General features: G+C 63.9%; 54 protein-coding genes and 3 pseudogenes. 29 read left to right on the top strand and 28 right to left on the bottom strand.

The genetic code is table 11. The annotated features are described in order from the left end of the window. Positions 1–25: 25 nt before the first annotated feature. Complete coding sequence (locus F6X39_RS30400; protein WP_090811076.1) at positions 26–235, bottom strand: hypothetical protein; 210 nt, start codon at positions 233–235, stop codon at positions 26–28. A gap of 26 nt (positions 236–261) precedes the next feature. Then, complete coding sequence (locus F6X39_RS30395; RefSeq protein WP_187619304.1) at positions 262–507, bottom strand: hypothetical protein; 246 nt, start codon at positions 505–507, stop codon at positions 262–264. Between the two features lie 310 nt (positions 508–817). On the opposite strand from F6X39_RS30395, the gene F6X39_RS30390 reads away from it, so the two are divergent. The 3 genes from F6X39_RS30390 to F6X39_RS30380 all read left to right on the top strand — a co-directional run bounded on the left by F6X39_RS30390 (position 818) and on the right by F6X39_RS30380 (position 3,645). Beyond that, the gene (locus F6X39_RS30390) at positions 818–1,135 is read left to right on the top strand and encodes a hypothetical protein (RefSeq protein ID WP_187619303.1); all 318 of its coding nucleotides are present in this window, start codon (positions 818–820) and stop codon (positions 1,133–1,135) included. 255 nt (positions 1,136–1,390) lie between these two features. Continuing rightward, complete coding sequence (locus F6X39_RS30385; RefSeq protein WP_187619302.1) at positions 1,391–3,016, top strand: response regulator; 1,626 nt, start codon at positions 1,391–1,393, stop codon at positions 3,014–3,016. Then, positions 3,013–3,645, top strand: coding sequence for a response regulator transcription factor (locus F6X39_RS30380; RefSeq protein WP_187619301.1), 633 nt, complete (start codon positions 3,013–3,015; stop codon positions 3,643–3,645). The genes F6X39_RS30385 and F6X39_RS30380 overlap by 4 nt, the downstream gene beginning before the upstream one ends. A gap of 39 nt (positions 3,646–3,684) precedes the next feature. Here the strand turns inward: F6X39_RS30380 and F6X39_RS30375 are convergent, their stop codons facing one another. The 9 genes from F6X39_RS30375 to F6X39_RS30335 all read right to left on the bottom strand — a co-directional run bounded on the left by F6X39_RS30375 (position 3,685) and on the right by F6X39_RS30335 (position 15,294). Beyond that, positions 3,685–6,516 carry an ATP-binding protein gene (locus F6X39_RS30375; RefSeq protein ID WP_187619300.1) on the bottom strand — a complete coding sequence of 944 codons (2,832 nt, stop codon included), beginning with the start codon at positions 6,514–6,516 and terminating at the stop codon, positions 3,685–3,687. Beyond that, positions 6,513–7,646 (bottom strand): substrate-binding domain-containing protein, encoded by a 1,134-nt coding sequence (locus F6X39_RS30370; protein WP_187619299.1) that lies wholly within the window; start codon positions 7,644–7,646, stop codon positions 6,513–6,515. The genes F6X39_RS30375 and F6X39_RS30370 overlap by 4 nt, the downstream gene beginning before the upstream one ends. A gap of 371 nt (positions 7,647–8,017) precedes the next feature. Further along, a complete protein-coding gene (locus tag F6X39_RS30365) occupies positions 8,018–9,346 on the bottom strand; it encodes an NAD(P)/FAD-dependent oxidoreductase (RefSeq protein ID WP_187619298.1) in 1,329 nt (442 codons plus the stop codon). 52 nt (positions 9,347–9,398) lie between these two features. Then, positions 9,399–9,743: a cupin domain-containing protein gene (locus F6X39_RS30360; RefSeq protein WP_018422376.1), complete on the bottom strand. Its 345-nt coding sequence runs from the start codon at positions 9,741–9,743 to the stop codon at positions 9,399–9,401. After that, positions 9,740–10,732 (bottom strand): M14 family metallopeptidase, encoded by a 993-nt coding sequence (locus F6X39_RS30355; RefSeq protein ID WP_187619297.1) that lies wholly within the window; start codon positions 10,730–10,732, stop codon positions 9,740–9,742. The genes F6X39_RS30360 and F6X39_RS30355 overlap by 4 nt, the downstream gene beginning before the upstream one ends. A gap of 2 nt (positions 10,733–10,734) precedes the next feature. Further along, positions 10,735–12,213, bottom strand: coding sequence for an NAD-dependent succinate-semialdehyde dehydrogenase (locus tag F6X39_RS30350; protein ID WP_187619296.1), 1,479 nt, complete (start codon positions 12,211–12,213; stop codon positions 10,735–10,737). A gap of 83 nt (positions 12,214–12,296) precedes the next feature. Further along, positions 12,297–13,385: a tartrate dehydrogenase gene (locus F6X39_RS30345; protein WP_187613527.1), complete on the bottom strand. Its 1,089-nt coding sequence runs from the start codon at positions 13,383–13,385 to the stop codon at positions 12,297–12,299. A gap of 94 nt (positions 13,386–13,479) precedes the next feature. After that, positions 13,480–14,403 (bottom strand): 2-hydroxyacid dehydrogenase, encoded by a 924-nt coding sequence (locus F6X39_RS30340; RefSeq protein WP_187619295.1) that lies wholly within the window; start codon positions 14,401–14,403, stop codon positions 13,480–13,482. Between the two features lie 6 nt (positions 14,404–14,409). Further along, entirely contained in the window at positions 14,410–15,294 is an 885-nt protein-coding gene (locus F6X39_RS30335; protein ID WP_187619294.1) for a GNAT family N-acetyltransferase, read from the bottom strand. Positions 15,295–15,611: 317 nt separating this feature from the next. On the opposite strand from F6X39_RS30335, the gene F6X39_RS30330 reads away from it, so the two are divergent. The 11 genes from F6X39_RS30330 to F6X39_RS30280 all read left to right on the top strand — a co-directional run bounded on the left by F6X39_RS30330 (position 15,612) and on the right by F6X39_RS30280 (position 26,009). Further along, positions 15,612–16,226, top strand: coding sequence for a cupin domain-containing protein (locus F6X39_RS30330; RefSeq protein WP_187619293.1), 615 nt, complete (start codon positions 15,612–15,614; stop codon positions 16,224–16,226). Positions 16,227–16,689: 463 nt separating this feature from the next. After that, positions 16,690–18,183, top strand: a complete 1,494-nt coding sequence (locus F6X39_RS30325; RefSeq protein ID WP_187619292.1) for an aldehyde dehydrogenase family protein — start codon at positions 16,690–16,692, stop codon at positions 18,181–18,183. Between the two features lie 106 nt (positions 18,184–18,289). After that, positions 18,290–18,958 (top strand): haloacid dehalogenase type II, encoded by a 669-nt coding sequence (locus tag F6X39_RS30320; RefSeq protein ID WP_187619291.1) that lies wholly within the window; start codon positions 18,290–18,292, stop codon positions 18,956–18,958. An 81-nt stretch (positions 18,959–19,039) separates the two neighbouring features. Then, positions 19,040–20,317, top strand: a complete 1,278-nt coding sequence (locus F6X39_RS30315) for an NAD(P)/FAD-dependent oxidoreductase (protein ID WP_187619290.1) — start codon at positions 19,040–19,042, stop codon at positions 20,315–20,317. Between the two features lie 77 nt (positions 20,318–20,394). Beyond that, positions 20,395–21,198, top strand: coding sequence for an ABC transporter substrate-binding protein (locus tag F6X39_RS30310; protein ID WP_187619289.1), 804 nt, complete (start codon positions 20,395–20,397; stop codon positions 21,196–21,198). 114 nt (positions 21,199–21,312) lie between these two features. Beyond that, entirely contained in the window at positions 21,313–21,969 is a 657-nt protein-coding gene (locus tag F6X39_RS30305; protein ID WP_187619288.1) for an amino acid ABC transporter permease, read from the top strand. Between the two features lie 18 nt (positions 21,970–21,987). Then, positions 21,988–22,764 carry an amino acid ABC transporter ATP-binding protein gene (locus F6X39_RS30300; protein WP_187619287.1) on the top strand — a complete coding sequence of 259 codons (777 nt, stop codon included), beginning with the start codon at positions 21,988–21,990 and terminating at the stop codon, positions 22,762–22,764. After that, a complete protein-coding gene (locus tag F6X39_RS30295) occupies positions 22,761–23,072 on the top strand; it encodes a (2Fe-2S)-binding protein (RefSeq protein WP_187619286.1) in 312 nt (103 codons plus the stop codon). Before F6X39_RS30300 ends, F6X39_RS30295 begins: the two co-directional genes overlap by 4 nt. Beyond that, positions 23,051–24,427, top strand: coding sequence for an NAD(P)/FAD-dependent oxidoreductase (locus F6X39_RS30290; protein ID WP_187619285.1), 1,377 nt, complete (start codon positions 23,051–23,053; stop codon positions 24,425–24,427). Before F6X39_RS30295 ends, F6X39_RS30290 begins: the two co-directional genes overlap by 22 nt. Next, on the top strand, positions 24,424–25,596 hold the full coding sequence (locus F6X39_RS30285) for an NAD(P)/FAD-dependent oxidoreductase (protein ID WP_187619284.1): 1,173 nt from the start codon (positions 24,424–24,426) through the stop codon (positions 25,594–25,596). The genes F6X39_RS30290 and F6X39_RS30285 overlap by 4 nt, the downstream gene beginning before the upstream one ends. An 11-nt stretch (positions 25,597–25,607) precedes the next feature. Continuing rightward, positions 25,608–26,009, top strand: a complete 402-nt coding sequence (locus tag F6X39_RS30280) for a helix-turn-helix domain-containing protein (RefSeq protein WP_090811113.1) — start codon at positions 25,608–25,610, stop codon at positions 26,007–26,009. A 92-nt stretch (positions 26,010–26,101) separates the two neighbouring features. On the opposite strand, the gene F6X39_RS30275 is transcribed toward F6X39_RS30280, so the two are convergent. The 3 genes from F6X39_RS30275 to F6X39_RS30265 all read right to left on the bottom strand — a co-directional run bounded on the left by F6X39_RS30275 (position 26,102) and on the right by F6X39_RS30265 (position 29,245). Beyond that, a complete protein-coding gene (locus F6X39_RS30275; protein WP_018422359.1) occupies positions 26,102–26,605 on the bottom strand; it encodes an Lrp/AsnC family transcriptional regulator in 504 nt (167 codons plus the stop codon). 88 nt (positions 26,606–26,693) lie between these two features. Next, on the bottom strand, positions 26,694–28,094 hold the full coding sequence (locus tag F6X39_RS30270) for an aspartate aminotransferase family protein (protein WP_187619283.1): 1,401 nt from the start codon (positions 28,092–28,094) through the stop codon (positions 26,694–26,696). Between the two features lie 260 nt (positions 28,095–28,354). Next, on the bottom strand, positions 28,355–29,245 hold the full coding sequence (locus F6X39_RS30265; protein ID WP_184071912.1) for a GNAT family N-acetyltransferase: 891 nt from the start codon (positions 29,243–29,245) through the stop codon (positions 28,355–28,357). Positions 29,246–29,559: 314 nt separating this feature from the next. Here F6X39_RS30265 and F6X39_RS30260 point away from each other — a divergent pair, with 314 nt between their 5' ends. From F6X39_RS30260 to F6X39_RS30235, 6 genes are all read left to right on the top strand, one after another. After that, positions 29,560–31,140, top strand: coding sequence for an ABC transporter substrate-binding protein (locus tag F6X39_RS30260; protein ID WP_187619282.1), 1,581 nt, complete (start codon positions 29,560–29,562; stop codon positions 31,138–31,140). A gap of 132 nt (positions 31,141–31,272) precedes the next feature. Beyond that, positions 31,273–32,226, top strand: coding sequence for an ABC transporter permease (locus tag F6X39_RS30255; RefSeq protein WP_026226132.1), 954 nt, complete (start codon positions 31,273–31,275; stop codon positions 32,224–32,226). Beyond that, positions 32,223–33,215, top strand: a complete 993-nt coding sequence (locus F6X39_RS30250) for an ABC transporter permease (RefSeq protein ID WP_187619281.1) — start codon at positions 32,223–32,225, stop codon at positions 33,213–33,215. Before F6X39_RS30255 ends, F6X39_RS30250 begins: the two co-directional genes overlap by 4 nt. Further along, entirely contained in the window at positions 33,215–35,170 is a 1,956-nt protein-coding gene (locus F6X39_RS30245) for an ABC transporter ATP-binding protein (protein WP_187619280.1), read from the top strand. Before F6X39_RS30250 ends, F6X39_RS30245 begins: the two co-directional genes overlap by 1 nt. 80 nt (positions 35,171–35,250) lie before the next feature. Next, positions 35,251–35,586 carry an AraC family transcriptional regulator gene (locus F6X39_RS30240; protein WP_316251738.1) on the top strand — a complete coding sequence of 112 codons (336 nt, stop codon included), beginning with the start codon at positions 35,251–35,253 and terminating at the stop codon, positions 35,584–35,586. Between the two features lie 137 nt (positions 35,587–35,723). Beyond that, positions 35,724–36,077, top strand: coding sequence for a DUF1428 domain-containing protein (locus F6X39_RS30235; RefSeq protein WP_187619278.1), 354 nt, complete (start codon positions 35,724–35,726; stop codon positions 36,075–36,077). Between the two features lie 83 nt (positions 36,078–36,160). Here F6X39_RS30235 and F6X39_RS30230 read toward each other — a convergent pair whose 3' ends face one another. The 3 genes from F6X39_RS30230 to F6X39_RS30220 form a co-directional block, all read right to left on the bottom strand. Then, entirely contained in the window at positions 36,161–36,406 is a 246-nt protein-coding gene (locus tag F6X39_RS30230) for a hydantoinase B/oxoprolinase family protein (RefSeq protein WP_262414860.1), read from the bottom strand. A gap of 50 nt (positions 36,407–36,456) precedes the next feature. Then, positions 36,457–37,764: an MFS transporter gene (locus F6X39_RS30225; protein ID WP_187619277.1), complete on the bottom strand. Its 1,308-nt coding sequence runs from the start codon at positions 37,762–37,764 to the stop codon at positions 36,457–36,459. Between the two features lie 149 nt (positions 37,765–37,913). Then, positions 37,914–38,714 (bottom strand): putative hydro-lyase, encoded by an 801-nt coding sequence (locus tag F6X39_RS30220; protein WP_262414859.1) that lies wholly within the window; start codon positions 38,712–38,714, stop codon positions 37,914–37,916. Between the two features lie 189 nt (positions 38,715–38,903). Here F6X39_RS30220 and F6X39_RS30215 point away from each other — a divergent pair, with 189 nt between their 5' ends. Next, positions 38,904–39,836 carry a LysR family transcriptional regulator gene (locus F6X39_RS30215; protein WP_187619275.1) on the top strand — a complete coding sequence of 311 codons (933 nt, stop codon included), beginning with the start codon at positions 38,904–38,906 and terminating at the stop codon, positions 39,834–39,836. Positions 39,837–40,016: 180 nt separating this feature from the next. Here F6X39_RS30215 and F6X39_RS30210 read toward each other — a convergent pair whose 3' ends face one another. Together F6X39_RS30210 and F6X39_RS30205 are read right to left on the bottom strand one after the other, a co-directional pair. Then, a complete protein-coding gene (locus F6X39_RS30210) occupies positions 40,017–40,874 on the bottom strand; it encodes an MBL fold metallo-hydrolase (protein WP_187619274.1) in 858 nt (285 codons plus the stop codon). A gap of 199 nt (positions 40,875–41,073) precedes the next feature. Further along, positions 41,074–42,048, bottom strand: coding sequence for a LysR family transcriptional regulator (locus F6X39_RS30205; RefSeq protein ID WP_187619273.1), 975 nt, complete (start codon positions 42,046–42,048; stop codon positions 41,074–41,076). Between the two features lie 115 nt (positions 42,049–42,163). On the opposite strand from F6X39_RS30205, the pseudogene F6X39_RS30200 reads away from it, so the two are divergent. Continuing rightward, positions 42,164–42,697: pseudogene (locus F6X39_RS30200) on the top strand (SDR family NAD(P)-dependent oxidoreductase); the annotation flags it as partial. Positions 42,698–42,968: 271 nt separating this feature from the next. Here F6X39_RS30200 and F6X39_RS30195 read toward each other — a convergent pair. From F6X39_RS30195 to F6X39_RS30170, 6 genes and pseudogenes are all read right to left on the bottom strand, one after another. After that, entirely contained in the window at positions 42,969–43,226 is a 258-nt protein-coding gene (locus F6X39_RS30195; RefSeq protein WP_187619306.1) for a hypothetical protein, read from the bottom strand. Between the two features lie 13 nt (positions 43,227–43,239). Beyond that, on the bottom strand, positions 43,240–43,506 hold the full coding sequence (locus F6X39_RS30190; protein WP_187619272.1) for a hypothetical protein: 267 nt from the start codon (positions 43,504–43,506) through the stop codon (positions 43,240–43,242). After that, a complete protein-coding gene (locus F6X39_RS30185) occupies positions 43,487–44,005 on the bottom strand; it encodes a DUF2778 domain-containing protein (RefSeq protein ID WP_187619271.1) in 519 nt (172 codons plus the stop codon). Before F6X39_RS30185 ends, F6X39_RS30190 begins: the two co-directional genes overlap by 20 nt. A gap of 12 nt (positions 44,006–44,017) precedes the next feature. Continuing rightward, entirely contained in the window at positions 44,018–44,503 is a 486-nt protein-coding gene (locus F6X39_RS30180; protein ID WP_187619270.1) for an Hcp family type VI secretion system effector, read from the bottom strand. A 245-nt stretch (positions 44,504–44,748) separates the two neighbouring features. Next, on the bottom strand, positions 44,749–45,006 hold the full coding sequence (locus tag F6X39_RS37705) for a helix-turn-helix transcriptional regulator (protein ID WP_187619269.1): 258 nt from the start codon (positions 45,004–45,006) through the stop codon (positions 44,749–44,751). Then, a pseudogene (locus tag F6X39_RS30170) lies at positions 44,999–45,322 on the bottom strand (hypothetical protein); the annotation flags it as partial. The gene F6X39_RS37705 and the pseudogene F6X39_RS30170, both read right to left, overlap by 8 nt. Before the next feature lie 434 nt (positions 45,323–45,756). Here F6X39_RS30170 and F6X39_RS30165 point away from each other — a divergent pair. Continuing rightward, positions 45,757–46,674 (top strand): mechanosensitive ion channel family protein, encoded by a 918-nt coding sequence (locus F6X39_RS30165; protein WP_184033086.1) that lies wholly within the window; start codon positions 45,757–45,759, stop codon positions 46,672–46,674. Positions 46,675–46,756: 82 nt separating this feature from the next. On the opposite strand, the gene F6X39_RS30160 is transcribed toward F6X39_RS30165, so the two are convergent. Together F6X39_RS30160 and F6X39_RS30155 are read right to left on the bottom strand one after the other, a co-directional pair. Beyond that, positions 46,757–48,706, bottom strand: a complete 1,950-nt coding sequence (locus F6X39_RS30160; protein WP_187619268.1) for a M48 family metallopeptidase — start codon at positions 48,704–48,706, stop codon at positions 46,757–46,759. A gap of 52 nt (positions 48,707–48,758) precedes the next feature. Beyond that, a complete protein-coding gene (locus tag F6X39_RS30155; RefSeq protein WP_187619267.1) occupies positions 48,759–49,358 on the bottom strand; it encodes a LemA family protein in 600 nt (199 codons plus the stop codon). A 460-nt stretch (positions 49,359–49,818) separates the two neighbouring features. On the opposite strand from F6X39_RS30155, the pseudogene F6X39_RS37100 reads away from it, so the two are divergent. Next, positions 49,819–49,956 (top strand): annotated as a pseudogene (locus F6X39_RS37100) (DUF72 domain-containing protein); the annotation flags it as partial. A gap of 129 nt (positions 49,957–50,085) precedes the next feature. Here the strand turns inward: F6X39_RS37100 and F6X39_RS30145 are convergent. After that, positions 50,086–50,391 carry a LysR substrate-binding domain-containing protein gene (locus F6X39_RS30145; protein WP_316251737.1) on the bottom strand — a complete coding sequence of 102 codons (306 nt, stop codon included), beginning with the start codon at positions 50,389–50,391 and terminating at the stop codon, positions 50,086–50,088. A 191-nt stretch (positions 50,392–50,582) separates the two neighbouring features. Between F6X39_RS30145 and F6X39_RS30140 the strand changes: the two genes are divergently transcribed. From F6X39_RS30140 to hutH, 5 genes are all read left to right on the top strand, one after another. After that, the gene (locus F6X39_RS30140) at positions 50,583–51,443 is read left to right on the top strand and encodes a transporter substrate-binding domain-containing protein (RefSeq protein ID WP_187619266.1); all 861 of its coding nucleotides are present in this window, start codon (positions 50,583–50,585) and stop codon (positions 51,441–51,443) included. Between the two features lie 95 nt (positions 51,444–51,538). Continuing rightward, a complete protein-coding gene (locus F6X39_RS30135) occupies positions 51,539–52,261 on the top strand; it encodes an ABC transporter permease (RefSeq protein WP_018422333.1) in 723 nt (240 codons plus the stop codon). An 18-nt stretch (positions 52,262–52,279) separates the two neighbouring features. After that, positions 52,280–53,026, top strand: coding sequence for an ABC transporter permease (locus F6X39_RS30130; RefSeq protein ID WP_184012210.1), 747 nt, complete (start codon positions 52,280–52,282; stop codon positions 53,024–53,026). 25 nt (positions 53,027–53,051) lie between these two features. Beyond that, positions 53,052–53,843: an ABC transporter ATP-binding protein gene (locus F6X39_RS30125; RefSeq protein ID WP_187619265.1), complete on the top strand. Its 792-nt coding sequence runs from the start codon at positions 53,052–53,054 to the stop codon at positions 53,841–53,843. Between the two features lie 19 nt (positions 53,844–53,862). After that, the gene (hutH, locus tag F6X39_RS30120; protein ID WP_187619264.1) at positions 53,863–55,473 is read left to right on the top strand and encodes a histidine ammonia-lyase; all 1,611 of its coding nucleotides are present in this window, start codon (positions 53,863–53,865) and stop codon (positions 55,471–55,473) included. Positions 55,474–55,774 lie beyond the last annotated feature (301 nt).

The raw sequence follows: 55,774 nt of genomic DNA, 5'->3' as shown, positions 1-55,774 counted from the left end.
GTCTTTCGCCTTCATCGCTCGCCTCTCAATGCACGACGCCAAAGAACAAAATTGCGCCTTCGGCCGGCGTCAGGCCCGCCTTGAAGTAGCCTTCGAGCCGGTCGGCTGTCGCTTCATCGAGCGTGAAGGGCGGATGGACATAGCCTACGGCGAATGCATGGTCGTACCAGTCGTTGAGCCACGCGCGCAGCTCTATCACGTCCTGCGGCAGTGTGTTCGAAGCATCGTCGTGCATGTGCGTTTCCCCGGCTGGCTGAACGATCAGGCCGCCATGCGGCCTATGCCCATTTCCGGACGGCGCTGGCCCGGCGGAAACACGTGCCATGCGCCGTCGGCATGGCGAAAGAAGAAGAGTGAAAACGCCCCGGTCGGCAGATCGAATTGAATGCACACCCGGCATGTTTCACCCGAGCGCGAGCGGTTCAGCAGACGCACGCGCGCCCCTCGGCCCCCCGTCGGGCCAACGAGTTTTTCGACCTGAGAACGCAGCGATCTGTTGCCCGCCATGATTTTCCCCGCGATGCACGATGATTCGATGCTATGGCGATCGGTGCGTGCGTCCAATCGGCGCCGGCCGGAATGTCGCTTCAGGAATCACTGGTTTCAGCCGTCAGGACTTCCTGAACCGGAGCAGCATGTAGAACGGCATTTAAGCGTCCTTGCCCATCTGCGGGGGCTTTCGCCATGAATGACACTAAGGATTTCCTGACACGCGAATCAGGAAGTCACACCCTGATTTTCCAGCGTGCGCTGAATGCGACACACGTTCTGCTCGTAGATGATGAGCCATCGAAATGCAATGTCGAATTGATGCAACATGATCGGCTATCTATCGGAGCGCGAAAACGTCATCGAGCAAATCGACGTGATATGTCTGCGACTGTTCGACACCTGGTGCGAGACGCGCAGCGTGACATCGCTTGCGTATTTGATGCACTGCTGGCCGTTGATAGACAGCACGACCCACGCGCTCAGGCGCCTGGGCGAAACCATGCGTGAGTTGCGGCGCAATCACGCGGACCAGATCGACGAGTATGACTTTCGCGCGCTGTGCGAGGTGGCCGACCTCATCGACGAACTGACCTTGCCGCGCACGGTCCGACTGATCGCGGTGGCGGGCGAGGTGCCGCACTAGCGAACGGCAACGCCGGCCAGGCGCGCAACGGCGTACAGGCACGCATGCGGCGGCTGTGAGGCCAGGGGGCGCGCCGTTTCATCGGACGTTTGAAACCCGGAGCGGGCGTGATGGACCAGGCGCCGGCATCGAGTGCAGAATAGGACGACCACAACGGCGGCACTCGCGGGGATATATGGCGCTCGACATTTTCGACGCATGGTGGAGCGGAATTCTGCAACCCGCTGAGCGGTATCTCGAAGGGAACACCGCATCATGAGCCATCTCGCCGCTCCGGTCGCGTATACGGGCACGATTCTGATCGTCGACGATACGCCGGGGAATCTTGGCGTGGTTGTCGACAGTCTCGAGGCGCGCGGCATTCGCGTGCTGGTGGCGCTCGACGGTATCGAAGCGTTGGAGCGCGCAGCCTTCTCGCAGCCCGATGTGATCCTGCTCGACGTGAAGATGCCGGGCATCGACGGCTTCGAGACCTGTCGGCGCCTCAAGCGCGATGAGCGCACGCGCGATATCGCCGTCATATTCATGACCTCGCTGATGGACAACGAGGACCGCGTCGAAGGCTTTCTGGTGGGCGGTGTCGATTATGTGACCAAGCCATTGCGCGTCGATGAGATGGTCGCGCGCGTTGGCGTGCACCTCGAGCTGCGGGTGATGCACAAGCAGGTTCTCGCGCAGAACCGGCAACTGCTGGCGGAAGTCGCCGTGCGCAAGGAAACGGAGGCCGCGCTATCGCAAGCGCGCGACGATCTGGAGCGACGTGTCGCATTGCGCACCGAAGAGCTGGCGCGCGCCAACGCCAACTTGCGGGCGCAGATCGACGAGCGGCGGCGCGCGGACGCGCGCCTGCAGGCAAGCGAGGCTCGCTTTCGCGCGATTGTCGAAACGAGTCCGGTGCCGCTATGCATCACCTCGATGCCGGATGGACACATCCTGTACACGAACCCGCCGCTGCGCGAACTCTTCGGCATGGACGAAGGCTTGTCCGCCAATATCGCGGATTTCTACGCCGAGCGGGGCGAGCGCGAGCGTCTGATCGAACATCTGCGGACCAAGGGTGGCTTGCGCAACACGGAGATACAGTTCCGGCGCCAGGACGGTACCCGGTTCTGGGCGATGGCGACGGCGCGCGCCGCGACTTACGACGATTCTCCGGCGATCTATGTGGGCCTGAATGACATTACGGGGCGCAAGCAGATGGAACAGGAACTCGTCGAATCGCGCGAGCAGCAGCGCGAACTGTCCGCGTACATGGAGGCGATTCGCGAGGAGGAGAGAAAGCGCATTGCGATGGAAATTCACGACGAGCTGGGGCAATTGCTGACCGCGCTCAAGATGGACGTGTCTCTGCTCAAAATGCGCATCGCGCACGACGCGGAAGCGACAAAAAAAGCCGACGATATGCGCCAACTGGTCGAAGGCACGATCTCGATGGTGCGCAATGTCGCGAGCCACCTGCGGCCCGCGGCGCTTAACTTCGGCATCGTGTCTGCGCTCGAATGGCTTGTCGACGAGTTCAACCGCCGCAATGCGATCGCGTGTGAATTGCGCATCGAAGGCGGCGAACCCACGCTGTCCGACGCCCACGCGACGGCCCTGTTCCGCATTGCACAGGCTTCGCTGACGAACGTCGCGCGTCATGCCGCCGCCACACGTGTCGAGGTGACGCTTGTTTCGACGGCTGCACAGCTCTTGCTGCATGTGCGTGACGACGGATGCGGCTTCGATCAGCAAGTGGTGAGTCGCAACTATTCATATGGCCTGCTCGGCATGAACGAGCGCGCGCGGCTGATCGGCGGATCGCTTTCGATCGACAGCTCGCCGGGCGCGGGCACCATGGTTTCGATTCATATTCCGCTCGATGGCGGAGCTCGAACATGATCAGGATACTCATTGCGGACGATCATGCGATAGTCCGTGGCGGACTCAGACAGATCATCGCGACCACGAGCGATATCGTCGTTGCGGGTGAAGCGGCGCAAGGAGCGGAAGTGATCGACAAGCTGCGCGCGTGCGCGCTCGATCTTCTATTGCTCGACATGACGATGCCCGGCATCAGCGGCGTCGCCCTGATCCGCAGGGTACGGGCGGAACATCCTTCGTTGCCGGTGCTGGTGCTGAGTATTCACGACGAGGCTCAGGTCGCGTCTCGCGCGCTGCGCGCGGGAGCAACGGGATATCTGACCAAGGACAGTGACCCGGAGGTGCTGCTCGCGGCAATCCGCAAGCTCGCGGACGGCGGCCGTTTCATCGATCCGAAGCTCGTCGATGCGATGGTGTTCGATACACAGCGCGGCGACGTGCCGCCGCATGAAGTACTGTCGGACCGCGAATTCCAGGTCCTGCAGATGCTCGCGGCAGGCAGGAGCATCAATGAAATTGCCCAGGCATGTGCCCTCAGCGCGAAAACGATCAGCACACACAAGATGCGGTTGATGCAGAAACTCGGGCTGTCCAACAACGCTGAGGTGATCCGGTACGCGATCCGGCATGGCATGATCGTCGAGTAGAAAACGAAGGATGATGCGGTTCGCGTTCTGAGGCGCGAATCACCGCGGTAGCCTCCTTTCCAGATATTGCTCGACGAAGCCGAGGATCGCCTTGGACCGGTAAGCCTTCGCCAACCGGCAAAGGTGGTCTGCGAAGGGTCGATAGCGCTCGTCGAGCTCGCTCAAGTGTTGGGCGTGTTGCACGATGGCACGCATGTCGCCGAGTCGCGCCAGGTAGTGCAGCGTTTCGATCTCCCCCTGCGGCGGTGCCATCAAGGGCCCGGTAAAAGGAGCGGCAGCGGGTACAGCCGTGTGGTCCGCGCCAGTGACTTGCGCCTTGCTCGCTTCGTCGATCCACTCGACATTCATGAGCGATGCGACATGGGACAATAGCCGGCCGAAATCGATCGGTTTGGCAAGAAAAGCGTTTGCGCCGGCCGCGAGACTTTGCGCCGCATCGGTCCCCGAGGCGCTTGCGGAGACTGCGACGATGGGCAGATCCCGGAACTCGGGCATCTGGCGCAGGCGACGCGTGGCTTCGAGCCCGTCCATCCCGGGCATGACCACATCCATCAGGACAAGCGCAGGATGCAGGGAGCGGGTTTTCTCCAGAGTTTCGGATCCGTTGCCAGCCTCCGCCATGTCGAATCCGAGCGGCCCCAGCATATCGACCATCACGGCACGGTTCTCCGCCACGTCATCCGCGACCAGGATAGCCTTGCGCGGCCCCTTGTAACCGCTCACGATCCGTCCGGACGCGGCGACAGCCGCTGGGGGCGCCACCACCTGGACATCCAGTTCGATCGAGAAGACGCTGCCAATATCTCGACGACTCTCGATATGGATCTCGCCGCCCATCAGGCGTACGAGTTGCCGGCTGATGGCGAGCCCGAGCCCCGTGCCGCCAAAGCGGTGCCGGTCGTCGCTCACTTGCTCGAAAGGCCTGAAGATTTCCTCCAGGCGCCCTTCATCGATCCCAATGCCGGTGTCCTGCACTTTGAAACATAGTCGCGCGGGCGGCGTAAAAGCGACGCTCAGATGCACGCTCCCCTGCTCGGTAAATCTGATCGCATTGGAAAGCAGGTTGAGCAGCGCCTGACGCAGCCGTATTTCGTCCACCCGGACAGCCGCGGGCAGATAGGGCGGCATCTCGCAATCGAAGGCGAGTCCCTTTTCCGTTGCCTTGACCCGCATCGTCTCGGCGACAAAGTAGACGAACTGTTCGAGCGGAACGTCGGAAAGATTGAGTTCCATTCGTCCAGCTTCGATCTTGGCTATATCCAGGATGTCGTCGATGAGCATCAGCAGGTGTTCGCCGCTGCGCTGGATGACTGCGAGTCCGTCGATCTGGCGTTGATCGAGAGTCGTGTCGCGTGTGAGGATCTGCGCGTAACCAAGAATCGCGTTCAGCGGCGTACGCAGTTCGTGGCTCATGTGCGCGAGAAAATCGCTTTTTGCCTGGTTGGCCGTATCTGCATGTTCCTTGGCCACGGCGAGTTCCGCTGTCCGTTCGCGGATCATGTCTTCGAGGTGCTCGCGATAGCGCCGCAATTCCGCTTCGGCATGCTTGTGCTCCGTGATGTCGCGTGAGATGCCGAGCAGGAACTGCGGCACGCCGCGCACATCGGCGATCGGGATCTTCATCGTGTGCACCAGGCGCACGCCATGTCGCGTATGAACCGGCTCTTCCGGTATGTCGATCATGTGATGCGACTCCAGCACGGCCCGATCCTTGAGCGCGAAGAATTCAGCCTCCGCCGCGGGAAACAGATCGTGGACGGACCGGCCGAGGAGCTCCTCGCGCCGGTCGCCGAGAAGTTGCTCCGCCGCCTTGTTACAGCGCACGAAGCGCAAGGTCGCGGCCTCCTTGACGAAGATCGCGTCCGGGATATTTTCGATGATGCTGTTAAGAAAGTTCTCGCTTTCCCGGACGGCATCTTCGGCGTGCTGACGTTCGGCGATCTCGGCCGCCTGACCCGCAAGCGCCGTACTGAGTTCGGCCGTGCGCTGTGCGACGCGCGCCTCGAGTCCGGCGTTGAGCTCCTTCAACGCATCCTCGGCCGCGCGGCGCTGGCGCCGGTCTTCAAGGAACTGCTCGACTGCGCGCGCCATATCGGCAATCTCGTCGCCGCCGTGCACGGGGACTCCGGCTTGCGTGCTCCCGGCATCGCCGTGCCGCAGAAAGTGACTGACGCGGCGCAGGCGCGCCACGACATGGCGCCCGAGGAATTCGCGGGCGATTAGCCAGGTGAGCAGCAGGCTCACCGCGACTCCACCCGCCACCCATTTGCGTGTGCGATCTGCGCGACCGGCCAGATCCTGGACTGCTTCGCGGTAGTCGCGCGTCAAATAATCGGACTGCCGTTGCGCCGCGACGGCGAGAGCCGCGGCCGCGCCGTGCAGGTCCTTGTCGAGGCTGGTCAGCGACACGCCCGGCCGCTGCCCATCCGCCGGCGCACCCCGGGTGCCGAGCGCGGTCTCGCGCACCTGCGCCTCGATGTTGGCGATGTTGCGAAAGCGTTGGCTCGACCGATAGAGCGTCAGCGCGTCGACCCCTGGGTCGTCGCTTGCGGTCGCGGAGGCCAGGCGGTCAACCAGGCGGTCGAAGGATGCCAGCTGTTCGAGCACATGCCGATGGGTCTCGCGCACGGCATCGATCGTATCGTCGCGAGACAACTGCAACGCGAGGCGTTCAATGGTCAGCGTGTGCTGTACCAGATCCTGCGCATCCGCGAGGCGCGTGAGCCGCTCTTCGGCCAGCTGACGGATCGAGTGGGCCGAACCGGTCAACGAGTAAATCGTCGTGGCTCCGACGACGACCACCAGCGCGGCCAGGCACGAAGCAACGAGCGCAAATTGAGCGGTGAGCGATTGTGGGAAAGGCAGTTTCACGGTCGTTGCCAGATCTGACGATAAATGTCGCGATAGCCGTTGTCAGGGTCGTAGAGTAGACGATCGCCGCCGTCCGCGGCGACGTTGTCCGCCGTCACGAGATGCACCGGCGTCACGTAACCCGTGACGCCAACGCCCGCGAAAAGTCGGTTCATTTCGTCGACCAGTTGCCAGCCGTGCAGATTCAGGGGTTCGGCCACGGTGCCGGTCTGGAACGTGCCGGTGCGGATGCGCAGGAAGGCGGACTCGCTGCCGTCGCCAGCCGACAGCATGATCATTGCAGCGTTCGGCATTCCCGCCTGGGTCAACACCGGGGCGGCGTAGTCGAAGTAGATGTCGTTGATCGCCAGCGCACAGGTCCAGCGCGGGCCGTAACGCGCGAGCAGGGCGCGTGTCGCCCCCGGCATCAGTTCCCGGCTGCGCGAAATCGCCACGTCGCGCACTTCAAGCAGGGTACAGCCACTGCACGCGCGAACGACGGCAGCCATTTCATCCGCCTTGCCTTGCGCAATTCGGAAATTGGAATCGGTGAAGATGACGACGCCCGCATGCCCGCCGGACTGCACGATGGCCGCCAGCGCGGTCACGCGCGCGACCTCGAGCGGATCCGTCGACACGTTCATCGCAACGGGCGTGTCGGGCACCGGTCCGGCCTGGGCCGCGACATGCCAGCCGACGATCGGGATGTTGTTCTCGGCAAACGGCCGCAGCGCGGGGAGCAGCGCGCGTGCGTCGCCGCCGGCGAGGATCAGACCGTCGGGGTGGCTTGCCAGCGCATTCGCGAGCATCTTCAGACGCAGGTCGGCCGCACCCGCGGAATCGAAGATCCTCACGCGCCAGCCGATCACCTTGGCCGCCTCCAGCACACCATCGACCACACCGAGGATGCCGCCGTTGCGCAAATCCTCGGCGACGACCGCGATGTGTTTTCCAGATTGCGCAGGTGGCCCCTTGCGTGGCCCGTTCCAGGGTGCAGCGGGTCGCGAAGCGGCGTCGACCACTCGCCTGGCCAGGGCCAGGAAGTCCGTCGCGGCGACCGGGGCTCCGGGCGCAGGGCCAGGCAATAAATCCTGCGCCGCGGCGGCCGGCAGCACACACGCGCAAGCCAACGCCAGAAGGAAGCCCTTCATGCTGTTCCCCCCATGGGCTCCGTCGAGGTCGATTGGGGTTGCCCAAAGCCGCTCGCGGATGACCTTTTTAGCAGGATATTACAAGCCGATTCCCGCGTGTCATCGGTCATGCGCTGGCGCAAATTGGATCAAGCGTGGTCGGCACTCAACTGCAATGGTCTGATGGTCAGTGTTTGCCACGATTGCGCGATCAACCGTTCGTCGATCGCAAGCCATAGAGTTTCTCGACTGCAAGCAGGTACGACAGCATGACGACTGGCAGTGTCGTCGTGTTGGCATTGCCGAAGAAGTACGAGACACCGAGATTGTCGAGCGAGATCAGCGCGGCTGTACAGCACCGAAGGCCCGTTTTCGCGGGGCGACGTCGGGTGTTACATCATCTCGGGTTTCGCCAGCCGGGTGCCATCGCTAAAGCGCGTCAATCGATATGGTTGTGTCTCGATCCCAGTCGCGTCGTCCGTCACGATGCGGCTAACCAGCATACCGGCTCCCGGTCCCAGCCCGAATCCATGACCGCTGAACCCCGAAGCGATCACAAGGCCCGGCTTGCCCTCCACGCGTGACATCACCGGCACCAGATCGGGCATCGTGTCGATCGCGCCAGCCCACGCATGGGCGATACGCAATCCCGACAGTTCGGGAAAGACCGTCGCAACGTTTTGCAGTGCACGGGTCGGCCACTCGGCATCGGGCACGGGATTGAGAACCCGCGTCACCTCGAACGGAGAGATGTCGTCGTGGCGCCAGTCCGCACTTCCTTCCGGGCCGCCGAAGAAAGGTTGCGCGATCCGGAATTTGAGCTTCTTGTTGAGTTTGCTGCGGAACATCTGGCGAAACTTGACCGCGTGCCGCAGGTTCTGTGGCGCGATCTCCATGCGTCCATAGCCCGGCACCGCGATCGTGTAGCCGCCGTCCAGCCGCCGCCGCATCGCGAAGTTCGGGCCGGAGAAGCACCCGTCTATCACGGCCGGCGCTTCCGCCGTGCGCAGCGCGGTGCCGATCACATTGACCGCCGGCAGATCGATCCCATGGTGCCGGCAGAACAGGGCGCTCCACGCGCCGCCGGCCAGCACGACGCTGCTCGCGCCAATCCGGCCGCGCTCGGTCCATACGCCGGAGATTCGACCCGCGCTGCTGTCGAGTCCGCGAACCGCACAGGTCTGATGCACGCGCGCGCCGAGTCGTTGCGCGCCTCTTGCGATGGCGGGCGCTGCTCGCGACGGCTCCGCGCGTCCATCGGAATGCGACCACACGCCGCCCGCCCACTTCGCCCGACTATGCGGAACGCGCGCGGCCAGTTCTCGAGCCGACAGCAGTTGACTGTCGAAGCCGAGCGCGCGCGCCTTGCCGAGCCATGTTTCCCACTGGGCGACATCGGCAGACTGCTCGCTTCCGTACAGAATGCCGCTGCGCCGAAAACCGATGTCCTCGCCGAGTTCGTCGCTCAACTCGCCCCAACGCTTCAGGCTCTGCATCGCGAGCGGCAACTCGTAAAGGTCGCGGTTCTGCTGACGCACCCAACCCCAGTTGCGCCCCGACTGCTCCGCGCCAATGATGCCTTTTTCGAGCAGCACGACCGATACGCCGCGCCGTGCCAGCTCGTAAGCGGTGCTGACGCCGATAATGCCGCCGCCGATCACGGCTACGTCGCAGCGATCGGGGAACCCCTCGCTATTCGGGACTTCGTCGATTCTTAGCATGTTTGAGCAACCATGATTGACATGAGCAGCCGGATACCGGGTGCGTGCGCTGTCAGAAGATCACATAGATCTTCCGCAGCGTTTCATCGATGTTCCAGAGTCCTTCCGTGTTGGCTTGGAAAAATAGCGTGTCGCCGGCGGCGAAGCGGACCGTGTCTTCTCCGTCGGGCGTGAAGGTGCCGCTGCCCTTGATGAAATGCATCACCTCCGCCTGCTTGACGGAGCGCCGATAGGTGCCGGGCGAGCACTCGAACACGCCGGTATCGATTGCTTCGTGACCGGGAATGACGTACTGGCGTCCCGATACGCGCGACGGTTCGGTACCGGGCAGGCCCGCGGTTCCCCAATCCTCCAGTGCGGAGACTTCCGCGGCTTGCCTGATCTGCTGAACTTTCATTGCGCTGTTTCCTGTTGTCGTGAGCGGAGGTCGATACGTCGGTCGATCCGGCCTAGCCGGACCACGGTGACGCCGGCGCGCAACTGGCGCAGCGAGGGCATCACCAGCATGCAGTCATCGTACGGAGTCGAGACTGGCTGACCGTCGGACCATGCGATCACGGTGCCGGCCTTGTCGAACGTCTCGAGGCCTGTATAAGGACCCGCGAAACGGAAATCCATGCTCCTGGCGACGACCGGTTCGGTCACGCGCACGATGCGCATTTCGTCGGGCAATGGCGCGATCCAGCCGGGCGGCAGGTCGGCTGCGTCGACGATGCCCGAGAGCAACAGAAAGCGTGCGGTGCAGTCGCGCGCAACCGTCACCGCGCTGGCTTCCCAGTGCTGGCCGCATTCGATCAACAGGGCATTCTTCGGACTCGTGTCGTCGCCGAAGCCCTCGTAGTCGCGCATCCGGCGGCCTTCGGGATGGCCTTCGTCCTGAATCACGGTGGCGGGCGTGCCGAGCCGCTCGGCCAGTTCGGCTCCCTTGCGCAGCGGCCCCGCGACGATCAGCGGCGCGCTTTTTTCATGCATCGAATGCAGGTCGAGCAGCAGATCCACTGTGTCGACCACCGGCCGCATCGTGCGCGCACGATCGAGTTCCGACGAGCGGGTCGCCAGATCGTCGAGCTTCGCGGCGGTCCAGACGCGGTTGAAGTCCTGATCGACGAAACGCGCTTTGTCTGGTGTCGCGGGATCGAACCGCGCATACGCGGCGACGTTCGCGAACGACAGCGTGAGCTTGCCGCGGCGCGGGCGCAGGCCGCTGCGCAACAACGCGTCGACGGTGATCGCGCCGCACACTTCGTTGCCATGCGTGAGCGCATTGATCATCACGTGCGGCCCGGCTTGGCCGGAGTCGAACGAGTGCAGGTATGCAATGCCGGTATTGCCGTCGGCGTGCGCCGAGAGGTCCGGAAATGCGACTTCGATCGGATAGGCTTCCATGTTTACTCCAGACCTCCCTGACACAGATACTTGATCGACAGATAGTCATCGAGACCATACTTCGATCCTTCGCGACCGTAGCCGGATTCCTTCACACCGCCGAACGGCGCCGCTTCTGAAGCGAGCGCGCCCTCGTTGATACCGACGATGCCAGCTTCCAGCGCGCGCGAGACACGCTCGATACGGCGCATGTTCTCGCTGTAGAAGTACGAGGCGAGCCCGAACGGGGTGTCGTTGGCGGCCTGCACCGCTTCCTGCTCGCTGTCGAATGGGAACAGCGGCACGACCGGGCCGAAGGTTTCCTCGCCGCACAACACCATCGACGACGTGGCGTTACCCAGCACCGTGGGCGCGTAGTAGTGCGGTCCCAGCTCGGTGAGCCGCCGTCCGCCCGTCAGCACGAGCGCGCCGTTCTCGAGCGCGTCCTCGACATGACGAGCGATCTTGTCCACAGCGCGCTCATTGATCATGGGCCCGATCTGCGAGGCGGGGTCGCTGGCGGGTCCGACCCGCAGTTCGGCCACTTTCGCGCACAGCAGCGCGGAGAAACGTTCGTATACGCCGCGCTGCACGAAGACGCGGTTCGGACACACGCAGGTCTGCCCGCCATTGCGGAATTTCGCGGCCAGCAGGCCATTGACCGCGGCATCGAGGTCGGCGTCGTCGAATACGATGAACGGCGCATTGCCGCCGAGTTCCAGCGAAAGCTTCTTCAGCGTGCCCGCCGATTCGCGCGCGAGATGCTTGCCGACGGGCGTCGATCCGGTGAACGTGATCTTGCGGACACGGCTGTCGGCGAGCCAGTCGCCGACCGTCTCGGCCGCCGCCGCACGCGAAGCCGAGATCAGGTTGAGCACGCCGTTCGGCACGCCCGCCTCGTGCGCCAGCATCACCAGTGCGATCGCGGTGAGCGGCGTGTCTTCCGCGGGTTTCGCGACCACCGTGCAGCCCGCCGCGAGCGCGGGTGCGATCTTGCGCGCGATCATCGCAAGCGGAAAATTCCAGGGCGTGATGGCCGCGACGACCCCGATCGGTTCCTTGACCGCGCTCATCCGTTTGCCGCGCTGCTGCTGCGGAATCAGGTCGCCGTAGATGCGGGTGGCTTCGTCGGCGAACCACGCGACGTACGACGCGCCATAGTTCACCTCGGCGCGTCCTTCGGCGAGCGGCTTGCCTTGTTCGAGTGAGATCAACGCACCGAGTGCGTCGCGATTCGCGACGATCAACGCGTGCCAGCGGTGCAGTACCGCCGCGCGTTCGCTGGCCAGCCTCGCGCGCCACGCGGGCAGCGCTTTAGCGGCGGCGTCCGTGGCCGCTCGCGCGTCGCTGGGGCCGCTGTCGGCGACTTCCGCGATCGGCTTGCCGGTCGCCGGATCGGTGACCGCGAAACGCCGACCGCTCGCGGCGGCGACCCACTCGCCGTTGATGAAGTTCTCCGTGCGGATCAGCGCGCGGGCCTGTTGTTCGAGATTCGTGCTCATATGAGGTCTCCGTGCCGGTTGGCATGCGATGGCAGAGCGCCCGACGCGCGCCGGGCAGTCAGTGCTGCCTGCTCTGTGAGTGATCAGGACGGATTGGCGACCCGAGCCGCGATCGCCGCGCCGACCTCCGTGGTCGATGCGCTGCCGCCCAGGTCGCCCGTGCGCGGGCCTTCCTTCAGCACCCGCGTGATCGCGGCGACGATGGTGTCGTGCGCATCGCGCTCGACACCCGCGCCGTGGCCGAGAAAGTCGAGCATCATCGCGGCCGACCAGATCATCGCGACCGGATTGGCAATGCCCTTGCCGGCGATGTCGGGCGCCGAGCCATGCACCGGCTCGAACAGCGACGGAAAGCGCCGATCGGGATTCAGGTTGCCCGACGGCGCGATGCCGATCGTCCCCGTGCACGCCGGCCCGAGATCGGAAAGGATGTCGCCGAACAGGTTCGATGCGACCACCACGTCGAAGCGATCCGGGTTCAGCACGAAGCGCGCGCACAGGATGTCGATGTGCTGACGGTCCATCTTCACATCCGGGTAGCGGGCGGCCATTTCATCGGCGCGGGCGTCCCACCACGGCATGCTGATCGCGATACCGTTGCTCTTCGTTGCAACCGTGAGTTTTTTCGCTCGACGCTGTGCAAGGTCGAACGCGAACTTCATCACGCGCTCGGTGCCGTGGCGCGTGAAGATCGACTGCTGCATCACGACTTCGCGCTCGGTGCCCTCGAACATCGTGCCGCCCACCGACGAATACTCGCCTTCGGTGTTTTCGCGCACGATCATGAAGTCGATATCGCCCGGCTTGCGGTTAGCGAGCGGGCAGGGCACGCCTTCGAACAGCCGCGCGGGGCGCAGGTTCACGTACTGGTCGAATTCGCGGCGGAACTTCAGGAGCGAACCCCACAGCGAAATATGGTCGGGCACCTTGTCGGGCCAGCCGACCGCGCCGAACAGAATCGCATCGCAGTCCTGCAGTTGCGCCTTCCAGTTGTCGGGCATCATCTGGCCGTGTTGCGCGTAGTAGTCGCACGACGCCCATTCGATATGGCGGTAGTCGATGCCGATGTCGAAGCGTTTGCATGCGGCGTCCAGCACGCGCAGGCCTTCGGGCATCACTTCGGTACCGATGCCGTCGCCGGGAATCACGGCGATGCGGTATTTGCGGGTCATACGTATCTCTCCTTGCCGTCATCGCGCGCCGTCTGCTGACGCCGCGCAGTTGGCGAAATGGGGTTGCGTTCGGGGGTCGGGCCGCGCATGGGTATCAGTAGCCGCGCGTCCGGTCGATCAAGCCGATCATCCGCACGCCGCTGCGATAGCGGCGCAGGTTTTCCAGTATCGCATCGACGGCCGGTTCGGGCCGCGTCGCGCTCGCGATATGCGGCGTGATGCGCACGCGCGGTTGCGCCCACAGCGGATGGTCGGCGGGCAACGGCTCCGGGTCGGTGACATCGAGCACCGCGCTGTGCATCTGCCCGCGTTGCAGCGCGTCGAGCAGATCGGCGCTGACGAGTTGCGGTCCGCGGCCGACGTGAACCAGCGACGCGCCTCGCGGCAGCATGTCGAATACTCGCCGGCAGAGCAGGCCGCGCGTGGCGTCCGTGAGCGGCAGCAAACAGATCAGGATGTCGGCACGGGCAAGCAACTCGTCGAGCCCGGCCTCGCCCGCATAGCAGTCGATCCCTTCGAGCGCATGCTTCGAGCGGCTCCAGCCCGCGCAGGCGAAGCCGAACAGCCGCAAACGCTCCAGTACCGCGCGGCCAAGCATGCCGAGGCCGAGCACGCCGATCCGACGCGACGCGGCGGCGCGCGACGGCATCGGCTGCCATACGCGGGCCCGCTGCTGCAACCCGTAATCGAACAGATCGCGGTGAATCGCCAGCACCGCCTCGGTGACATATTCGACCATGCCTTCGACGATGCCCGGCTCGAGCATCCGCACCACCGGCAGATGCGCCGGAATCTGCGACAGATCCAGTTGATCGACTCCCGCGCCGACCGAAAACACCACTTCGAGATTCGGCAGCGTGAGCGCGAGGTCTCCCGGTTGCCACGCGACCAGATAGCGCACGGCCGTGGGATCGCCGATGTCCGGCCACACCCGGAACGGCACATCGGGCGCCAGCTGCGCGAAGCGCTCGGCCCATAGCGCTCCACGCACCGGATCGGCTTTGTAGAGGACGGTCATTGGCGGTTACGCCATCGCCTGATTGATGATGCCGAACGCGCGCCAGCCCGGGTCGGGGGCCACCTCGCGCAAGTCGGCGGGCGCGTTGCGCACCATCTTTTCGACCGAGTCGACGCGCGGCATGCCGACATGGGTCAACCAGTCGTTGATGCCGGCGTCGTCCGGCACGTCGATCCGCACGAAGTCGCCGGCGTGCTGCGCGAGCCAGTACGAAATCAGTGCGCGGGCACGCAGATCGTCGGACCCATGCTGCGCGACCACCGGTCCAACCGAGTAGCCGCGTCCGAACGCACGGAACAGCGAGAAACCGACCACTTCGCCGTCACGTTCGAGAACCACGGCTTGCGCGAACCCGAGCAGCGCCGGTATCGTCGCGCTGCGGTCGAAGCCGCTCGCGCGCGACGCGAGTTCGATCAGCTTCGGCGTGTCGTCCGGCCTCGCGGCACGCAACTGTTCGCCGGGCGGCGGCGCGACAGCGGCCACGCTGCCGAGCGTGCCCTGATGCTGGGTGAGTCCGCCGCAGCTGACGAAGCCGAGCTTTTCGTAAAGCGGCTTGCCTGCGACCGTTGCGTGCAGGAAGGTCACGCGGTTGCCCAGTTCTTCGAGCACCAGTTCCATCAGCTTGCGGCCGATGCCACGGCCCTGTTCGTCCGGCGAGACGATCACGAGGCCGAGCGTGCCGCGGTCCGCGCCGAATTTCCAGCAGAGCGCGGTGCCGATCACGGCGCCATTGTCTTCGGCGACGAAGCCGGTGCCGGCGTCGTACATGAAGCGCCAGTCATCGGCGCGGTGCGGCCAGCGCACCGCAACCGAGAGGCCGTGCGCGGCGGCGATGTCATCGGCAGTGAAGCGGCGATAGGTCAGTGATTTCTTCACGGTTGATTCGGACACTGCAAACTCCTGCTGGCGGCATGATCAGCCTAGACTGTGGCATTCCCGGTGCCTGCTTCATAGGACGATCTTTTTGTTATTCGGGTCGGTGTGTGCTCGGGTCTGCTTCACGGCGGCAGCCACGCGCAACGCAATTGCACAGGTATTTTTGGCGTTCACCCCGGGGGTGCTATATTCAATATAATGCTGAAAAATTGAACGGGCGTTCATTGTAACGAAGCGGCTGGCGCCTTATCGATGCGACCGTGCGCGCCCAGCACAACAACCGCACCGGCGGCACATAGGCAGCCGGCCGCAGCGTCATCAACGGGAAACACATGCAGCGAACAGAGCTCAGCAAGAAGAGCACGGCCGACCCGGGTCACGGCGACGTCGGCGCTCGTCTGCGCGCGCTGCGCGTCGCGCAGGGTCTGTCGATCAACGAACTGGCGATGCGCGCGGGCGTGTCGGTCGGCACCGTCAGTCAGGTCGAGCGCAACAAGGCCAATCCGTCGGTGCGTATTCTCGAGCGCCTGCGCCTGGCGTTGGAGGTTCCGCTGACCGCGCTGCTCGAAGAAGACGACGCGGTCTCGGACCCGATCACCGGCGATTTCGTGCGCAAGGCGGCCGAGCGGCCGCTGTTCGAAGTCGGCAAGAACGGCATGCAGAAAGAATTGCTGTCGCCGCATGGCGATCACGATTTGCAGATGATGATCATCATGCTGCCGGCCGGCTCCGGTTCCGAAGAGGTGCTGGTGGGCATCGGCGAGAAGGCGGGCCTGGTGCTGGAAGGCACGGTCGTGCTGAATGTCGGCGACCGGCGCTCCGAACTGCGCGCGGGAGACAGCTTCCAGTTCAAGAGCACGGTGCCGCATAGCGTGCGTAACGAAAGCAGGAAGACTGCTCGTTTGCTGTGGATCATGAACACGCAGCCGCCCGTCATTCATCTTTGATCTGTTTGTTGTACCGGAGCCGCATGTCGTGTGGCAAGCGGCGCTGTCTTCCCTCTCTTTTCCTCGCTCGCTCTGACGCGTCGCGTCCGGTTCGCACGGACGGCGGCTGACGTCAACGCCTTTCTTTCTCTCATTCACTTTTCGGTTTTGCATTGCACGACGGAACAGGCGTGTCGCGTCGCCTCGCTCGTGCGCGCCCCAGCCGTGTGGGCTTGCGGCCCGTGCCCACCAGTGCGGCGGTGTGCTCTCTGAGGCAGGCAATGTATCGCAGCGCACAACGAACTTTTCACACAGTTTATTTTTGACCACTAGTATTTCATTTGGTGTTCATTAAAATGAACTTCATCCGATGTTCGTTCATTCGGTGGTCGCGATGGCGAACAGCAGTGCCGAGTGGTGCCGCAGTCATCAGTGCGTGAGCGCACGCGGCACCACACACTTGAACCTACTGATCAGGCCGGACATGTCCACTCCGTCACTCGATTTCGATCCTTCAGCCGTGCCGTTGCCGCAGGGGCATTTCATTGGCGGTGCGTACTATTCGGCGGGCGAAGCGCAGATCGCCGTTCACCGGCCGTCGGACGGCGCGCTGCTTGGCCATGTGCCGGACGCGTCGGACGCCACCGTCGATCACGCAGTCAGCAATGCGCTAGCGGCATGGAAGACGAGCGGCTGGGGCACCCGCTCTCCGCGCGAGCGCGCGAAGGTGCTGAGCCGCTGGGCCGATCTGATCGATCGCGATGCGGCGAGTCTCGCCCAACTCGAAACGGTCAGCTCGACGCGTCCGGTGACGGAAAGCTATACATCAGATGTGCCGTTCACCGCGGAGGCGATCCGCTTCTTCGCGGAGCTGGCCGACAAGCTCGGTGGCGATATCGCGGCCACGCGCCGCGACAGTCTCGGTTTTGTTGCATCGGAGCCGTACGGTGTGATCGGTGCGATTACACCGTGGAATTTTCCGCTGTCGATGTGTTCATGGAAGTGCGGTCCGGCGCTCGCGGCGGGCAACGCGGTCGTGATGAAACCGTCGGAAATGACGCCGTTCTCGACGCTGCGTCTCGCGGAACTCGCCATCGAAGCCGGCATTCCTCCGGGCATCTTCAACGTGGTGAATGGCCGTGGAGCGACGGCGGGCGCCGCGCTGACGCGTCACCCAGGCATCTCGAAGATGAGCTTCACCGGTTCGACCCGCACGGGCGCCGCGATCATGAGCGACGCCGCGATGCACGGCACCAAGCCCGTCACGCTGGAACTCGGCGGCAAGAGCCCGCAACTGGTGTTCGAACATGTGCGGGACCTCGAGCATACGGCGCGCTGCGTCGCCCGCGGCTTTACGGCCAACGGCGGCCAGGCCTGCGTGGCCGGCACGCGGCTGATCGTGCACGAGCGCATTGCCGAGCCGCTGATCGCCGCCATTCAACGGCAACTGCAGCCGATCGAGCCCGGCCCGCTGTGGGACAGCCGCACCGCTTATTCGCCGATCATCAATGCCGCCCAGGCGCGACGCATCGAAGCGCTGATCGGGCAGAGCCGCGAGAGCGGCGCGGAAGTGATCTTCGGCGGCGGCTTTTTCGAAGGCACCGACGAAGGCTATTTCCACCGCCCGACGCTGCTCGCCAATGTGACTTCAGAGACGCCCGCCGTGCGCGAGGAACTATTCGGCCCGGTGCTGACGGTACAGACGTTCGCCGACGAGGAAGAGGGCATCGCGCTCGCCGCGCATCCGATCTACGGTCTCGCGGCGGGGGTCCATAGCAGCGACATCGGTCAGGCGCTGCGGGCGATGCGCCGCATCGCCGCGGGCACCATCTGGATCAACCGTTACGGCCGCAGCGGCGACATGATCATTCCGACGGGCGGCTTCGGCCAGTCCGGTATCGGCAAGGATCTCGGCCGCGAAGCGATGGTGGCGAGCATGCGGCACAAGAGTGTGCTGATCGATTTCGAAACGCTGTGAAGCACGGCTTTACACCGGATATACGCAAGCATCAACCGCACCGATTCAACCCGAAACTGAACCCCGAGCCTGCAACCAGGTTCGCCACGACGACAGGATGTTGACCATGATCGATTTCGAGCCGAAGTACATCACTTTCGACTGCTATGGCACGCTGACCAACTTCCAGATGGGCCAGACCGCGCGCGAGCTTTACGGCGACAAGCTGGACAAGGCGAAGATGGATGAGTTTGTCGAGTTCTTCCGTGGCTACCGCCTCGACGAAGTGCTGGGCGCATGGAAGCCCTATCGCGACGTGGTCGTGAACTCGGTGCGCCGCACCTGCGAACGCACCGGCGTGCCGTTCGACGAAGCGACCGCACTGAAGATCTACGAGGCCGTGCCGAGCTGGGGCCCGCACGCGGACGTGCCGGAAGGGCTGTCGCGACTGGCCTCGAAGTACCAGCTCGTGATCCTGTCGAATGCGTCGGACGACCAGATCCACAGCAACGTCGACAAGCTCGGCGCGCCGTTCCACAAGGTCTACACCGCCCAGCAGGCACAGGCGTACAAGCCGCTGCAGAAAGCCTTCGAGTACATGTTCTCGCAACTGGACTGCAATCCGGAAGACGTGCTGCATGTGTCGTCGAGCTTCCGCTATGACCTGATGACCGCGTACGACATGGGCATCAAACACAAGGCGTTCGTCAACCGCAGTCACGAGCCGCTGAACCCGTATTACGGCGTCAACGAAGTGTCGGGCATTCCGCAACTGGCATCGCTGCTCGGCCTCTGATTCGCACGTCCGGCCTTCTCACGACATCGCTTCCCGCGCGCCGCTGAAAGCGGCGCAACCAACCGACAGGAACGCATCACGATGAAGCTCGACTCCTACTGGCTCGACACTGCGCCACGCTTTACCAGCGGCGTCCAGGGTCCGCTACCGCAGCGGGTGGACGTTGCGGTGGTCGGCGGCGGCTTCACCGGGCTGTCGGCTGCGTTGGAGCTGGCCAAACGTGGCATGTCGGTGATCGTGTTCGAGGCGGGCCGGCTCGCGGCGCAGGCATCGGGCCGTAACGGCGGCCATTGCAATACGGGCGTCGCGCAGGACTACGCCGCGTTGTCCGCGCGCATCGGCAGCGAACGCGCGTCCAAGTTCTACCGTGCGTATGCCGGCGCCGTCGAAACGGTGAAAACGATCATCGGAGAGGAGCAGATCGATTGCGATCTGCGCCACTCCGGGAAGATCAAACTCGCCGCGAAACCGCAGCATTTCGCGTCGCTCGCGAAGTCGTACGAGGTGTTGCGGCGCGAAGTCGATTCCGATGTCGAACTCGTGCCGCCCGAGCAGATTCGCAATGAGATCGGGTCGGACAGCTTTTTCGGCGGCCTCGTGCAACGCAACGGCATGCAGATGCACATGGGCAAATTCGGCGTGGGTCTCGGCACGGCAGCGGCACGGCGTGGGGCGCAGATCTACGAGAACACGCCGGTGACGAACCTCAAGCCGCTCGGCGGCAACGCGTTCGACGTGCAGTGTCCGCTCGGGACGGTACGCGCCGAGCGCGTGCTGATTGCAACCGGCGCGTCGCAGGTCGGTCCGCTGCAATGGTTCCGGCGCCGCATCGCCCCCGTCGGCAGCTTCATCGTCGCAACCGAGCCGCTTGGCAAGGCGCGCCTCGATGCGGTGTTGCCGACGCGCCGCTCGTATGTGACGACGCTGAACATCGGCAACTATTTTCGTGCGACGCCGGACGAGCGTCTGCTGTTCGGCGGCCGCGCACGCTTCGCGATGTCGAATCCGCGTTCGGACGAGAAAAGCGGGCGGATTCTGCGTGATGGGCTCGCACGCTATTTCCCGCAACTGGCCGACGTGCGCATCGATTATTGCTGGGGCGGCCTCGTCGACATGACGGCCGACCGGCTGCCGCGCGCAGGCCAGCATGAAGGACTGTTCTATTCAATGGGCTACAGCGGCCACGGTGTGCAGATGTCCGTGCACATGGGCCGTCTGATGGCCGACGTGATGTTCGGCGCCGCCTCGCGCAATCCGTGGCGAACGCTCGAATGGCCCGCGATTCCAGGACATTTTGGACGCGCGTGGTTTCTGCCGCTCGTCGGCGCGTATTACAGGTTGCAGGATGTACTGCATTGAATGGATCGACTGATCGCTACCATTAGATGGTCGGGCAGCGCGTAGATTGAAAATCACTATTCCCAGAGGAAATCCCCATGTTGCGTTTCATGTTCCAGCCTGCAGCCGCCGTCCGCTTCAACACTGTGCAGCGCTTTGCCGCCGGCGCGGGCCTCGCGATGACGATGATGTTCGGCGCCGCCCACGCTGCCGAAACGGCGACGCTCACCGCGGGCTCGCCGCCGTCGAGCGCGCCGACCACGTTCATGAACGTGAAGACGCAGCAGATCGAAGGCATGATGCCGGATGTCGTCAAGGAGATCGGCAAGCGCGAAAACTTTAACGTGTCGTACGACGCGGTGCCGTTCTCGGCGCTGATCCAGTCGGTGGTATCGGGCAAGATCGACATCATCGTTGCCGGCATGACGCCGACGCCGAAGCGCGCCGAAGTGGTCGATTTCTCGCAGCCGGTGACGGCGTTTGGCGAAGGCATCATCGTGAAGGACACGAACAAGGCGGTCTATCACTCGGTGCAGGACCTGAAGGGCATGACGATCGGGGCGCCGACCGGTACCGACTACGGCGATCAGTTGAAGAAACTCGGCATCTTCACCGAAGTGAAGATGTACGACAGCCCCGCCGACATGACGCGCGATGTCGCGCTTGGCCGCATCGTCGCGGGCTTCAACGACTATCCGATCCTGAAGGCCCAGGAAGCCGCGGGCGCGATGGCGGGGACGCGGGTCGACGACGCGTATGTGCCGATGGAAAAGTTCGACATCGCGATCGCGGTGAAGAAGGGCAATAGCGCGCTGATGGCGAAGATCAACGACGCGCTGACGAAGATGAAGGCCGACGGCACGCTCGACGCGATCCTCAAAAAGTGGCACCTCGTGAGCTGATTGGCTTCGCGTGAAAAGAGCCGTGCCCGCGGCGACGCGGGACTCGTCCTGCCAGGTCCGTCGCGCAGCGGCGCGGCGGACTGAACGAATACGAAGAGCAACGGAAGGCACGACATGCACTGGCAAGATATAGCCGACTTTGTACCGATTTTGCTGCAAGGCGCGGTGATGAGCATCGTCATCACGCTGGGGTGTCTGGTGTTGAGCACCGTGCTCGGCCTGACCTGGGCATTGTTGAAGATGTCGCGCTATCCCCTCGTCGTACGCAGTGTGAGCACGATGATCAACGTCGTGCGCGGCCTGCCGATGATCGTGCTGCTGTTCTACATCTACTTCGTGCTGCCGGAAATCCACATCCAGGTGTCGGCGCTGCAGGCCAGCATCATTGGGCTTGGTTTCGGTTACTCGACTTACGTCGCGGAAATTTTCCGGGCCGGTATCGAGGCAGTCGATCCGGGCCAGTACGAAGCCGCGCAGTCGATCGGCATGGGCCGCGTGAAGACGATGATACGGGTGATCCTGCCGCAGGCGATCAAGGTCGCGCTGCCGCCGTACAGCAACACGCTCGTGATGATGCTGAAGGATTCATCGCTCGCGTCGACCATCACGGTCGCCGAAATGACGCGCGAAGGCCAACTGATCGCGTCGTCGACGTTTCAGAATCTGACGGTATATACGCTCGTCGCGCTCGGCTATCTCGCGATGAGCTTGCCGCTGATGAGCATGACCCGCACGCTTGAACGACGTTTCGGTCGGCACAGGGCGAGATAAGTGCGAAGTGAGGATGCGATGATCGAAATCACGAATGTGCACAAGAGTTTTGGCACCGTACCCGTTCTCAAGGGCATTTCGCTCAATGTCCGCCAGGGCGAAGTGGTCTGCCTGATCGGTGCGTCGGGCTCGGGAAAGTCAACCCTGCTGCGCTGCATTAACGCGCTGGAGTCATACGACGAAGGCGAAATTCGTCTGCTCGGCGAGCGCGTCGAACAGCGCGCGCGTAACATCAACCAGTTGCGCACCCAGGTCGGCATGGTGTTTCAGCGCTTCAATCTGTTCCCGCACCGTACGGCGCTCGAGAACGTGATGGAAGGGCCGGTGCATGTCAAGCGCCTCGCGCGCGCGGACGCGCAACGCGAAGCGTCTGAACTGCTCGACAAGGTGGGGCTCGGCCACAAGCTGCACGCCTATCCTCATCAGCTTTCGGGCGGGCAGCAGCAACGGGTGGCGATTGCGCGCTCGCTCGCGATGAAGCCGAAGGCGATCCTGTTCGACGAGCCGACCTCGGCGCTCGATCCAGAACTGGTCGGCGAAGTGCTCGGCGTGATGCGCACCCTTGCACGGGAAGGCATGACGATGCTGGTGGTCACCCACGAAATGGGCTTTGCGCGTGAGGTGGCAGACCGGGTGTGTTTTCTGCACGCGGGACTCATCATCGAGGAGGGCACGGCGCATCAGGTGCTGGGCTCGCCGCGCGAGGCGCGCACCCGCGAGTTCCTGCGCCACGTGCTGACCAATCGCGGCGACGCTCATGTCGCGCCCGACGGTATGGCAGGAGCCGCGGCATGAACGGCAGATTCGTACGCGTAGGCGAGACGGTTCGCGCCAAAGTCCAACTGACGATCAACGGCGCGCCGGTCGAAGCGCTGGCCGGCGACACGCTGCTCACTGCGATGCTGTGCTCGGTGCGGCATGTGCGGCAGTCCGAGTTCGGCGCGGAACAACGCGCGGGCTTTTGCCTGATGGGCGCGTGTCAGGACTGCTGGGTATGGACCGCGGACGGCGAGCGGTTGCGCGCCTGCACCACGGTGGTCGAAGCAGGCATGCGCGTCGTCACGACGCAACCGGAGGCGCAATGGCCGAACCTCGCATCGTAATCGTCGGCGCCGGGCCTGCAGGGGTGCGCTGCGCGGAAGCGCTGCTGGCGGCCGGCATTCGCCCGATCGTCGTCGACGAAGGCAGGCGCGATGGCGGCCAGATCTACCGGCGTCAGCCCGATGGCTTCACGCGGCCGTATTCGAAGCTGTACGGCACGGAAGCCGCGCGCGCGGAGAACCTCCATCAAACTTTCGAGCGACTGCGCCCGCAGATCGATTACCGTCCGCAGACGCTGGCGTGGAACGTCGCGCAAGGCAAGCTGCATATCGTGCATGAAGGACACGCGAGCGTGTTGCGCTACGACGCGCTGATCCTGTGCCCCGGCGCGACCGACCGGTTGATGCCGGTCAAAGGCTGGCAGTTCGCCGGTACCTACAGCCTCGGTGCTGCGCAGATCGCGCTGAAGTCGCAGGCCTGCGCGATTGGCCGTCAGGTCGTTTTCATGGGTACCGGCCCATTGCTGTATCTGGTCGCGAACCAGTATGTGCAGGCGGGCGCCAGGGTAGCGGCGGTACTCGACACGTCGAAGACCGGTGCGCGCTTGCGCGCGCTGCCCAAATTGCTGGCGCGCGTCGACGTATTGCGCAAGGGCCGCGCGCTTGTGAGCGCGTTGAAGCGCTCAGGCGTGCGGGTGGAAAACGGCATCGAGCCGCTCGAAATTCTCGGCACTCCGGACGACGGCGTGCTTGGCGTACGCTTTCGCGATGCGCGCGGCAACGTCGCGCAGGTCGAATGCGACGCGGTCGGTCTCGGCTATCACCTGCGGCCGGAAACCCAGCTTGCCGATCTCGCGCGCTGTGCGTTCCGTTTCGACGCGATCACGCGGCAATGGGTGCCGCAAATCGACGAACTCGGTCGCAGTAGCGAAAAGGGCGTCTATATCGCGGGCGATGGCGCGCGCGTGCTCGGCGCCGACGGCGCCGAGGTCGCCGGACGGCTCGCGGCCCACGCTGCGCTGAGCGATCTCGGGCGGCCCGTTGCGGCGACCACGCTCGACGCGTTGACGCGCGAACAGCGCAAAATGGATCGCTTCCGGCTGGGTCTGGCAGAGGCGTTTGCGTGGCCTGCCGCGCAGGCGGCGCGTCTGTCCGACGATACGATCGTTTGCCGGTGCGAAGGCATCACCGCGGGCGAACTGCGCCGCGTGGTGCGCGATGAAGGCGCGCAGGAAGCGAACCGTGCCAAGGCCTTTAGCCGTGTCGGTATGGGGCGCTGTCAGGGACGTTACTGCGGCCATGCGGGCGCGGAGGTGATCGCGGCGGCGGCGAACGTGCCGCTCGAGCAGGTTGGCAGACTTCGTGGACAGGCGCCGGTCAAGCCGCTGGCCATCGCAACCGTGGAGGATACCGAGTGAACCGTGCACAAGCCGATGTTCTGATCGTGGGCGGCGGGTTCATGGGTGCGTCCGCCGCATTTTTTCTGAGGCAGCGGGGCCGCTCGGTGATCCTGCTCGAGCGCCAGCTCGTCGGGCAGCAGGCGAGCGGCACCAACTTCGGTAACGTGCGCCGTCAAGGGCGCTTTCTGCCGCAGTTGCCGCTGGCGAACCGTTCGCGCGAAATCTGGGGGCGTCTGCCGGAATTGATCCAGCACGACGCCGAGTTTCTGATGTCGGGCCATGTCCGCGTCTGTTATCGCGAAGAGCAGGCCGACCAGTTCGAAACCTATGCGAAGGAGGCCGCGCACTACGGTCTCAAGCTCGACCTGTTGCGCGGCGACGCGCTGCGCGCGCGGTTTCCGTTTCTCGGTGCGGAGGTGCTGGCGGGCTCCTATTCGCAGATGGACGGGCACGCGAATCCGCGCCTCGCGGCGCCCGCGTTCGCGCGCGCCGCGGCTCGGCTCGGTGCGCAGATCGTCGAAAACTGCGATGTCGTGACGGTGGAAAAAGAGGGCGCCGAGTTTCGTGCCACGAGCGCCGACGGCCGCACGTTTCATGCGCCCGTGCTGCTGATCACGGCGGGTGCGTGGGGCAACCTGCTGTCGGAGCAATTTGGCGAAGCGGTGCCGATCGCCGTCAATGGTCCTCAGATGGCCGTTACCGAACCCGTGCCGTATGCAATCCAGCCCGTGGTCGGCGTGTCGTCGCCGCAGATCGAAGAGGTGGTGTATTTCCGCCAGGTCGCGCGCGGCAATATCGTGATCGGCGGCTGCGCGCGTGCGCCTGCGTATCTCGACGAGCGTCGCGCGAAGGTTCTCCCGTCAAGTACGTTGCTGCAGTTCAGACAGCTGCAGCGGGTCGCGCCGATGCTGCGCAAGCTGAGCATCATCCGGGTGTGGAGCGGCGTGGAGGGCTATATGCCCGATGACAAACCGATCATGGGTGCAAGCGGGACGACCAGCGGACTGTTCTATGCGTTCGGTTTTTGCGGCCACGGTTTTCAGCTTGGTCCGGGCGTAGGCGACACGATGGCCGAACTGATCGACACCGGCGCCACCAGCACGCCGCTCGAGCCGTTCGACATCCGCCGCTTCGCGGCCAGTCGGGAGACGGCACCGACAGTGCCGCCCACCTCGCGCGTTGCGTGAGCGGAGCGTCGATGCTGAGCCTGAGCCCAACCTCATCATCATCCGCGCCTGAGCTTGCGGGCGCGAGCCGTCATCCGACGCGCGCGCCGAATCGCGTGAGCCGCGCCGTGCAGCGTGCGCTCGACTTCATCGATGCCTGTTTCGCCGAGCCAATCAGCCTGTCCGAACTGGCGGCCGTCGCGCAGTTGAGTATTTCGAGGTTTGCGGTGCGCTTCAGCGCGGAGATTGGCGTGTCGCCGCAGCAATATGTGCGGCTGGTGCGCGTACGGCATGCGCAGTGCCTGTTGCGACGAGGCTTGCCGCCGTCGATCGTCGCGACCGAGGTGGGCTTCTTCGATCAAAGCCATCTATGCCGGCACTTCAAACGTGTGCTTGGCAGAACGCCGGGGGAATGGCTGAGCGCGAATGGTTGACTGCAAGTCGACAGGCCACCGGCGTCGCGCCGGTGGCCTCGAACGCATTCGACCCGAGCGGGCCGGCGCGCGCAGCCGAAACCATCACCGCTTCATTGATGCTGCTGCGAGAAGAGCGTTTCCAGCGGGAATTCGGATTTCACGAATGGCGTCTTGATGATGACGTAGCTGAAATACTTCTCGATGCCGATGTCGCGCTCCAGCAGCCCTTCGATCACGCTCTGATAATGATTGACGCTGCGCGTGACGAACTTCAGCAGGTAATCGTAGCCGCCGCTCGCCAGATGGCATTCAATGATCTCGTCCACAGGACGGATCGCCGCCTCGAACTTGGCGAAGTCTTCGCGACGATGGTCGGCGAGCGTGACCTCGGTGAACACGATCTGCACGTCACCGAGTTTCTGCAGTTGGATATGTGCGCCGTAGCCGACGATATAGCCGGCTTTTTCAAGCCTTTTCACGCGAATCAGACAGGGGCTCGGCGAGAGCCCCACGGCGTCCGCAAGCTCGACGTTCGTGATACGGCCTTTCTTCTGGAGTTGCGAAAGAATACGCAGGTCGATCCGGTCCAGCTTCGTGTCGCCGCTTGTCGTCATGTATCGGTCTGCCCGTCGAAGGTTCTGCTTTTCGCTTCGTTGCGCTTCGCCTTGGTCAAGCAACGCGCAGGCCGATGTTATCACGCGCTCAGGCGGCCGCGCGGCTCGCGCCGCGCAATGCGGCACGCACCTCCGCCTGCTCGAGCACCTCGTCGAGCGTGCGCCGCAGACGGCCGAACAGTTGTTCGAACTCGGCCTCGCCGAAGCACAGCGCGGGCGCGAAACCGAGAATGCTGTCGCCGAATGCGCGGAACACCAGGCGGTTGCGGTAGGCTGCGGCCGTGATCCGGTCCGGCAGCTTCAGCGACGGATCGAAGCGTGCCCGCGAGTTCTTGTCCGCGACCAGTTCCAGCGCGCCGAGCAGCCCGCGATGACGCGAGTCGCCCACCAGCGGATGATCGAGCAGCGCGTCGAGCCCGGCGGCAAAGCGCGGTGCCTGCGCGATGCCGTTCGCGAGCAGACCGCCCTCCTGATAGAGCCGCAGTACTTCGAGCCCGATGGCAGCGCTCACCGGATGCGCGGAGTAGGTCTGACCGTGACCGACGACCGCGGTATCGCGCGCATCGCCTGCAATGCCCTGGTAGATTTCGTCGGACATCAGCACCGCGCCCATCGGCGCATAACCGGAGGTCAGCCCCTTCGCCACCGTCATCAGATCCGGCTCGACCTGTTCGGCCTCGCACGCGAAGAGCGGGCCGGTACGACCGAAGCCCGTGATGACCTCGTCGGCGACGAACAGGATGTCGAGGCGGCGGCACGCGTCGCGCATCGCCTTTAACCAGCCGACCGGCGGCACGATCACGCCGCCCGAACCCTGGATCGGCTCGCAGAAGAACGCGGCGACGTTCTCCGCCCCGAGTGACGCGACTTTCGCTTCGAGCGCGGCGACGGATGCGGCGATCAGCGCTTGCGCGTCACTGCCTTGCGGCTGACGGTACGCATACGGCGACGGCAGATGGTGCTGGTGCGGCAGCGGCAGGTCGAAGTTGCGGTGGAACGCGGGCAGCGCAGTGAGCCCCGCGCCGACCGACGACGATCCGTGATAGCCACGTTCGAGCGCGATCATCTGCTTTTTCGCCGGGCGCCCCGTTGCATTGAAGTAATGCGTGATGAAGCGTATCGCGGAGTCGATCGCATCGGAGCCGCCGAGCGTGAAATAGACGTGCTGCAGCGAAGCGGGCGCAAGCGACACCAGTTTTTCGGCCAGTTCGATCGCGGGTTCCGACGAGAAGTGGAAGTAGGTGGTCGCGTAGGGCAGCTTCGTCATCTGACGCGTCGCCGCTTCGACGATGCTCTGCTGGCCGTAACCCACGTTGACGCACCACAGGCCCGCAAATGCGTCGAGCAGCTCGTTGCCGTCGATATCGCGCAGATACGCGCCCTGGCCGGATTCGAGTACGGTGGCGCCGCGCGCTTCGTGCGCGCGATAGTTGATGACCGGGTGAATCAGATGCTTGCGGTCGGCGTCGATCAGCGATGAGTTTGACATGATGGTGGTTCCCCGCACGTGGCGATCAGGTAAGAGTCACCCCTCGATAGTAGCGACAGCCGTATGCATGCCGTTCAGCCAAAAAAAAGCCTAAAGAGTGTCGACGCAGCGTTTTTCACCCCGCAGACAGCATTTTCTGCTGGGCGTGCTTAATAGCAGGGCGAACCCCAACGCTGCCGTGCATGAGCGGCCGTGTTTGCGTGTGGAAGAGAGATGCGCCGCGGTGCAGCGGGTTCAGGTTCAGCGTGGCTTCACCTGGCTCAGGTGAGCGACTGCGCGATCACCGCATACTGATGCAGCCCCGGGTCGGCGCGGCTCGACTCGCCATCGGCTGGCGCGGATGCAAGCCGGCGCATCTTCACGACCGTCTCCGAGCGTGCGAGACCGAGGCCGGTTAGCCACTCGCGCAGGCCGTGTCCGTGCGGCACGTCGATGCGCACCAGCGCGCCTTCGTTCAGCGCGAGCCAATGGCTGATCAGCGCCTTGGCCCGCACGGCGTCGGGAAACGCGCTGGCGACGACGGGGCCGATCACGAAGCCGCGCCCGAAGCGGCGGAACAGCGAGAAGCCGAGTAGTTCGCCGTCGCGATCGAGCGCGATACCGTCGGCCAGATCGAGCAGCGGCGGCAGTACGTGGCTGCGATCGAGGCCGCTAGCGCGTGATTCGAGCGCGACGAGTTGCTGCGCGTCGCTCGCCCCGAGCGGGCGCAGCCGCTCGTTGGCGGGCAGTGCAACGAGCGGCGGCCGGAACGCCGCACCCTGCATCTGGTCGAGCGCGCCGCAGCGCTCGAAGCCGAGCGCGTCGCACAACGGCTGGCCTGCCTCGGTCGCATAGAGCGTGATGTCACGCTTGCCAAGCTCGTCGAGCGCGTGCGCGAGCAACGTGCGGCCGATACCCACGCCGCGATGCTCCGGCGCGACGATCAGCATGCCCAGCGTCGCCTGATCCGCGCCGAACTTCCAGCAGACCACGGTGCCGACCAGCGCGCCCGCCGTCTCGGCGACGAAGCCGATCCCGGTGCGCGCCGAGAACCGCCAATCTTCACGGCGATGCGGCCAGCCGATCGCGGCGGACAGGCGTTGAGCGGCAGGAATGTCGTCGGCTGTCAGGCGTCTGTAGGTGAAACGTGCGTGAGGCGTTGGATCGGACACGGGGCGCTCCGTGAATAGTCGGCCGTGCCGCGACTGTTGCACGTTGCCCGCTGATTGACTAGTACGAACTTCTCATCGTGGGGGGCGTCCTGTCCAGAACATCAGGGTCAACGCCAGGAGCGGCAAATCATGCTGTTTTGACCACTCAAAACCATGTTTTCGAATGGTCGAATCCACCGATACGCGATCAACGCCATTTTTTGCAGTGCTTAAATCGATTCATGCAATGCCACCGCGCCGCGACCAGCACGCGGAGCGCCGTCGAACACCAATGCTGGATACCCCGCGTTCAATCTCGAGTGAGGAGCAGTTGCATGTACGACGACCCAATCAAAACGGGCGGCTTCAGCCGCCGTGACATGATGCGTTTGCTGGCCGCCGGCGGCATCCTTGCCACCGGCGCGGGAGGTCTGCTGGCGGGGGCTCGCCCGGCATTCGCGGCACCCACGCCGAAGAAAGGCGGCAAGATCCGGGTGGCCTACGACGCATCCTCGACCGCGGATACGCTCGACCCGGCCAAGGGTTCGGCAGGCTCCGATTACATCCGCTTCTTCATGTTCTATAGCAGCCTGACGCAGCTCGATTCGTCGCTGACGCCGAGGATGAATCTCGCCGAATCGATCGACACCAGCGACGCGAAAGTGTGGGTGATCAAACTGCGCAAAGGCGTCACGTTCCACGACGGCAAGCCACTCGCGCCCGCCGATGTCGTCTACTCGCTGATGCGTCACAAGAATCCGGCAACGGCGTCGAAGGTGAAGACGCTGGCCGATCAGTTCGTGGAGGCGAAGCAGACCGGTCCCAACGAAGTCACGCTGACGCTCGCGTCCGCCAACGCGGACCTGCCCGTGATTCTTGCCACGCCGCAATTCGTGATCATCAAGGACGGCACGACGGACTTCACGACCGCCGTCGGCACCGGCCCGTACAAGCTGAAGACGTTCAAGCCCGGCGTTTCGACCGTCGGCATCCGTAACGACAGTTTCTGGAAGACCGGCGGCGGCCCTTACCTCGACCAGATCGAGCTGATCGGTATCGGCGATAACGCGGCACGGGTGAATGCGCTGCTGTCCGGCGATGTTCACCTGATCAATTCCGTCGATCCGCGCGCGACGCAGCGCATTGCCGCGACGCCGGGCTATGAGGTGCGCGAGACCAAGTCGGGCCTCTATACCGATCTGATCATGCGCCGCGACAACCCGCTGACGGGCAACCCCGATTTCGTGCAGGGCATGAAGTATCTGTTCGACCGTGACCAGATCCGCTCGGCGGTGTTTCGCGGTTATGCGGTGATCGGCAACGATCAGCCGATTCCGCCCGGACACCGCTACTTCGATGCGTCGCTGCCGCAGCGTCCCCACGATCCGGACAAGGCGAAGTTCCACTTCCAGAAAGCCGGAGCAATCGGTACGACGCTGCCGCCGATCTATGCGACCACCGATGCGAACGGCTCGATCGAGATGGGTGTGCTGCTGCAGCAGTCCGCCGCGAAGATCGGCGTGAACCTGGACATCAACCGCGTGCCGGCGGATGGTTACTGGTCGACGCACTGGATGAAGCATCCGCTCGGGTTCGGCAACGTCAATCCGCGCTCGAGCGCCGATGTGCTGTTCACGCAGTTCTTCAAGTCGGACGCCCCGTGGAACGAGTCGGGCTGGAACAACCCGAAGTTCGACCAGTTGCTGGCCGTGGCCCGCTCGGAAACCGACGATGCGAAACGCAAGCAGATGTACGGCGACATGCAGGTGCTGGTATCGGAGCAGGGCGGCATTGGCATCCCGACCTTCCTGAGCCTGCTCGATGCGAACGACAAGCACTTGCAAGGGCTCCAGCCCGTGCCTACCGGCGCGATGATGGGCTTCAACTTCGCCGAGTACGTGTGGTGGAACGCGTGACCCGCTGAAGCGCCCGGACGCGGCGGGTGGCCCCCGCCGCGCCGCTCGCGGCAGGTAGCCGCAGCGCACCCGAGCGGCACGGCTCATGTGTGACTCGCCGTGTCGCGCAGCCTAACCGAGGAGCTCATGCCCATGAACGGGAATATCGCCCAGTTGATCGGCCGGCGCGTCGCCGTCACTGCGCTGACGCTGCTGATTGTCTCGATCATCATCTTCGTGATCACCAACCTGTTGCCGGGCGATGCCGCGCAGGCCGCACTCGGCCAGTCGGCAACGGCGGATACGGTCGCGGCGCTGCGGCTGCAGTTCGGCCTCGACCAGCCGGCATACCTGCGGTACTTCCATTGGCTCGTCGGTCTGCTGCACGCGAACTTTGGCGTGTCGCTGTCGAGCAATCTGCCGGTGTCCGAGATGATCGAAGGGCGCCTGCCGAAGTCGCTGACCCTCGCGGCGATCACCACCGGGGTGTCGGTGCCGATCGCGGTGTCGGCGGGCATTCTCGCGGCAGTCAAGCGCGACTCGCTGATCGATCGGATCGTGAGCCTCGGTACGCTGTCGCTGGTCGCCACGCCCGAGTTCCTGATCGCGACGCTGGCGGTGCTGGTGCTGGCCGTCAAGCTGCACTGGCTGTCAGCGCTGTCGTACAGCGGTGAGATCGAGAGCCTGCACGACTTTCTGCGCGCGTATGCAATGCCGGTCGTCACGCTGTGCGCGGTCGTGATCGCGCAGATGGCCCGCATGACACGCGCCGCCGTGATCGAGCAACTCAGTTCTTCGTATGTGGAAATGGCGATGCTCAAGGGCGCGAGCCCCGCCCGCGTGGTACTGCGCCACGCACTGCCGAATGCGATCGGCCCGATCGCCAATGCAATCGCGCTGAGCCTGTCTTATCTGCTTGGCGGCGTGATCGTCGTCGAGACCATCTTCAACTACCCGGGCCTCGCCAGCCTGATGGTCGACGCGGTGAGCAACCGCGACTTCCCGCTCGTACAGGCCTGCACGCTGCTGTTCTGCCTCGGCTATCTGCTGCTCGTGCTGCTAGCCGACCTGTGCGCCATCATCTCGAACCCGAGGCTGCGGACATGACGATTCTTCGACCTTCTTCCGATGCGCCTCACCGGCTCGGTGCGCTCGAACCGGTGCAACGCAGCAGCATGATGCCGCAGGGCGCCGATCCCGCGCGGTCCTGGGGCGGCGGCGGAGGCCCGGCGCCTCGACCGGTGCGCCGTCGCAGCCTCGCGCAACGCATGAACCTGTCGACCGGCGGCTGGATCGGCCTGGCGATGGTCGGTTGCGCGTTGTTCGTCGCGGCGTTCGCACCGTGGCTCGCGCCGCATTCGATCGGCGCGATCCTCACGCCTGACGTATTCGCGGGCTTCAGCGCGAAGCTGCCGTTCGGCTCCGACTACCTGGGTCGCGACATGTTGACCCGCATCATCTACGGGATGCGCCTGACGGTCGTGCTCGCGCTGGCGGCGGCGCTGCTCGCGGCGCTCACGGGGACCATGCTGGGACTGCTGGCGGCCGTGGCCGGCCGCCGGATCGACGAAACCATGAGCCGGCTGCTCGATGCGGTGACGTCGATTCCGTCGAAGATGTTCGCGCTGATGATCGTCGCCGCGTTCGGCTCGTCACTGCCGTTGCTGATCGTGACCGCGGCGATCAGCTACATGCCGGGCTCGTACCGGATCGCCCGCTCGCTGGCGGTCAATATCGGCACGCTCGAATACGTGCAGGTCGCGCGGGCGCGCGGCGAAAGCGCGCTCTACATCGCGTGCTTCGAGATGCTGCCGAACATGATTCATCCGATACTCGCCGACACCGGACTGCGCTTCACTTTCGTCGTGCTGCTATTGAGCAGCCTGAGCTTTCTCGGTCTCGGCGTGCAGCCGCCGTATGCCGATCTCGGTTCGCTGGTACGCGAGAACATCGCCGGCCTCGGTGAAGGCGTGCCGGTCGTGATCCTGCCCGCGATCGCAATCGCGATCCTCACGGTCGGCGTGAACCTGCTGATCGACGGACTGCCGCATCATGGCCGCCGCAAGGGCATGCCTGATGCCGATGGAGGCCACTGATGAAGGCACCCTTTTTCAGACGTGCTCACGCGGCCTTTGAGGCCATCTCGAGGACCGCGCCGCTACCCCCGTCGAATCTGGTCGAGGTACGGGGCCTGCGGGTGGTGGGAAGCCGGCCCGGCGAGCCGGATACGACGATCGTGCATGACATCGACTTCGAGATTGCGCGCGGCGAGGTGCTCGCATTGATCGGCGAGTCGGGCTCGGGCAAAACCACGATCGCACTGTCGCTGATGGGCCATGCACGCAGCGGCTGCCGCATCGCGGGCGGCGCGATCCGGGTGGGCGACACCGACGTGCTCGGGCTCTCGCCGAAAGCGCTCGCGGGATTGCGTGGCCGCAAGGTTGCCTACATCGCGCAAAGCGCGGCCGCTGCGTTCAACCCGGCGCGTCCGCTCATGGACCAGGTGATCGAAAGCGCGCTGATTCACGGCACGCTCAGCAAGCGCGCCGCGCGGGCCAAAGCGGTCGAACTGTTTCGCGCGCTCGCGCTGCCGGAGCCGGAGACGATCGGCCGGCGCTACCCGCACCAGGTGTCGGGCGGCCAGTTGCAGCGGCTGATGGCGGCGATGGCGCTGATCACCGACCCCGAACTCGTGATCCTCGATGAACCGACCACGGCGCTCGACGTCACCACGCAGATCGACGTGCTGCAAGCGTTTCGCAGCGTGATCCGCCAATGCGGAATGACGGCTGTCTACGTATCGCACGATCTGGCGGTGGTCGCGCAGATGGCGGATCGCATCGTCGTGCTAAGCAACGGTGAAATCCGCGAAACGGGCCGCACTGAACAGATTCTGCATGCGCCGGCGCACCCGTATACGCAAAGCCTGATTGCTGCCGTGACGCCCGTCGCCCCGGCTGCCTCCACCTCGGCGGCTCCCGACGCAGCCCGGCCGAACACGCCGCTGCTCGAACTGCGCGGTCTGACGGCCGGCTACGGCCGCACGGACGCGAAGGGCTGGCCGCACAAGGTCATTCTGCGCGACGTGGACCTCGTGATCGATCGTGGTCAGACGGTAGGCGTGATCGGCGAATCCGGTTCGGGCAAGACGACGCTCGCGAAGGTGATCGCCGGGCTCGTGCCGATGGCGCGCGGCAATCTGCTGCTCGACGGTGAGCCGCTCGCCGCCAACCTCAGCCGCCGCAGCCGCGAACAGTTTCGCTGTATCCAGATCGTGTTCCAGAACGCCGACACCGCGCTGAATCCGACGCACACCGTCGAGCGCACGCTGGCGCGTCCGCTGAAGTTCTATCACGGCATGAAGGGCGAGGCCGCGCGGCGCCGCGTCGCCGAACTGCTCGGCCTGGTGCGCCTGCCTGCCGAGCTGGCGCAGCGGCGCACCGGAGAGCTGTCGGGCGGGCAGAAACAGCGCGTGAATCTCGCGCGGGCGCTGGCCGCCGAACCCAAGTTGATCCTGTGCGACGAAGTCACGTCCGCGCTCGATACGGTGGTCGGCGCTGCCATTCTCGAGCTGCTGCGCGATCTGCAAAAGAAGCTCGGCGTGTCATATCTGTTCATCACGCACGACATCGCCAAGGTGCGTGCGATCAGCGACGACATCGTCGTGCTGTACGCGGGGCACCGCGTCGAGACGGGCAACCGCGACGCGTTGTCGGCGCCGCCGTATCACCCGTATTCGCATCTGCTCGTGTCGTCGGCGCCGGAGCTTCGCGCCGGCTGGCTCGAAGAAGCGGGCGAGCGTTGTCATCAGACGTTGCCGCCGATCGGTGAGTCGACTCATGAGCCGGAGCTTTGCACATTTCTCGCGCGATGCCCGATGCGCATCGACGGTGTCTGCAATCGCACGTCGCCGAGCGTGCGCACGCTCGCGAGCGGCGCGCAGGTGCTGTGCCATCGCAGCGAAGCGGAACTGGAGCGATACCAGAGCGGGCCGCCCGACGCTGTTGCTGCGGCGAGCGTGCTCGCGCAGTCTGGCACGGTGCGGGTCTGATGCCGCTACGAAAACGTAGCGCGAGGGGATAGAACATGACCGGAGTCTTCTACGACTGCGCAGGCGATAGGACCGTGGCGATGTCGCGCGCGATCAGGCGGGCCGTGGCCTTTATCGAGAGTTCGTTCGCGCAGCCCGTCAGCCTCGCGACGCTCGCCGGCACCGCCGGGTTGAGTGTTTCGCGCTTCGCCACCCTGTTTCGCAAAGAGGTGGGTATTTCGCCTCATCGCTATGTGTGTCTGGTGCGAATTCAGCACGCTAAACGGCTATTGCGTGACGGCGTCCCGCCCTGTGAGGTCGCTGCCGAAGTCGGATTTTTCGATCAAAGTCACCTTGGCCGACACTTTCGGCGCGCGGTCGGCGTGACGCCGGGGCATTTCGTTGCTTCGCCAGAAGCGGGCAGCGCATTCAGATAGAGCCGCAGGCTATCAGAGCAAAGGGACGCGACTATTGTCGATTTGTTGACTCCCCGCTCGTCGTGCGTATGGGCGGCCGTGTTGCGATGCGCTGCCAACCGGCACGTACTGTGCGTGTGTAAACAAGGAGATTGCAAATGAATTACATCGATGGATTTGTTGTCCCCGTACCTACGGCCAACCGCGAAATTTACAGGCAGTTCGCCGAAAGAGCGGCGGCCGTCTTCAAGGAGTACGGCGCGTTGAAGGTGGTCGAGTGCTGGGGAGATGACGTGCCAGAGGGCAAGGTGACGTCGTTCCCAATGGCGATCAAGCGCAAGGATGATGAGACGGTGGTGTTCTCCTGGGTTGTCTGGCCGTCGCGTCAGTCGCGAGACGAAGGGATGAAAGCGGTGATGGCCGACCAACGGCTGCAACCGGAAAAAGAGCCAATGCCTTTTGACGGTCAGCGGCTAATCTATGGCGGTTTCGAAGTGATCGTCGACGCGTGATGGCGTAAAAATCTGGCGCCGGTTCGAGTGAGACGCGAGCCGACGCCGCTGTCTGGCATTGAACATCCGCAGTCCATGAAGCGTTACGCTTGCCCGAAACCCCCGCCACCCGGCGTTTCCACCACGAACACGTCGCCCGCGGCCATCTCGACGCTCGCGATATGGCCCAATGCGACGATCTCGCCGTCCGCGCGCTCGACGCGATTGCTGCCCCGCCTTCCCGCGCGTCCACCTGCCGCGCCGAAAGGCGCGGTGAACGTGCCGCCGCGGTCGATCCAGAACTGCCAGCGGGACGGCGTGCAAACATCGGAGGCGTGATCGTGCTTCATGGTGTCGTGGTCGTGATGCGAAAGTGGTAGTGGTGTGCGCAAAATGAAAATCAGGCCGATTCGAGTTCGCGACCGCGCGTCTCGGGCAGCGTAAGCGCGGCGATGATCAGTACGCCATACGCGGCCACGGCGAAAATCCCGATGCTCGTGCCCAGGCCGAAGCGGCTCGACAGCACGCCGATCAGCACTGGAAACAGCGCCCCGATCGCGCGGCCGACGTTGTAGCAAAACCCCTGGCCCGAGCCGCGCACACGGGTCGGAAACAGTTCGGTGAGAAACGCGCCCATGCCGGAAAAAATGCCCGACGCGAAAAAGCCGAGCGGAAAGCCGAGCCACAGCATCGAGGTATTCGTGAGCGGCAACGACGTATACGCGAAGGCAATCGCCATCGAGCCCAGCGCGAACAAAATGAAGTTCGGCTTGCGGCCGATGCGGTCCGTGAGCCATGCGCTGCACAGATAGCCCGCGTACGAGCCCGCGATGATCGTCGCCAGATAGCCGCCCGTGCCCATCACCGTGAGATGACGTTCGGTCTTGAGGAAAGTCGGCAGCCACGTCGTGATCGCGTAGTAGCCGCCCTGTGCGCCCGTCGTAAGCAGTGCGGCGCGCAGTGTCGTCGAAAGCAGCCTGGGAGAGAAGATCTCAGTGAAGCGCGGCGGGTCTTGAGTGTCGTACTGCTGAACCCTGGCCTGTTCGAATACTTCAGGTTCCTTCACATAGCGGCGGATCGCGAGCACGAGCAGGGCAGGCACGAGTCCGATCAGGAACAATGCGCGCCACGCGATTTCAGGCGCCACCACGGAGAACAGCACCGCGTAGAGCAGGGCCGCCATGCCCCAGCCGAGCGCCCAGCCCGACTGCACGAGACCGACCGCCTTGCCGCGGTCGCGCGCGCGGATCACCTCGCCGATCAGCACCGCGCCCGCCGTCCACTCGCCGCCGAAGCCGAAGCCCATCAACGCGCGAGCCGCGAGCAACTGGCCGTAGTTCTGCGCGAGGCCGCATAGGCCGGTGAACACGGCGAACCACAAGACGGTGAGCTGCAACGTGCGCACACGGCCGATGCGATCGGAAAGAATGCCGGCAATCCAGCCGCCGAGCGCAGAGGACAGCAGCGTCAACGTGCCGATGAAGCCGGCGTCCGCGAGCGAGATGCCCCAGGTAGCGACGAGCGTCGGGATGACGAAGGAAAGCATCTGCGTGTCCATGCCGTCGAGCATGTAGCCGACCTTGCAACTCCAGAACGCGCGACGCGCGTGCGGACCGGCTTCGGCATACCAGGAAAGCTGCGGGCTTCCCGTTCCTGACTTCATGTCGGCGGCATCGTCGACGCTCGCCGTGAGTGTCTTGCTGTCCATCTGCTGCTCCTATGGATAGACGCATGGGAAACGATCGAAGCCACGCACGAACGTAGGGATGCGTCATTCCCTCCGGGTCGCGCGGCCCGATGGCTTCAAGGTGCTGTGAATCGCTTGTTGCACGACGGCGCGGCGCGCCGCCGGGACGGTCAGAAAATAGCCAGCGACGCGTTAGTGATATCCGTCATCAGCATGTGGCCCGGCGCGTGCGCAATCGCGAGCGGCAGCTTCGCGGCCGTCAGTGCCGTTTGCGGCGTCACGCCGCAAGCCCAGTAGACAGGCAGTTCGCCCGCGCGGATCGTCACCGGTTCGCCGAACTCGGGGCGCGCGAGATCGACGATGCCGAGTTCCGCTGGATCGCCAATATGCACGGGCGCGCCATGCACGCCCGGAAAGCGGCTCGTGATCTGCACGGCACGGATCGCGTCGGCGCCGCGCAGCGGCCGCATCGACACGACGAGGTCGCCGCCGAACACGCCCGCCCGCTGGTTGGGGATGCTGGTGCGGTACATCGGCACGTTGCGGCCTTCTTCGACGTGGCGCAGGCCGATGCCTTCCTTCGCGAGCATGTGCTCGAACGAGAACGAACAGCCAATTGCAAATACAACGAAATCGTCCTGCCAGAGCGCTTCGATCGATTCGACGCGCTCGCTCAGGTTGCCGTCGCGATAGACGTTGTACGCGGGCACGTCGGTGCGGATGTCGATGTCGCGCCCGAGCATCGGCACGCGGAACTCGCCAGGCTCGCCCACGCCGAGCAGCGGACATGGCTTCGGATTCGCATGGCAAAAGCGCAGGAAATCGTGCGCGTGCGCAGCGGGCAGGATCGCGAGATTGGCTTGCGCGTAGTCGCCGCAATGGCCGGCCGTCGGGCCACGGAAGTCGCGGTGACGGACGGCCTGGCGGAATTCGGATGGAGTCATGGTGTTAGCTTGCTCTGGCGGTTGCATCGGATTGTCTGCGGTGGGCGATGCGTCTTGCCTACCGTCAGGCGAAGCATAGAAAGGAAGAAAATCTGACGCCAGCTAGTTTTCTTTGCGCCAGGTGAATAGAATTTCTTAACGGAATCGCGGGTTTTCCCGAGTCACGTTGAGATTTTTGGAGCGGTTTGCTCCCGTTGCATTGCCCACCTTTGACTGATGAATACGCGCTTCCTCGAAACCTTCGTCACGCTTGCCAAGCTGCGCAGTTTCCGCACGACGGCGACCGCGCTTCACGCCACGCCGGCGGCGATCTCGCAGCGCCTGAAGGCACTGGAAGACGAATTGCATACCGTGCTCGTCGATCGCGAGAGCCGCGAATTTCGGCTCACGCCGAACGGCGAATATCTGCTCGGCTACGCGAAGGCCGTGGTCGAGGCGACGCGCCAGTTGCAGGCCGCCGCGTCACATGAAGGCGCGATGCGCGGCAAGTTGCGACTCGGCGTGATCGAGACGGTCGTGCATAGCTGGCTTGCCGACTATATGCGGCGGCTCTCGAAGGACTATCCGCAGCTCGAAGTGGAGCTTGCGGTGGACGTGAGCGTGGTGCTGCAGCGGCGTTTGATGGCGGGCGAACTCGATCTCATCGTTCGCGTGGAAGGCAGCGACGAGGAATCGATCGTCTGCGATGCGCTCGCGAACTATCCGGTGCACTGGATCGCGCGCGCGGGGCTGCTACCGTCTTCGCGCAGCGGACTCGCGAAACGCGTGCTGCGTCATCCGATCCTCACATTCGGGCGCGGGACGGCGCCTCATCGCGCGCTGGAGGACATCGTCAGCAAGCTCGCACTCGCCAACGGCGTGCCGCTCGCGGATACGCGCATTACGGGTTCGCCATCGATTTCGGTGATCGTGCAACTCGTGCGCGATGGCTTCGGCGTGGCGGCAATTCCGCGTCTGTTCGTCGATGATCTGATCGCGCGAGGCGAGGTGGTCGAACTGCCGCTGCAGCCCTCGCCGCCGTCCATCGTGGTGTCGATGTCCCGACGCGCGGATGCGCCGCTTTTCGTGCACGGCGCAGCGAACGCGGCACGTGCGGCGTGTCATGAATACTGCGAGCAGGGAGACCGACGCTTGATCGAGCGGCTATAGAGCCCGGCTCTTGCGGACTCTGGAGGCGGCAAGCGACCCAGGAAGAGTCATTCGACCCCGCGCTCCAGATCGTTGACGACTTCGTCGATCCTGGTCGAGGCGATTGTTTAGCACGTGCGGTTCGAGTTCAAGCGTTTCCACAGGGACAAGGACGACGCGTTTTAGCGAAAAACAGCGAATTCAGTCCTTTCGCATGCGTGCAACCAATGCGAGCAAGCGGGCATTCATTTCCGCAGCCTGCAAATGCGCGTGCCAACCGTGACCAGGAAGCAGCCATTCGAAGCGATACGCGGCCAACTTGCTGAGCGATTCGGTGAGCGCTGTCCACGAGTACCAGCACGCGTCCCTGAACGCGACGAGGTCCTGCTGGCGTGGGCTCCAGGCAAGCGAATCACCCGAGAACAGCACGCGATCATCGAGCTGGTACACGACGCTACCCCGAGTGTGCCCGGGTACAGGGATCGCGCGCACGCCGGCCGCAATGCTCAGTGCTGACCCGTCGTCGAGCAGATCCGTCGCATATGGGGCGGCCGACACGTCCTCGCGGTGAATCCAGACGCGCGCGCCGAATTGACGCGCGTATTTGTCCGCGTCTGCGACGTCGTCACGATGCGACAGCAGAATGTGCGCAATACCGCCAGCGCCGTCAAACCATTTCACGAGTTCCGCCGCATAGCGCGGGGAGTCGATGAGCAGATTGCCTTCCGGACGCGCGGCAAAATAAGAATGTGCGCCAAACGACGACCGTGCGTTGAATCCACAGCGCCACACGCCCGATGTGATCTGCTGCGGAAAGATCGCTGCGTTCGGACGAGGCTGTTTCGTTTCGCTGCGTACCGACGCCGTAGGGCATACGAGCACCGCACGCCAGGCATCAAGCTGCTCTTCCGGTGTGGCCGGCTGCCGAACGAAGACACTCCTGTCGTTGCGCTCGACGATCAGCCCAGGCGCGACGTGACGAGATGCACCGCAATTGATGCATGCAGTGTCGATGTACCACTCTCCTGAAGCAGAGTCGGCATTACGTATGGGCTTCATCTGATGCTCCCGGGCTGACGTGCGCATCCGCCGGCTCGACGCTCGCTGGCGTCTCGCGGTCGTTGGAGGGATTGTTACACGATCATTGATGTACCGGCGGAAACGGCTCGTTCGCCACGCCCTTGTCCCGCTACGAAGCCTTGTTTGCGTTTGGCGCGTGATTTACCACGGCTGGCTACGCTTGCCGCAACAGACACCCCTACGCGGCACTTCGTCTGCTCCTGGCGCGGCCGCTTCTGCTCGTCGAAGTAACCAACTCCTCGGCCGTGAGGAAAAATTGACTGTTGTCCGCGAGGCGCGCAACGATGAAGTCGATGAAGGTTCTCACGCGGAGCGGTTGTTCCGTCCGGCGACGGTAGTAGACGTAAATCGACTCGCGCTGGGTCAAATGCTGAGTGAGCAAAGGCACGAGCCGTCCAGCCCGGATGTGTGAGACGGCCGAGAAGCTTCCAAGCTGCCCAATTGCCACGCCGGCCAGTACCGCTTCGGTTTCAGCGTCGATATCGTTCGAACAGACCGAAGCAGCCATCTCCCGATACACAATCTCCCCGCCCACCATAAATTCCCACGGCGCCTGCTTGCCGGTGTTCGCACGCCGGTATCCAGAACAACGATGCGCATCGAGCTCGTCCACGGTTTTCGGCGTGCCGTACCGTTCGAGATAGGCTGGCGATGCGCATACGATCAACTGAATCGGTAGCAGTCGCCTGGCAATCGCCCCCTCGGAAGGCGGGGACCCGCCGCGGAAGCCGACGTCGGCGCGATCGCTGACGAGGTCCGTGAAATGATCGTCGAAGCGAATATCGATCTGCACGTCAGGGTATAGCGCCGCAAACTCAAGGATCGATGGCCAGAGTGCCGTTCGCCCGAGCGCCGTCGGAGCGCTTATCCGTAGGGGCCCCGCAACTTCTTCCCCTGAACGGCGAGCATCGTCAATCGCGGACGACAACATAGCGAGCGCTGGCTCGACACCTTGCAATAGTCTTTGCCCCTCTTCGGTCAGGCTCAACTTTCGCGTTGTCCGATGAAACAGCCGGACGCCAAGCGACTTTTCGAGCTGCATGACCGCGTGGCTCGCGGCCTGCGGCGAGATGCCCAGGTCTGCGGCTGCCCGACGGAAGCTGCCGAGCGTTGCTGCACGGACGAACACCGAAATCGCCCGGACCTCATTCATGGCTGACTCCATTCGCAAATATTGGTTGATTATGAGTCTAGCATTCGATGCCCAGTAGCTGTTAATCGCGCGCCCTATGCTTCTCTTCACATTCACCACGAAACGGGAGCAAATCATGAGCAACGCTACGCAGCACCGGTTCAAGCGCGTCTGGTTCGTTACGGGCGCCTCACGCGGGTTAGGCGCACTGATCGCACAAGCGGCCCTGGCGGACGGAAATGCAGTGGTTGCGGCGGGACGCAACGTCCGGGCGATCATTGAGCGTCTTGGCGAATCACCTGCGCTGTTGCCGGTCGCGCTCGACGTAACTGACGAGGAGCAGGCCAAAAGAGCCGCGCACGCCGCTTTGGCAAAGTTTGGCAGGATCGACGTGTTGGTCAACAACGCCGGCTTCGGACTGCTCGCAGCCGTAGAGGAATCGGCCGACGCAGACGTGCGTCGCATGTACGGCACCAACGTTTTTGGACTGCTCAATGTCACGCGTGCGGCGCTGCCAGTGATGCGGGGACAGCGCTCGGGCCATGTGATCAACGTGTCCTCGATCGGCGGCTATCGCTCGGCGGCGGGATTCGGGGTGTATTGCTCGACGAAATTCGCCGTCGAAGGCATTATGGAAGCGCTCCTCGCGGAGTTGAAGCCACTCGGCATTTGAAAAATTGCGCTGAGCACCGCCGATGGTCGATACGATGAGCGAGATCAGGACGAGTTCCACCAGAATCGCGGATATCACCGGGATCATCGAAGGGATCGCCTTCCAGACCAAAAGTCGCGCGCGCCGCGCAAAGCCTTGTCCCGCCTGGCTCTGAGCAAACGCGCACTTTCTGACCCACCAGTTAACCCCCGCAACGCGATCATCACGCGCCGGACTGGACGGGACCGCGCAGGAATGAATTCGGCCTGATCGCCGCTCATCGACCCTGTTAGTTTTTGCGTTGATAGCGCCGCCATAGCCTCATGATCACCGCGTAGGCGAGCACTGCCACGATCAGTTCGATAGACAGCCATACCACGAAATACAAATCGCCGGGATCTTCAATACCGAGCCAATCCGAAGCACGCCACCACGCACGCGCTTCGCTTGCTGTCCACTTATTGGATAGCGGGATATAACGAACTGAAATAAGAAACAACCCGATAAACAGCGCGACCTTGAATAGCCTGCGGACAGGTGCGGTCATCATTCGCTATTTCTCAACGTTGCCTTTTGCCGCGACAGTGCTGCCATAGCCTGATGATCACCACATAGGCAAGCGTCGCCACAAGCAGATCAGCCAGCAGCATGACCGGGATGTATAAATCATCCGGGTCGCGAATGCCAAGCCGATTTGCAGCGTGTAACCACGCAAGCGCCTGCCTTTCCGGCATCGGTATGGGGTATGTGTGGACGTAGGGCACGGAAAGGCAGAACAGGCCGACAAATAGCGCCACCTTGAACAGCCTACGGACAAGTGTTGCCATACGCGATGACCTCAATTGTTCCGTAGGCGCGAAGCCCCGAATTGCCGGCAGGAATGGTCATGGTGTGCAGCAGCGCGTTACGGATTCTCAGAAAATCCGTGCGGCTCGGAAGCGTAATACAGCCGAGTGAAATACCTTCGCCACCTGCCGGATGCAACCGGAATTGTCCGCGCTTGACACCATCAATCCATGTCACGTCGTCAATGAGTCCATCATCCCGATACAGTGCGAACCATTCGCGATGATGTACCGCACTCCCAATCGCTGAATTAACTGTGTCCTTTATCGAAGCCCAAGCTTGAGACCCGATACCGCCAGTGGGCCGGTCTACGATCCAGTATTTTCCGGCCGGGATCGGACCGTTACTTGGCACAGCCGTGCAGCCACCGCGATTGCGGTATTGATCGTTTCCAGAATACACGTCGAACGTGCCGACACCGAAAATTGTGAGCGGTGAAAACTGCTCGTTGTTCACCAAAAACTTACCCTGATAGGCCATTGTCACGCCCCCTTATCCGCGCTCATTCCACGAATCGGTGTATTTGATATTGCCATCAAGGTAATGCCACGTGATGCGGTCGTACATCATGGAGACCGCTTCAACGTGATTGAGTGCGGATGCCTGCGCCAGCCTGGTATTAGCCATGCCGGGGTTGATGCCACACACCTTCACGCCTTCGATCGTCATCACGAAATAGACTTCCTCGTTGCCTGCATCGTTGATGCGATACCACTTGATCTCGGTGGACTGCAGCGTTTGCCCCTTCGCCACGGCCTTGTAAAGATAAGGCGTCGCCGCATCGAACTCCTTTTCGAACGCAATCGGCGAGTGCGCACGCGCGCCGGTGATCTTGCCGTTGGCGGCATCGACCGGCAGATTCACACCGTGGCCGAAACTGATAATTTCAATACTTCCCTCGCGATCCTGAACGGTTGACGAGCCTTTGATGTCTGCGCCGCCATCATCTTTCAGCCACATATGCGCAGGAATCGGCATCTTGAATTTTTCCTTGAATGGTTAAATGAGCGCTGCATGGCTACGACCTCATTTTTAATAAGGTATGCGCTACGAACGGACAATTTTTTACCCGGCTACTCAAGCATTTGCAACGGGGATGCGATGCACTATCAATACATTGACGTGATTTAACAAACAACGGAAGTGTGACTGCGATCTGATCGAGCGCAGCGCGCAGGCAAAAAAAAGACCCGCGCGATGCGGGTCGGGTGGATGTCCTGCGATCAGGTCTCGGATCGCTGGCGCTTCGCCTTCCTTGGCGGCTTTATCTGCGCCTTGCCTGCGTCCGGGTCGTGCTGCAATGTGCCTGCCGCACAATCTGCGATCCATTGATTGACCTCGCTTTCACGCCAGCGCACCGCCGCCACGCCGACCTTGATGGGTTTGGGGAACTTGCCTTGCGCGATCTTCAGATAGATCGTCGATCCGGTCAGGCCGATACGCTGCTCGACCTCGGCGCGGCGTAGCAGGCGCTCATTCATGCGCTGCGTGACCTCTTATCGCCGCGAGCCACCGGAACGGTTGCCAGACCACGGCGATGCCCGCGCCACGAAAGAGTATGGCCTGGCCGAGCTCGACGAAATGCGTGGTGGGCGCGGCGAGCATGACGTTCTGGGCGAACTGCGGCATGCTGCGCTCGAGCGTGGCCATGAAAATGCCCATCGAAGTGGTGGCGAACAGGTGCAGCGCCGCGCCAGCGAGAAAGAGCGCGCCCGATCCTTCAATCGGTACGTGCAGCGCGCCGCGCACGATGAAGGTGAGCGAGAGCGCCGCCGCGGCGACGGCGACTCGTCCGACATGCGCGTGGCCGCGACGCAGCCGACCTATCGGAAGCATGTGAGTGAAAACCAATGCGCTCAATGAGTTGAGCGAGTCATGAGCCTGTTGTCCACAGGCTTGTGCCCAGTTTCTGTGGGCATCTTGAGTGGTTATCGAAAGGCCTGCAGAGAAGGTCGAACGGGGCGTGAGGACATCGCCGTCTCCTCGAAGTCACGCCGGCGGGGCCGTTCACGGAACTCGGGGCGGGCAGCCGCTAGCCCGGGCGGCTACCGTTACGACAGAAGCGATCTGGATAACAGGCTCAGAAAAAACACGCAGCTTTGACCGCTGATAATGCCCAAAACGGAAGTTATCTGGTTAAATTCCCGGAAGCCAGTCGAGTTCGTCCACATATACCGTCGATGCGCGCGCGGAAATCTACCCGCTGTCCAATATAGGGATCGTCAAGACACATGGAGAATCTTCTCGTCGAAATCAGTTCGGACAGATGGGCCTTCCTGCTGGATATGCTCACCGCGTTCTCGATTCGTCTGGGCGCCGCTGCGGGCATACTGGTGATCGGATGGTGGGTCGCGCGCCGCGCTTCGATGTCGCTGAGCCGGCTTCTTGCGCGTCAATCACGCATGGACGCCACGCTGCGACCGATCCTCTGCGACATCGGCCTGTGGGGCATTCGCATTGTCGCGATCGTCGGTGCGCTGTCGCAGTTAGGCATCCAGACGGCCAGCATCATTGCCGTGCTTGGCGCAGCCGGTCTTGCGGTCGGTCTCGCGCTGCAAGGCACGATGCAGAACATCGCGGCCGGCATCATGCTGCTAGTGTTGCGGCCGTTCAAGGTCGGCGACTATATCGAGGGCGGAGCCGGCAGTGTTGCGGGCACGGTCGACGAAGTCAATCTGTTCACGACGCGTCTCACCAAACCCGACGGCATCTGCGAATACGTGCCGAACAGCGCGTTGTGGAGCAATTCGATCCGCAACTTCAGCCGTAATCCGATGCGCCGGCTCGATCTCGAAGTGGAGATCTCGATCGGTGACGATGTGGATCGCGCGCTTGAGGCGCTGCGCACGCTCGCCGCCGCCGACCCGCGTGCGCTCCGCGATCCCGCGCCGCAGGTGATGGTCATCCGCTTCGACGACAGCACGGCGGTGCTGAATATCCGCGTCTGGTCGAACACGGACATGTTCTGGACCATGCGCTGGGAACTCGCGCGCCGGGTGCGTCAAACACTGACCGACGCGCAATGTTCGCTGCCGTTGCGCACCCGTGAATTGCACATCGTGCCAAGCGCGACGGCCGCGTCGGTCACCGGCGCAGCCGCCGGTCAGGCAGGGTCATCCGCGATCAGAAAACCGGAGCAGGGGGTGTAGCCCCGGTTCTTCGATCCCGCGGCATAGCGATCGCAGTTGTTCTGCGTTCCTTGCCGCGACAAAGCCCTGCATGCAATGTCGTTCATCGTCTGTCCGATTCGCTCGCGACGAGCGGCGGTAGCGGGCAGTCGAGCGTATCGCAAATGGCGCGGAGCAGCTCCGCTTCACGGACGGTGACCTGCTGGTTCGCCACGATGCAGCCCGCGCAGGCGGCGACAATCCGCTGCTTGATGGCCGGAATGGATTGATCGAGCGTTTGCAGGGCCGCGTCGAACCCGGCGAGGGTGCATTTCTCGCGGGGCGGCAAGCGGTGGGTGTGGTCGCCGCCAATGTAGCCGCGCATGCCGGTATCGAAAGCCCGGGCGGCCTGGTCGGGTTCCGGCTGGCCTTCCCAGGCCAACAGCGCTAACACCGTCGCCACCGGCTGCGCCAGTTTTTGCGGCGAACTGTGCATTGGACGCGTCTGACGCTGCGGCAGGAACTGGGCGTCGAGATGGCGATGCAGCACACAGCGGAGCGTGTACTCGAACAGGCTCAGCCGCTGGTCGGCGATCACTAGCATCTCGACCTGGGCGCGGAAAGCCCGGTGCTGGCGCGGCGACATCTGCCGCAGGGCTGGCAAGGTCAGGTCCAGTAGCGGCAACCGATGCGTGTCCGGCAGTACCTGGACAGGGACAACCAGCCGCAAGGCTTCCGCGAAGTCCTGGGGCTCAGCGTCGGCCTTCAGCTGGGTCAGCTGGAGTTCCCGCAGGTCCGCCCGCGGGTCCATGAGAAGAGCATAGACCAGGGCGCGAGCACTGAACGGCTCCTGAGCGGCGACCCGGAGCACCTCGGGCATGCTGTCGTGCAGCTCGTGGGCGTAGTCAATCACTTGTGGATCAATGTGGCCGACGCGGGACGCCGCATCGGCGGCGAAGCCCAATACCGGCACCGGCACCTGCGGCAGCCCCGGTAACGTGGGAACCCCGGCGAACGGCGGGACGCGGCTGGGGCGGGTGCCCTTGAGTTGTTCCCGATCGACATCGACCGGTCGCACTTCCGGGAACTGGCCGTCGAACGGGGGATTGAGCCGGCGGATGCGCTCGACGAGGGGCGGGTGGGTGGCCAGCAGTCCGGCGAGCCCCTCGCCGGCGAAAGCGTTGGCGAAAAACATGTGACCAGCCTCGGCGGCCCGGGGGGTGTCGATGCGCGACCCCTCGGCCAGCCCGCCGATCTTCTTGAGCGCCCCGCCAATCCCGTCGGGGTTGCGCGTGAATTGGACGGCGCTCGCGTCGGCCAGGTACTCGCGCTGCCGGGACACCGCTGCCATGATCAGCCGACCGAAGAACGCTCCCACCAGTCCCAGCACAAACACGCCCAGTCCCAGTAGCACCATGCCGCCGCGGGAATCCTGTCTTCCCGACGAGCGTCCGCGGGAAGCGAACATGAGGCTGCGGCCGATGATGGACAACGCCATGATCCCAAAGATCAGGCCGATCAGCCGGATGTTGAGCCGCATGTCGCCGTTGAGGATGTGGCTGAACTCGTGCGCCACCACGCCCTGCAGCTCGTCACGGGTCAAGTAGTCGAGGCAGCCCTGGGAGACGGCGACCACAGCATCGCCCGGGGCGTAGCCGGCCGCGAAGGCATTGATGCCGGTCTCCGGCAGAACATATACGGGGGGCACCGGCACTCCCGCAGCGAGGGCCATCTCCTCGACGACGTTGAGCAGCCGCTTCTGCCGCGCGTCGGTGGTCGTGCCGGGCACCTCCTTACCGCCCAACATCAAGGCGACGGCCTGCCCGCCAGAAGCGAGCTGGGCCACCTTGAGCGCGCTGGCACCGCCGACCAGGATGCCCACCGCCGGCGCCGCGAGCAGGAGCATGTCAGGTTGCCACCAGGACACTGGCTCGTGAGCGCCATACGTGCTGAGCGCCACCAACAGACCGTACACGAGGGCGATCAGAATCAGGATCGCGAGGGCGAAATAGACCACCAGCTGGAAGGTCTTGCGCCGTGCCGAATCCTGCTGCTGAAAGAAATTGGTGGCCATGGTCGGCGCGGTTTTGAGAGCGTGAAGCGCACGGAGCCGTGGCGGTTCCGGGTTACCGGAACGACACCTTGGGCGCTGCGCGCTCGGCCTCTGCGGTTTCGAGCAGTGACGCTTCCTTGAAACCAAACATGCCGGCCACCATGACGGCTGGGAAGACCTCGCGCTGGTTGTTGTAGTCGGTGGCGGCGTCGTTGAAGGCTTGCCTGGCGAAGCCGATCTTGTTCTCGGTCGAGCTCAGTTCCTCCTGCAGGGCGAGCATGTTCTGGTTGGCCTTGAGGTCCGGGTACGCTTCGGATAGCGCAAAGAGCCGGCCCAGAACGCCGCCGAGCTGGGCCTCGGCCTCGTTAAACCCCCTGATGGCCGCCGGGTCGCTGGGGTTGGCGGCGACTTTCTGCTCGGCTGCCATCGCGCTGTTGCGGGCCTTGATGACGGCGTCGAGCGTCTCCCTTTCGTGACCCATGTAGCCCTTGACCGCTTCGACCAGGTTCGGAATCAGCTCGTAGCGGCGTTTGAGCTGCACGTCGATTTGGGCGAAGGCGTTCGCGAAGCGGTTCCGGGCGACCACTAGCCCGTTGTAGATGCCCATGAGGCGGAGCGCGAGCAGTAGCCCGACGCCCAGCAGCACGAGCAGGGTGACGACGACGGGACTCATTGGCCGTGACCTCCGACGAGAGGAGTGCTGGTTTGGACCATCGCGCGACTATGGAAACAGGATAAGTGAAATGACATTTAATTCAATCAATTCGTGAAACTGTTATAAGACAAAGGGTGCGAATTAAGCGTGCCCCATCAATTCCTTTCATTCCGGATCTTGACTTCTATCCGGCGACAAAGATTGGGGCTGACCTGATTACGGCCTTACTGGCTTCCGGCACGAAGGCGGCGCGTGCCAGTCTCCAGCACGATCACGGTCGCAAGCGTTTGTCCAATGCCGGGTACTGGAGTAAAGAGGGCGCAGTCCGCGTGTGTGCGACGTTTTCCCGAAGACGCTTTTCCACGATGGCGATCTGTGCGGAGAGCGTCGTAATGACCGCGACGTTCGCGCGGACCGCGAGCGCAACGTCGTCGGCGAGATGCAGCTGGTCGACAGGCGCTTCCACCCCCGCGGCGCCGAGGCTCTTGCCGAACAGAACGAGCGGGAGTCGACGCTCGCAATGGAAAGGCAGCGCGGGATCGTGCACGTCATTGTCGATGCGCCGGAGCTCGCGATCGTGCGGCTGCATGGCCGCAACGCGGAGACTTGGAGCGGGATGTCGCTCGGCGCAACGTGGGAATGATGATGCGGCTGCTCAACGCCGAACGGTAGGGGCTCGGAAGGCGCAGTTCGGCCGGGAGTTGCCGTTCGCGCAACACACAAAGTCGTCATTCCAACGGCCAGTTCACCTGGCGGATTGCTGTCGGTGGCGGGAGCCTTTCGAGGGGTAGCCGGCCAGCAATGCAGAGCAGCGCTCGCGCAGGAAGGCATTCAACGCGCTGATCGTCGGTGTCAGTCGCGCACGGTGAGCACAAATCAAGTGCAGCGGCGAAGGCTCGCAATACTCCGGCGGAAACAACTCCACCAGTCGACCTGCCTTCAGATCGTCGATGAGGTCCAGTCGCGACTTGTAGACAAGGCCTTCCCCGGCTATCGCCCAGCGACGAACTGCATCGGCATCGTCGCTGATGCGATTACCCGTGACTGCCACTGTGCGTTCGCCGCCAGGCGGGGTAAAGCGTCAGATCCGAGACCCTGACCTGGTGGATACCCTGAATCGGCGACATTTTCAGAAATTGCGCTTGCGCCAAAATTCGACTTCCCGCATCTTGTCTAGACAAGATGAAACCGCGATTGGCGCGCTACCGTAATGAAGTTTTCGGCAATCCAAGGAGTGTGGACATGCAGGCGAAGTGCAGATGGTTGGTCAAGAGTTTGATCGGTGCCGCGTTTGGAGCGGCGGCGCTTGCGGGCAACACCGCCGAGGCGAAGGACTGGACGACAGTGACGATCGCCCTCGAAGGCGGCTACGCGCCCTGGAACATGACGCTGCCGGGCGGCAAGCTGGGCGGCTTCGAACCCGAACTCGCCGCTAACCTGTGCGCGCGGGCGCAACTCAAGTGCAATCTCGTGGCGCAGGACTGGGACGGCATGATTCCCGGCTTGCAAGCCGGAAAGTTCGATGTTCTGATGGATGCGATCTCGATCACGCCAGAGCGCGAGAAGATCATTGCCTTCTCGAAGCCGTATGCGTCCACGCCGGCGACCTTCGCGGTCACCGACACGAAGATCCTGCCGAAGGCAACCGCCACCCCGGCGCCGCTGAAGCTCGACACCGACGCCAAGTCGAACGCGCCCGCCGTCCAGGCGCTGCGCACGGCGCTCAAGGGCAAGACCATCGGCATTCAGTCGGGCACGGTCTATACGCGCTTCATCAACGAGAACTTCAAGGATGTCGCGTCGATCCGCGTCTACAAGACCTCGCCGGAACGCGATCTCGATCTGTCCAATGGCCGCATCGACGCGTCGTTCGACGATGTGACGTACTTCGCCGCAAATGCCGACAAGAAGGAAACGGTGCCGACGGTGACGGCCGGCCCGAAGATCGGCGGCCTGATCTGGGGGCCGGGCGAAGGCCTCGCGTTCCGCAAGCAGGACGCGGACCTGAAGGCGAAGTTCGACGCGGCGATAACGTCGGCGATTACCGACGGGACCGTGAAGAAGCTTTCGGAGAAGTGGTTCAAGACCGACGTGACGCCCTGAGCGTCGCTCACAACGTGACCGCGCGCTTCGGCCTGATCCGGCTCGAAAGGCTGATGCCGCGCGGCTTGTTTCGCAGGCTTGGTTGAGGTGGCGTGATGGCTCTTTTCGAAATGCTCGGCTTCGGGACCGATGGCTGGGGCGGCCTGCTCCTGCTCGGTGCGTTCATGACGGTGGTGCTGACGCTTGCGGCGCTCGCGATCGGCGCGGTATTCGGCGCGCTCGTCGCAGCGGCAAAGCTCTCGCGCTTTCGCACGGCGCGCGTGATCGGCGACTTCTACACGACCGTCTTCCGCGGCGTGCCGGAACTGCTTGTCATCTATCTGTTCTACTTTGGCGGCTCGACGCTGGTGTCCTCGATCGGGCAGTGGTTCGGTGCCGACGGCTTCATCGGCGTGCCGCCGTTCGTGATTGGCGCGTTCGCGGTGGGCATGATTTCCGGCGCGTATCAGACGGAGGTCTATCGCGCCGCCGTGCTAGCTGTCTCGCGCGGCGAACTCGAAGCTGCGCGCGCGATCGGCATGCCGACGCTTACCATGGCGCGCCGCATCCTTATTCCCCAGGTGCTGCGATTCGCACTGCCGGGTATCGGCAATGTGTGGCAGTTGAGCCTCAAGGACTCGGCGCTGATCTCGGTCACCGGTCTCGTCGAATTGCTGCGTGCCAGCCAGGTCGCGGCGGGATCGACACACCAGTACTTCCTGTTCTTCGTCGTTGGCGGAGCGCTCTATCTCGCGATGACGGGCGTTTCGAACCGTGTGTTCGGCCGGGCGGAGACGATCGTCGGCCGCTCCTTCAAGCGCAACTTCGCGCGCAACTGACGCAAGGGCGGCCTCATCATGCATATCGATTTCGATTTTCTTCTCGACACGACGCGCCAGCTCGTTGCCGCCGTGCCGACCACGCTGAGCCTCTTTTTCACCTCGCTCGTGCTCGGCGGCCTGCTTTCGCTCGTGATCGTCACGATGCGCGTCTCGCCGCACTGGCTGCCTAACCGCTTCGCGCGCGCCTATATTCTCGTGTTCCGCGGCTCGCCGCTGCTGATCCAGATGTTTCTCGTCTACTACGGGCTCGGACAGTTCGGCGTGATCCGCGAAAGCTTCCTGTGGCCCGTGCTGCGCGAGCCCTACGTGTGCGCCGTGCTCTCGCTCGCGCTGTGCACGGCGGGCTACACCGCCGAGATCATCCGCGGCGGCCTGATGGCCGTGCCGGTCGGGCAGATCGAGGCGGGTCATGCAATCGGCCTGTCGGGCTTCGCGCTGCTGCGCCGTGTGATCGGCCCCATCGCGTTGCGGCAGTGCCTGCCCGCCTATTCGACTGAAGCCGTGCTGCTCGTCAAGTCGACGGCGCTCGCAAGCCTTGTCACCGTCTGGGAAGTGACTGGCGTCGCGCAACAGATCATTCAGCAGACCTATCGCACGACGGAGGTGTTCACGTGCGCTGCGCTGATCTATCTATGCCTGAATTTCCTCGTGGTGCGCCTCATCGGCCTCGTCGAGCGTCGCCTCTCGCGCCATCTGCGCGCCGCGCCCACCGTCGTGCGCCGTCCCGCCACGCAACTCGAAACCCGCCGCGTCGCGTCTTGATCGGCCCATCTTTCCGGAGAATCGTATGAACGCAGTCGCACCGGTCGCCCTGTCCGTGAGGAACATCCACAAGTCGTTCGGCGACCATCACGTGCTCAAGGGCATTTCGCTCGACGCCCACGAAGGCGACGTGATTTCGATCCTGGGTGCGAGCGGCTCGGGCAAGAGCACGTTCCTGCGCTGCCTGAACCTGCTTGAGATGCCCGACGACGGCACCGTCGCGCTTGCCGGCGAAGCGCTGAAGATGAAGCGCCGCCGTGACGGCAAGCTGCAACCGGGCGACCGCCGCCAGGTGGACCGCGTGCGCTCGCAGCTCGGCATGGTGTTCCAGAACTTCAACCTGTGGTCGCACATGACGGTGCTGGAGAACCTGATCGAAGGCCCGATGCGCGTGCAAAAGCGCAGCCGCGCCGAAGCGGTCGAGGAAGCCGAGGCGCTGCTCGCGAAGGTCGGCCTCGCCGACAAGCGCGGCCACTATCCCGCACATCTCTCGGGCGGCCAGCAGCAGCGCGTGGCAATCGCGCGCGCACTCGCGATGCATCCGAAGGTGATGCTGTTCGACGAGCCAACTTCGGCGCTCGATCCCGAACTCGTGGGCGAAGTGCTGCGCGTAATGCGCACGCTTGCCGACGAGGGCCGCACGATGCTCGTCGTCACGCACGAGATGGGCTTCGCGAAACACGTTTCCAATCGCGTGATGTTCCTGGATCAGGGCCAGGTCGATTCGGACGGCACGCCCGCGGAGGTATTCGGCGAACTGAAGTCGGAGCGCTTCCGCCAGTTCGTGTCGAGCCATCAGGACCGCAACGCACATTGATCCATCGTCGGGGTTCATCATGACCGTCATCCGTACCGGAAACCCGCTGGACTGGCGCGAAGTCTGCGCCGTCGCGGCAGGCGCACCGCTCGAGCTTTCCGCGCAAGCGCGCGAGCGCATTGGCGCCGCGCGCGCGCTCGTTGAGCAGATCATCGCGCGCGGCATGCGCGCCTACGGCGTGAACACCGGGGTCGGCGCGTTGTGCGACGTGGTGGTGTCGCCGGCCGAACAGCACACGCTTTCGCACAACATTTTGATGAGCCACGCGGTGGGCGTCGGCGCGTCGCTCGGCGCGCAGGAGACGCGCGCGATCATGGCCGCAGCCATCAACAATTACGCGCACGGGCATTCGGGCGTGCGCGTCGAGCTCGTCGAGCGGCTCGTCGCGCTGCTCCAGACCGATTGCCTGCCCGAAGTGCCCGCGCTCGGTTCGGTCGGCTATCTGAGCCACATGGCGCATATCGCACTCGTGTGCGTCGGCGCGGGACACGTGAACTGGCGTGGTGAGCGCATCAGCGGCGCCGAGGCGCTGCGCCGGCTGGGGCTCGAACCCTTGTCGCTCGAAGCGAAAGAAGGCTTGAGCCTCGTGAACGGCACGCCGTGCGTGACCGGGCTCGCGGCGCTCGCGCTGCAACGCGCGCACCGGCTGCTCGACTGGGCTGACGCCGTGGCGGCGATGAGCTTTGAGAATCTTGGCGGCCAGATGGTGGCGTTCGACGCGGGCTCGCTCGCGTATCGCATCTCACCGGGCCTTGCGCAGGTCGGCGCGCGCATGCGCGCGGCGCTGCTGGGCAGCGGTCTGCTGGCGGCGGCACTCGGACGGCGTACGCAGGATCCGCTCAGCATGCGCACGATTCCGCATGTGCACGGTGCGGCGCGCGATGTGCTGGCTGCGACGGCCGAAGTCGTGAACCGCGAACTCGCCTCGACGACTGACAATCCGATCATCGCCGGCACGCCCGAGGAGCCGCGCGTGTTCTCGCAGGCGCACGCCGTCGGCGCGTCGATCGCGCTCGCCATGGACAGCCTCGCGGCTGCGGTCGCGCAGGTGGCCGCGATGGCGGAGCGGCGTCTCGATCGTCTCGTCAATCCGCTCGTGAGCGGGTTGCCCGCGTTTCTCGCGCAAGCGAGCGGCACGCGCTCGGGCTTCATGATCGCGCAATACACGGCGGCGGCGCTGGTCGCGCAGAACCGCCGCGAGGCCGCGCCCGCGAGCCTCGACGGCGGTGTGACGTCCGGCTTGCAGGAAGATCACCTTTGCCACGCCACGCCGGCCGCGCTCAAGGCGCTGGCCGTCATCGACAACAGCGGCCGCATATTTGGCATTGAACTGCTTGCCGCGGTTCAGGCATACGACCTGCAGCCTATCGCGGCCGAGCGCGCGCCGTATACGCAGGCGTTGTATAGCCAGGTTCGCGCTGTCTTGCCGACCTACCGTGACGACCGTCCGCTTGCGGACGACATGACACGCGCATTCCACATGATCATGGATGATGGTCCGCCGCCGTTGCCCGGCTTGCTGACGGTCCGGCCCTCACGGGATTTCTGCATTCCGGCACCAACGGACTCCGTGGCGGGCAGCGCGGCGGCCTCGGCGAACGATGCTTTGCCCGGGGCGGTCGGTACTTGAGGCTGGCGTCGCGCGGCGCCGCGCAAATCGTTCATGGTGCAACCAGGACAGTCATGACTGAGGCGGCGCAGGCGGGTGGAGAGGCGAAGCGGTTGAAGCTGCAGCGCAAGCTTGCGCCAGCATACGAACAGATAAAGCGCTATGTAATCGAGCGCATAGCCGATGGCACCTGGAAGGCAGTATGACTTCCTGCGGGACAGAGGCTGGCCTGCCGCAACGGAATCAAACGCGGGTTAGCATTGCTGTCAGAGCCGCACGGTGCGGACGTGCCGCACCCGGCGATTTCCGACGCGGAGGCCAG

This window comes from Paraburkholderia sp. UCT2 (assembly GCF_014397665.1).
Classification (GTDB): domain Bacteria; phylum Pseudomonadota; class Gammaproteobacteria; order Burkholderiales; family Burkholderiaceae; genus Paraburkholderia; species Paraburkholderia tuberum.
The sequence above is the reverse complement of the archived record's forward strand: the minus strand, read 5'-3'. Positions and strand labels throughout refer to the sequence as shown.

Coding starts and splice junctions, on each gene's coding strand:
- F6X39_RS30400 (WP_090811076.1), bottom strand. CDS start 235: ATGCACGACGATGCTTCGAACACACTGCCGCAGGACGTGATAGAGCTG.
- F6X39_RS30395 (WP_187619304.1), bottom strand. CDS start 507: ATGGCGGGCAACAGATCGCTGCGTTCTCAGGTCGAAAAACTCGTTGGC.
- F6X39_RS30390 (WP_187619303.1), top strand. CDS start 818: ATGATCGGCTATCTATCGGAGCGCGAAAACGTCATCGAGCAAATCGAC.
- F6X39_RS30385 (WP_187619302.1), top strand. CDS start 1,391: ATGAGCCATCTCGCCGCTCCGGTCGCGTATACGGGCACGATTCTGATC.
- F6X39_RS30380 (WP_187619301.1), top strand. CDS start 3,013: ATGATCAGGATACTCATTGCGGACGATCATGCGATAGTCCGTGGCGGA.
- F6X39_RS30370 (WP_187619299.1), bottom strand. CDS start 7,646: ATGAAGGGCTTCCTTCTGGCGTTGGCTTGCGCGTGTGTGCTGCCGGCC.
- F6X39_RS30365 (WP_187619298.1), bottom strand. CDS start 9,346: ATGCTAAGAATCGACGAAGTCCCGAATAGCGAGGGGTTCCCCGATCGC.
- F6X39_RS30360 (WP_018422376.1), bottom strand. CDS start 9,743: ATGAAAGTTCAGCAGATCAGGCAAGCCGCGGAAGTCTCCGCACTGGAG.
- F6X39_RS30355 (WP_187619297.1), bottom strand. CDS start 10,732: ATGGAAGCCTATCCGATCGAAGTCGCATTTCCGGACCTCTCGGCGCAC.
- F6X39_RS30350 (WP_187619296.1), bottom strand. CDS start 12,213: ATGAGCACGAATCTCGAACAACAGGCCCGCGCGCTGATCCGCACGGAG.
- F6X39_RS30345 (WP_187613527.1), bottom strand. CDS start 13,385: ATGACCCGCAAATACCGCATCGCCGTGATTCCCGGCGACGGCATCGGT.
- F6X39_RS30340 (WP_187619295.1), bottom strand. CDS start 14,403: ATGACCGTCCTCTACAAAGCCGATCCGGTGCGTGGAGCGCTATGGGCC.
- F6X39_RS30330 (WP_187619293.1), top strand. CDS start 15,612: ATGCAGCGAACAGAGCTCAGCAAGAAGAGCACGGCCGACCCGGGTCAC.
- F6X39_RS30325 (WP_187619292.1), top strand. CDS start 16,690: ATGTCCACTCCGTCACTCGATTTCGATCCTTCAGCCGTGCCGTTGCCG.
- F6X39_RS30320 (WP_187619291.1), top strand. CDS start 18,290: ATGATCGATTTCGAGCCGAAGTACATCACTTTCGACTGCTATGGCACG.
- F6X39_RS30315 (WP_187619290.1), top strand. CDS start 19,040: ATGAAGCTCGACTCCTACTGGCTCGACACTGCGCCACGCTTTACCAGC.
- F6X39_RS30310 (WP_187619289.1), top strand. CDS start 20,395: ATGTTGCGTTTCATGTTCCAGCCTGCAGCCGCCGTCCGCTTCAACACT.
- F6X39_RS30305 (WP_187619288.1), top strand. CDS start 21,313: ATGCACTGGCAAGATATAGCCGACTTTGTACCGATTTTGCTGCAAGGC.
- F6X39_RS30300 (WP_187619287.1), top strand. CDS start 21,988: ATGATCGAAATCACGAATGTGCACAAGAGTTTTGGCACCGTACCCGTT.
- F6X39_RS30295 (WP_187619286.1), top strand. CDS start 22,761: ATGAACGGCAGATTCGTACGCGTAGGCGAGACGGTTCGCGCCAAAGTC.
- F6X39_RS30290 (WP_187619285.1), top strand. CDS start 23,051: ATGGCCGAACCTCGCATCGTAATCGTCGGCGCCGGGCCTGCAGGGGTG.
- F6X39_RS30280 (WP_090811113.1), top strand. CDS start 25,608: ATGCTGAGCCTGAGCCCAACCTCATCATCATCCGCGCCTGAGCTTGCG.
- F6X39_RS30275 (WP_018422359.1), bottom strand. CDS start 26,605: ATGACGACAAGCGGCGACACGAAGCTGGACCGGATCGACCTGCGTATT.
- F6X39_RS30270 (WP_187619283.1), bottom strand. CDS start 28,094: ATGTCAAACTCATCGCTGATCGACGCCGACCGCAAGCATCTGATTCAC.
- F6X39_RS30260 (WP_187619282.1), top strand. CDS start 29,560: ATGTACGACGACCCAATCAAAACGGGCGGCTTCAGCCGCCGTGACATG.
- F6X39_RS30255 (WP_026226132.1), top strand. CDS start 31,273: ATGAACGGGAATATCGCCCAGTTGATCGGCCGGCGCGTCGCCGTCACT.
- F6X39_RS30250 (WP_187619281.1), top strand. CDS start 32,223: ATGACGATTCTTCGACCTTCTTCCGATGCGCCTCACCGGCTCGGTGCG.
- F6X39_RS30245 (WP_187619280.1), top strand. CDS start 33,215: ATGAAGGCACCCTTTTTCAGACGTGCTCACGCGGCCTTTGAGGCCATC.
- F6X39_RS30240 (WP_316251738.1), top strand. CDS start 35,251: ATGTCGCGCGCGATCAGGCGGGCCGTGGCCTTTATCGAGAGTTCGTTC.
- F6X39_RS30235 (WP_187619278.1), top strand. CDS start 35,724: ATGAATTACATCGATGGATTTGTTGTCCCCGTACCTACGGCCAACCGC.
- F6X39_RS30230 (WP_262414860.1), bottom strand. CDS start 36,406: ATGAAGCACGATCACGCCTCCGATGTTTGCACGCCGTCCCGCTGGCAG.
- F6X39_RS30225 (WP_187619277.1), bottom strand. CDS start 37,764: ATGGACAGCAAGACACTCACGGCGAGCGTCGACGATGCCGCCGACATG.
- F6X39_RS30220 (WP_262414859.1), bottom strand. CDS start 38,714: ATGCAACCGCCAGAGCAAGCTAACACCATGACTCCATCCGAATTCCGC.
- F6X39_RS30215 (WP_187619275.1), top strand. CDS start 38,904: ATGAATACGCGCTTCCTCGAAACCTTCGTCACGCTTGCCAAGCTGCGC.
- F6X39_RS30210 (WP_187619274.1), bottom strand. CDS start 40,874: ATGAAGCCCATACGTAATGCCGACTCTGCTTCAGGAGAGTGGTACATC.
- F6X39_RS30205 (WP_187619273.1), bottom strand. CDS start 42,048: ATGAATGAGGTCCGGGCGATTTCGGTGTTCGTCCGTGCAGCAACGCTC.
- F6X39_RS30195 (WP_187619306.1), bottom strand. CDS start 43,226: ATGACCGCACCTGTCCGCAGGCTATTCAAGGTCGCGCTGTTTATCGGG.
- F6X39_RS30190 (WP_187619272.1), bottom strand. CDS start 43,506: ATGGCAACACTTGTCCGTAGGCTGTTCAAGGTGGCGCTATTTGTCGGC.
- F6X39_RS30185 (WP_187619271.1), bottom strand. CDS start 44,005: ATGGCCTATCAGGGTAAGTTTTTGGTGAACAACGAGCAGTTTTCACCG.
- F6X39_RS30180 (WP_187619270.1), bottom strand. CDS start 44,503: ATGCCGATTCCTGCGCATATGTGGCTGAAAGATGATGGCGGCGCAGAC.
- F6X39_RS37705 (WP_187619269.1), bottom strand. CDS start 45,006: ATGAATGAGCGCCTGCTACGCCGCGCCGAGGTCGAGCAGCGTATCGGC.
- F6X39_RS30165 (WP_184033086.1), top strand. CDS start 45,757: ATGGAGAATCTTCTCGTCGAAATCAGTTCGGACAGATGGGCCTTCCTG.
- F6X39_RS30160 (WP_187619268.1), bottom strand. CDS start 48,706: ATGGCCACCAATTTCTTTCAGCAGCAGGATTCGGCACGGCGCAAGACC.
- F6X39_RS30155 (WP_187619267.1), bottom strand. CDS start 49,358: ATGAGTCCCGTCGTCGTCACCCTGCTCGTGCTGCTGGGCGTCGGGCTA.
- F6X39_RS30140 (WP_187619266.1), top strand. CDS start 50,583: ATGCAGGCGAAGTGCAGATGGTTGGTCAAGAGTTTGATCGGTGCCGCG.
- F6X39_RS30135 (WP_018422333.1), top strand. CDS start 51,539: ATGGCTCTTTTCGAAATGCTCGGCTTCGGGACCGATGGCTGGGGCGGC.
- F6X39_RS30130 (WP_184012210.1), top strand. CDS start 52,280: ATGCATATCGATTTCGATTTTCTTCTCGACACGACGCGCCAGCTCGTT.
- F6X39_RS30125 (WP_187619265.1), top strand. CDS start 53,052: ATGAACGCAGTCGCACCGGTCGCCCTGTCCGTGAGGAACATCCACAAG.
- hutH (WP_187619264.1), top strand. CDS start 53,863: ATGACCGTCATCCGTACCGGAAACCCGCTGGACTGGCGCGAAGTCTGC.